The organism is Grimontia celer (assembly GCF_900055185.1).
GTDB lineage: Bacteria > Pseudomonadota > Gammaproteobacteria > Enterobacterales > Vibrionaceae > Enterovibrio > Enterovibrio celer.
Genome location: NZ_FIZX01000002.1, coordinates 230,687 through 288,357, shown reverse-complemented (window position 1 = coordinate 288,357; position 57,671 = coordinate 230,687). Strand labels below are relative to the sequence as shown.

Sequence of the window (57,671 nt, the reverse complement as noted above, 5' to 3'; positions counted from 1 at the left end):
TCATCAGCAGTCAGATACTGTTTACCCAAAATAACCTTGCCGAAATCACCCGAGAAACCGAAGTTACCCAGACGATTTTCCAAAGCATCTTTGTCGTAGCTGATGCTGTATTCCAGTTTTGCAAATACGTCTACGTCGTCAGTCACTGAGTACTGTGCATTAACACCTGCACGTGAGCTGCCATCATTCAGCGTCAGCTCTTTTTCTGGGGCTTTAGCCAGAGTTGCGCGAAGTTGACCGTAAACCTCTACCGAACCCGCGTCGCCGCTGTATGCTTCAAATGCGTTTACATTGCCTGCTAAAAGTACTGCCGGGATTGCTACTGCTAAAAGTGTCTTTTTCATAGAATACGTTCCTGTATTTCTTATAAATTCCATTTGCAAAATGCTGCGAGATGAAAATTAACATTCTGAAAACACAGAGTTCAACGCTACAAAAATTAACAAAATAAGCTATTGACAGTTACATTGACCAAAAAGCACTCAGTTATCTGTTCTTCATAAAAATCCTTCTTATTCGAATACAAAGTCACAAAAGTGAAACAAAACTACATTTAGTGAGGTTAATCATTCATCCTTGGGTCAATAAAACTCCAGTTATAACAATCCATTAACCGCTCAGTAATTGACCAATGTTCACACTAAAAACAGAAATGTGATTTGCGACACACTTCTCGATATGAGCAAATTATCATTAGTCGTTTCATCCTATTTATTCGCGTCATGGCGAAAGTTTCGTGCAACATGCAGCCTCATCCGTTGACACGGTGAATTCCTAAACCCTGATTAATTGATTCTTTGAATGCTTTATTGGTGAGTTGAGGCTACTTCAGCCCTAATGCTCGAAGACGTTTATAGATGGTGTTTCGGCTCACGCCGGAAAGCTCAGCGATGCGGGTAATGTTTCCCTCTGTGGCAGAATAAAGTTCTGGCAAACTTTCGCGCCAACTGACTACTTGCAGAGGAAGCACTTCTGGTTGAAGGGCATTTGTGACCAAAGGTTCTTCTGGCTGTGTTTCAAGATCCAAAAAGAAATCGTCTGGCAGATGATGAGTATGGATCATGCTGCCGTCAGACAGCGCCAACGCCACACGCAAGGTATTTACCAACTGACGGATGTTTCCCGGCCAGGGGTGACGTTCAAATAACTGCAACACCTCATTACTGACAGGAGGGTTATCCCCTTCCGTCAATTCATCAAGTAGATGACCAACCAGTGCGTTGGTATCTGAACGCTCCGAGAGCGAAGGCAGAAACAGGGTCAGTCCATTAATCCGGTAATACAGGTCATCACGAAACTGCTTTTTTGATACCGCTTCCCTCAGCGGTTGGTGGGTCGCGCTGATCACACGGAAATCGACAGGATAGCTTTCAGTGCTTCCTAACGGCGTGACCGCTTTTTCCTGCAATACACGCAACAATCTGGCCTGCACATGCAAAGGCATATCGCCGATTTCATCTAACAGTAAAGTGCCACCGTCAGCCTGCCTGATGTAACCCATGCTGCCTTTGTTATTGGCACCGGTAAATGCGCCTTTCACATATCCAAAAAGCTCCGACTCAACCAACTCAGAGGGAATAGCCGCACAATTTACTGCCACAAACTTTTTGTCAGCGCGTTCTGATGAAGCATGTACTGCCTTGGCAAACACTTCTTTTCCCGCGCCCGTTTCACCTTGAATCACCAGCGGAATATCACTGTTCACCACACTGGCAGCCTGCTTGATCGCTTTCTGCATTTTCAGATCGCCAAGATCCAGATCTGACAGTCGGCGCTCACCAGATACCGCTGCGACGGGTTTTGGTTCACTCTTTACTTTGACGGTAGACAGTGGTGATGGCGGTGTGCGAATCATGTTGTTGAGCGGGCGCTTGAGCGTGCCAAACAGGCGATAGTTTGAAATACCGAGAAAAGAGAGTGTTTGGTTCTCAGGGTGCGCAGATAGTTTTAGCGTCGTGATCCCAGTAACCATTTCGATGTTCAGCCCCTTCAGCACATGCCCAACCAGCAAGTCTGCACGACGATTAGCAGCCACTATTTCACCTGCGTCGTTGAAAACCAGCAATCCCGCCCACTGACTGGTGTGGTTGTCCTCACTGTTGTTAAACACCAAGGTGTAATAGTGCTGGCGATATGTGGCCATGATCAGTTGATTCTCAACCGATTGCGTCATCACTTTCACCATCCCATTCACATGAGAGGTAGGTAGATACGCATCAGAGGAAATGTTCAGCACACCGACAAGTTCACGTTCACTGTTAAAGATAGGAGCGGCAGAAGCAGTCATATAGCGGTTGGCGATCAGATAGTGTTCATCGCGGCCAACGACGACGGATTCACCTGTTTGCAGTGCGGTTCCGACTGCATTGGTGCCATTGAAACGTTCAAGCCAACTGGTTCCCTGCTCGAAGAGATGCCCTTCCATCTGATTGATAAAACCAGGGCGTCCCCAGCGGCTCAATAAGTTTCCACTGCTGTCGGCAAGTAAAACCAGACTGTTGCTGTTCACCAGAATATTTTCATAGAAAGGGAGCACCTGCTCTTGGGTCGTCACAATGAGGTCTTTGGATTTCCCCTGCGCATCTTCCCAATCACCTTTATTCAGTCGAACAATTGCAGGTGCACTTTTTGGGTTAAGCCCAAACGAGCGGCATCGCTTCCAAGACGCCTGTATAACCTCATCGTGAGAGTGAGCCAGATCGCTCATTTGACTACCTACCCATGCGCGTTCGAACAGAATTGAGAGTGTCAAGCATTGTTCACATTCTGTTAACAGTCAACACATAACTTCACACTTTTTACACAGTGATCGTGTTCACACTTATTTTAAATCCCTTTAATTCAATGCCTTAACATTAATTTAACTTTTGGCATGAATCTGGCGTATGACATTCGGATTCGAAAATTAATGCGCGTTCGCGCAGTTGACGATGTTGCCAGCAACGCACGTCGTTATTGAACAGGGAGTTTACATGTCACTCGAATTGGAGAGCGTCACAAGGATCAGCAACCACGAAACGTGGTTGGACGACATTAACCTGAGGATTGAGCCCGGCTCCTTCAACGTCCTACTCGGAAGGACATTGGCGGGTAAAACAAGTTTGATGCGCCTAATGGCAGGCTTAGATAAACCCACCAGCGGTCGCGTGCTTTTTAATGGTCAGGATGTCACGGGCGTACCCGTAAGGGAACGCAATGTCTCTATGGTCTACCAGCAATTTATCAATTACCCCAATCTGACCGTCTTCGAAAACATCGCCTCACCGCTAAGACTGGAAAAACAGCCTGAAGCACTCATTAAACAGAAAGTGCAGGAAACGGCGGAGATGCTTCATATCGAACAGTTTCTTGATCGCTTGCCGCTTGAACTCTCGGGCGGTCAACAGCAACGCACCGCCATGGCAAGGGCACTGGTGAAAAACGCCGACTTGATTCTGTTTGATGAGCCTTTAGTCAACCTCGACTACAAACTGCGTGAAGAGCTTCGCCAGGAAATGCGCGAGCTGTTCGCAGAGCGCAACACCATCGCGGTTTACGCCACCACAGAGCCGAATGAAGCGCTTGCTCTTGGCGGCAATGTGGTTCTGATGCACGAAGGCAAGGTGATTCAGTCTGGACCAACAGCTGAGGTTTACCACCACCCTTCTTCAGTCACCAGTGCAGAACTCTTTGGTGAACCTCCCATTAATTTGATCCGTGGCCGTGTCGGTGGTGGAAATGTCTCATTCGATGAGCACATCCATTTCCCACTGAACACCGACCTTGGCGAGCTAACCGATGGCGAATATCAATTCGGTATCCGTCCTAACCACCTCAGCTTGGTGCCAAACAATGATGACGACTTAGAACTGACAGTTGATGTCGAACTGGCGGAAATCAGCGGCAGTGAAACCTTCCTGCACGTGAGAAACCGTGACATCAACATGGTGCTCCACTTACCGGGGGTTCACGACTACGACGTCGATCAGAAGATCAGTATTTATGTGCCTACCCACAAACTTTATGTCTTCGATGAGTCACAAAAGCTCATTCAGTCTGCGCGTCGAGTGCAATCAACGCCGGGCATAGGGGGGTAACAATATGGCAGAAATTATTCTTAACTCCTTGGCGCATTCCTACAAGGCTTCACCTCAAAGCCGTGAGGATTATGCCATCCGTAAAATGACCCATACCTGGCGCAATGGCGGTGCCTATGCCTTGCTGGGCCCTTCTGGTTGCGGCAAAAGTACCATGCTGAACATTATATCCGGCCTGCTGACGCCGTCAGAAGGGGAAGTCATGTTTGATAATCAGGATGTCAGCCAGCTTGCGCCACAAGAGCGCAACATCGCGCAGGTTTTCCAGTTCCCTGTGGTGTACGACACCATGACGGTATATGACAACCTCGCTTTTCCGCTTCGTAATATGAAAACGCCAGAAGCCAAGGTGCGTTCGCGTGTCAGTGAAGTGGCTGAACTGCTGGAACTCAACAACGTGCTGGATAAACGCGCCAGCAACCTAAATGCAGATGAAAAGCAGAAAGTCTCCATGGGACGAGGTCTGGTGCGTGAAGATGTCTCCGCCATTTTGTTTGATGAACCGCTGACGGTTATTGACCCACACCTGAAATGGAAACTGCGCCGTAAGCTTCGCCAGATCCATGAGCAGTTCCACATCACCATGATCTATGTAACCCACGATCAACTCGAAGCAGCCACCTTCGCGGAAGAAATTGCGGTGATGTATGACGGCGCGATCGTACAGTTTGGCTCTCCACGCGAACTGTTCGAACGACCCAATCATACGTTCGTCGGCTTTTTCATTGGTAGCCCAGGTATGAATCTGCTGCCAGTCCAACGCACCAGTGACGGCAATGTGTCATTTGAAGACATGCCGTTCTCCCTGACAGATGTCCAACGCGGGGTGCTGGAAAGCACCGACAGCAAGAATATCAAGGTCGGGATACGCCCTGAGTTTGTGCATGTGTGGCAGGAAAAACGGGAGGATTCTTGGGAAGTGCCCATACAGCACGTAGAGGATTTGGGCACCTACAAAATCGTCACAGCGATGTTCGGCACGCTACCGATCAAACTGCGCATTGCCGAAGAAGCGCCAATTCCTCAGGGGCATGCCCATATTAGCTTCCCAGCCCAATGGCTAAAGCTCTACATCGATGAATATCTGGCCGGAGAGCCGGAAGAAAGCGCAAGCGCGACAGGAGGTCAGGATGCAAACTAAGACGGAAAATAACCGCGCCTGGCTACTGGTACTCCCAGTATTCCTGCTGGTCGCTTTCTCCGCCATCATCCCGCTGATGACAGTGGTGAACTACTCAATTCAGGATATTTTTGATCAGAACACACGCTATTTTGTGGGTACTGAATGGTACAGGGAAATCCTGAACGACCCACGTTTACATGACTCTCTGGTTCGTCAGTTTATTTATTCCTTCTGTGTACTAGCGATTGAAATCCCGTTGGGTATCGCGGTCGCGCTATGCATGCCAGCACGCGGCTTCAAAGCCTCGTTGGTACTGATCGTTCTTGCTATTCCTCTTCTTATCCCCTGGAACGTTGTCGGCACTATCTGGCAAATATTCGGACGGGCAGATATCGGTTTACTGGGCTGGTTCCTCAACAACATTGGGGTGGAATACAACTACGCCTCAGATCCGGTCGATGCATGGATTACCGTGCTGGTCATGGATGTTTGGCACTGGACGTCTCTGGTTGCCCTGCTTTGTTACTCCGGCCTGCGCGCCATTCCAGATGTTTATTATCAGGCTGCGAAAATCGACCGCGCATCGAACTGGGCTGTGTTCCGCTATATTCAGCTTCCCAAACTGAAGAGTGTGCTGCTCCTTGGCGTACTGCTGCGCTTTATGGACAGCTTCATGATCTACACCGAGCCATTTGTACTGACAGGCGGTGGGCCAGGTAATGCGACCACTTTCCTTTCGCAAGCGTTAACCAAGATGGCGGTGGGTCAGTTTGATATCGGCCCAGCAGCAGCCTTCTCGATCATCTACTTCCTCATCATCTTACTGGTGTCCTGGGTGTTCTATACCGCAATGACCAACATGGACAAAAGGAGCTAAGCCATGAACAGAAAAACCTTTGGCCTGCTCGCCTACATTGTGTTTCTGATGACGCCAATCTACTGGCTGCTGATGATGTCTTTCAAAACCAATGAAGAGATCTTAGGCGGACTCACGTTCTGGCCGCAAAGCTTTACGCTGGATAATTACATTGTCATTTTCTCAGACCCAAGTTGGTACTCGGGTTACCTGAACTCACTCACGTACGTGAGTATTAACACCCTTCTGTCACTGTCGGTTGCACTGCCTGCCGCTTATGCGTTCTCGCGCTACAAGTTCGTGGGCGACAAGCACCTCTTCTTCTGGTTGTTGACCAACAGAATGGCACCACCTGCTGTATTCCTGCTGCCATTCTTCCAGCTATACAGCTCGGTGGGCTTGTTCGACACCCATATCGCTGTGGCACTCGCCCACTGCCTTTTCAACGTGCCGCTCGCGGTATGGATTCTGGAAGGTTTCATGAGCGGCGTGCCAAAGGAGATTGATGAAACCGCCTACATCGACGGATACAGCTTCCCCCGTTTCTTCGTGAGGATCTTTATCCCGATGATCCGCTCAGGGATCGGCGTTACCGCGTTCTTCTGCTTCATGTTCAGCTGGGTTGAACTGCTGCTGGCGCGGACACTCACCTCTGTCAACGCAAAACCTATCGTTGCGACCATGACGCGAACCGTCAGTGCCTCTGGCATCGACTGGGGCGTGCTCGCTGCGGCAGGTGTGTTGACCATTGTTCCCGGTCTGTTGGTTATCTGGTTCGTGCGTAACCACGTTGCCAAAGGCTTCGCACTCGGACGTGTATAAGGAGAAATGACATGAATTGGATGGCCTGGACACTCCCGAGCGCCCTGTTTTTTATCACCATCGCCTGCATGTTGGTGGCGATGACCGTATTCGAAGTACTCCGTCCTTGTGTGGAAAGGAAAGGATTTTTGCCTATCCGCACAACCCGGGGTGATCGACTCTTTATAGGACTGCTCGGCAGTGCCTATATACACCTTCTCTTCATCGGAATGACGGATCTGCCTATCTGGTATCCCTTCGGGGTCGCCATCGTATGGCTTATCGCGGTTTTACGTTGGGGTTAGGAAAAAACGACAAAGGAGCGAAACTATGAAGCAATTGCCTGCTGTAAATAAGTGGACACCGCTTGGGTTCATGATCGGCATGCTACTGGCACCGGCGGCCCTCGCCGATCAGTACAGCGACGCAGCACAGAAGTGGGTTGGCGATGAGTTTACCCCTTCCACGCTAAGCCAAGAGGAACAGCTCAAGGAAATGGCCTGGTTTACCGACGCTGCCAAACCTTTCCGCGGCATGGAAATCAAGGTTGTCTCAGAAACCATTACCACCCATGAATATGAGTCCAAAGTGCTGGCGAAAGCCTTCGAGGAGATCACTGGCATCAAGGTCACCCATGACCTGATTCAGGAAGGTGACGTGGTCGAAAAGCTGCAAACAGAGATGCAGTCCAACCGCAGTATCTACGATGCCTACATCAATGACTCTGACTTGATTGGTACCCACTTCCGCTACGGCAAAGTGTTCCCTATCAGCGACTACATGGTCGGTGAAGGCAAAGACGTGACACTGCCTACACTAGATTTAGACGATTTCATTGGCATCAGCTTTACCACCGGACCGGACGGCAAAATTTACCAACTGCCTGACCAGCAGTTCGCTAACCTCTATTGGTTCCGCGCCGATTGGTTTGCCCGTGATGATCTGAAAGCCAAGTTCAAAGAGATTTACGGCTATGAACTGGGTGTGCCAGTGAACTGGTCTGCCTATGAAGATATCGCTGAATTCTTCTCTGTTCACGTGAAAGAGATCGATGGCGAACGCGTTTACGGCCACATGGATTACGGTAAGAAAGACCCATCACTGGGTTGGCGTTTCACCGATGCCTGGTTCTCCATGGCAGGTGCAGGTGACAAAGGTATTCCGAACGGGACGCCAGTTGATGAGTGGGGCATCCGTGTGGAAGGCTGCTCACCTGTCGGCTCAAGCGTTGAGCGTGGTGGTGCGACCAACGGCCCTGCCGCCGTTTATGCCACGACAAAATACGTTGATTGGCTGCGTGAATTCGCGCCACCGGAAGCACAAGGCATGACCTTCTCTGAAGCAGGCCCGGTTCCTGCGCAGGGGTCGATTGCACAGCAAATCTTCTGGTACACCGCCTTTACCGCTGACATGACTAAACCCGGTCTGGCTGTTGTGAACGAAGACGGCACACCAAAATGGCGCATGGCACCTTCACCACGTGGACCTTACTGGGAAGACGGCATGAAGCTCGGTTATCAGGATGCCGGTTCTTGGACCCTGATGAAATCGACCGATCCAAAGCGCCGTATGGCGGCATGGCTTTACGCACAGTTCACTGTGGCGAAAACCGTATCTCTTAAGAAAACCCTGGTGGGTCTGACGCCTATCCGTGAGTCCGACATCAATTCTCAGGCGATGACGGATGTCGCACCTAAATTGGGTGGCTTGGTGGAATTCTACCGCAGCCCAGCGCGCGTGCAGTGGACACCAACCGGTACCAACGTGCCTGACTATCCAAAACTGGCACAGCTGTGGTGGCAATTTATTGCTGAAGCCGCAAACGGTGAGAAATCTCCTCAGGAAGCGTTGGATGGCTTGGCGAAAGCACAAGACCGCGTATTGCAACGTCTTGAGCGAGCAAAAGTACAAGGTGCTTGTGGTCCTAAATTGAATAAGCCACGTGATGCGGAGTACTGGCTGAACCTACCAGGTGCTCCAAAAGCCAAGCTGGGTAACGAGAAGCCGCAAGGCCAGACCATCAATTACGATCAACTGCTCCAGCAATGGAAATCAGCTATGTAAATAGCAACGACGGCGAGATGTTTTGTCTTGTTGAAGATGTAATACCAATCACAGTAGGTAGGTGAACAGAGATAGCGTAGGAAAAATGCTCGAGAACAAGGCGAAAAATTCGATAAGTAGTTCTTCTACAATCAAATTTTTCAACGTGGTTATCGAGTATTTTAACAAGCTAGGATGAGCAGATATTTACTACGATTGGTATAATGTAACGAGTCCAAATAAGCAAAACGCCTGCGAAAGCAGGCGTTTTTATTTAGCTTCAAAGGTTCTAAACGTTAGAGCGTTTTAGCTTGCCCCTGCTGGGAACCAGGCATATGCGCCTTAATCATTCGTTCCAGATCTGCCTTGCTGACCGGCTTGGCAATGTAATCATCCATACCGCATTTCAAGCAATCATCTCTGTCCTGGGCAGTTGCATTGGCAGTTAGGGCGACAATCGGCGTATGAGGCGCGTATTCGTGCTCGCGAAGAATACGTGATGCTTGGTATCCGTCCATGATGGGCATCTGACAATCCATGAAGATCAGGTCGAACATATCTTCCTTACAGTAATCAATCGCCACCTGACCATTCTCAGCCACTACCACATCCACACCTAACTTCGCCAACATCGCTTGCGTCACACGCTGGTTCACCAAGGTATCTTCCACCACCAGCACACGACCGGAATAAGTGGTAGGTTCTGGTGATTTGTTTTCACGTGATGCCTGACCCGCTTTGTGCCCAGCCATAGAAACCACACCCAGCTTGGCCTGTTGACCGCGCAGAATTCGGGTTAGGTGGTTGCGAAGATCGTTAAATTTGTAGGGCCTGGAGAGATAGCCTTCAATGTTGAAGTTCTCTAACTTCACATTGTCGTGTACTTCCGGTGCAGCAGTGATCATCATCAAGCTAGGGCAACGCTTGCCAAAGCGCTTGCGCAATTTAGAGGCGATGGAAAAGCCATCTGAGTTCGGCATGAGCTTATCAAGAATCACCAGCTTAAACGGCTTGGCGGTGTCGATACGCTCCGCAATCATCTCTTCTGCATCTTCCGGGTGTACGCAACAGGTCACCTGACAACCCAAATTGCTGAGTTGTGCACTGGTAATTCGCATGTTCAGGCGACTGTCATCCACCAGCAGCATGGCAGCATCAGAGAAAAGTAACGCATCAGCCGGGGTTGCTTCCGGCATTTGGGCGCGTTCAAACGTCACGGTGAAGAAGAAACAGCTTCCCTCACCTTCCTGACTTTCCACGTCAATGTGACCACCCATGAGCTCAACAATCTGGCTCGAAATCGCGAGACCCAAACCAGTACCACCAAAGTTGCGACTCATACTGCCATCGGCTTGTTCGAACTTCTCGAAAATGGTGTTGAGTTTGTTCGATGGAATCCCAATACCAGTGTCACGCACTTCAAAGCGCACCGAAATATTATCGCCTTCTTCACCAACCTGACGGATGCACACGCGTACACTGCCGTTTTGGGTAAACTTCACCGCGTTGCCGACAAGATTGATCATCACCTGACGCAGACGAGGCGCATCACCCATTAGGAGCGGCGTCATGTCCTGATCCAGACTGCATTCAAACTCGAGGCCTTTTTCTTTTGTGCGAAGGCGGAAAAGATGCTCAATGTCTTTGCAAAGCTCAAACAGGTTAAGTTCGACGTAATCCAGCTCGAGCTTACCCGCTTCAATTTTCGAAAAGTCGAGAATGTCGTTGATAATATCCAAAAGCGATAGAGATGACGTTTCCAACATCTCTATAAATTCGCGCTGTTCTTCGTCCAAACGCGTGCCTTTCAAGAGCGAAGCCATGCCGATGATGCCATTCATTGGCGTGCGGATTTCATGGCTCATGTTGGCGAGGAATTCACTCTTCTTCTGGTTAGCTGTTTCTGCTTGCACTTTGGCACTTTTGAGCTCGGCACTGTACTCACGCATCTTTTCGATGGTGTCGTTGTATTGGGTGTAGAGCGTGACCAGTTCCTCACCCACTTTTTGGCTGGGTGGCTCAATGGGTTTTGGCAGGTTGTCTGTACCGAATTTGGTAACACCATGAGAAATCCAGACCAGAGGGCGAACCACATCAACATAAACGATGAAGAACACCAAGCCGCCGAGAATCAACGTTGCGCCACCAAGGAAGAGCAGCAACATCACAAAACGCTCAGTCAGCGCGCTGTATATATCTTCAAGGCTTACTTCTATTTGTAGGAAACCCAGTTGATAGGTTTTGCCAAATTGCTCGTGCACTAATGGCCATTGATAGGCAAACTTTGGCTCTGGAGGCATGACGCCGTGCTCGGCCAACGTGCGATCGTCGTCAAATACTCGAATATAACTAATGTCCGGGTCGCGGAAGATCCCCTGCGTTGTGACCTGCAGTTGATTCATGTCTTCCTGCCAAACACTGTTGGTGATACTGGCTAAGTCAGTCTTTTGAATTAAAAGGGCATTTTGGCGCATTTGCTCCGTACGTGCCTGATAATCCAAATACAAAGCGAAAGCCGCAACAAGAAATGCAAGAAGGCTACACACGAGAAGAACACGACCCACTAATCGTGCTGCCATGCTTGAAGGCTGATGAAGATTCTCTTTTTGATTCAACATAGTCTAGGCTTATTAATGTCTTAAATTCAGAGCACCCACCTGTAAGAATAGCCACGATTTGTAAACATGGATGGTCAAAACAATGTCTGAAAAGCAATCCATTCGCTGTACTGTTAATCGCGTCATCTTCTATCCGCTGTTACTTTCCCTGTTTTCTGCTCCTGTTTCGGCAGCGATGCTGGAATATTTCGTTATCCAGGATCAGGCTGAACCACTGCAAATTCAGGACAAAGGTACGAACCATCGTGGCATAGTCACGGACGTACTTAAACAGGCATTTGAAGGCACCGAGCACCAGATAGTCATTCACACTTACCCCTTCAATCGCTACCTTGCTGAATTAAATAAAAATAAAGATAAAAATTGGGTCACTTACGGTAGTCCGGCATGGGGCGACATGCAGGCAGCGAATCTCTCCAAATTCCCAATTCTTGAAGTAGAGCACAGTATTCTCAGTCGAACCGACTCCGAATTTGTGTACCAAACGCCAGAAGATCTGAACGGGAAAATCGCCGTTTTGCTTTTTGGGTTTGACTATCCCGGCCTTGAAGAGCAAATAAGAAACGGAGCCGTCAGTGAGGTTCGGGTCAAGAACTATGATTCTGCCTTCCGCGTGGTTGATCGTCTTAAAAACGTTGGCGGTTTTGTCGAAATGGACCTTCGCCTCAAATACCACCTTAAGCGTCTTGGATATACCCAAAATGAATACACACTCTATGAGGTGAATAACCTCATCCCGAAATACAACATTCATTTGGCTTACTCGCCCGGAATCAGCCCTGAGCTTCAGGAGTTTATGGATAAACGCATACAGGAGATGCGAGATAACGGGGAGCTAGCCAGTATCATTGGCGGTTATTTATGATCGCCATTTTGGGGAGAGAGCAGTTTTATGCAGGCAGTTAAAAAGGAATCGCAAGACAGTTTTTACCGGCTTTTGTCGGTTGGTGCCAGACTGAACATAGAGCTTTCAGACGATCCACGTAAAACCCAGGTAACCTCTCGCATCGTTGGTTATCGTAAAGACCAGTTTTTATTGATTGATTGCCCGAGCGGCAACGACCCCATCATTGAGCGTTTTTTTATTCCCAACAACGAGCTGATTATCCGCGCCATCACTGACAGTGAATTCCGTGATGTGATTGCGTTTCGCTCCCTAGTGATGGGAGTGATTCAAAAACCAATCCGTCTCTTGATTGTCTCCTTACCGGAAAGCATTGCTCACCGCCAAATTCGCCAGGAGCCTCGCATAGATACAAATCTCACAGTACGTATCGACGCTGACGATGGCCCTTTCAAAGGGCGTCTTGTCGATTACTCTGTCTCCGGCTGCTGCCTTTCAGCCTCCGGCGATGAACACCTGTTCTTTGAAGATGAGACCCTGAAAATTCATATTGAATATGGTAGTGATTTGAAAGGTGTAATCACGGGCAAGGTCGTCACGGTCAATAACGACAAAGAGCCTCCCACGGCAGGTGTTCGCTTTGATGAGAGCAGCTCGACGCTGCGCAAAGAATTTTTCTACCAGTTGCTCTTTGATATGCGGGCGAATGACAGGTCACTGGACGTATAACGAAAAACAGGCCAATTGGCCTGTTTTTTCATTATAAAAGGAAATGCTGATTATCCCGCATCCAAAACGCCGCGGCGAATTTGGTCAAGTTCAATCGACTCAAACAGAGCCTGGAAGTTACCCTCACCAAATCCCTGATTCCCTTTTCGCTGAATGATTTCAAAGAACACAGGGCCAATAACGGTATCTGTGAATATCTGCAGCAGGATGCCTGTTTCCACATTGCCATCAATCAGCACTCTCAGATCGCGCAACTGATCAACGCTCTCATCGTGCCCTTCAACACGCGTGTTCACTTTCTCGTAGTAAGTGTCTGGCGTATCCATAAAGCGCATACCGCGGCTTCTCAGTGACTCCACGGTTTTGTAGATGTCATCTGTGCTGAGCGCAATGTGCTGTATGCCTTCACCGTTGTATTCTTTGAGGTATTCGGCAATTTGGGATTTGTCGTCGCTAGACTCATTGATAGGGATGCGGATTTTGCCACAAGGCGCAGTTAGAGCGCGTGACTTCAACCCCGTAAGCTTTCCTTCAATATCAAAGAAACGGATTTCTTTGAAGTTCGCAATGCGATCGTAAAAATCAGCCCATGTATCCATGTTGCCTTTTTCAACATTATGGGTCAGGTGATCAATCACCTGCAGACCCGCATCAGATGCGGAAAGGCGCTCACGCCAGTCTGGGTAGTAGTCAAAATCGATGTCGTAGATTTCGTTGTCACCGTAGCGGTCAACGAGATACAAGTAGGAATCGCCGATGCCGTGGATTGCCGGAATGTTCAGCTCCATTGGCCCCACACGTGCTTCACACGCCGTAGCACCTTGCTTGACGGCGTAATCCACCGCATGTCGCGCATCCTGCACGCGAAATGCCATAGCGTTCACGCTGGCACCATGCACTTTGGCAAAACCTTCCGCCTGTGAGTCAATTTCACCGTTCACAATGAAATTGATATCTCCTTGGCGATAGAGCCACACATTTTTATGTTTATGTTTCGCAATCTCGGCGAATCCCATCAGCGAAAACAGATTCTTCAGATCAGCAATGCCCTTCGCATTCGGTGCGGTGTATTCAACAAACTCGAAGCCGTCAGTTCCCATTGGGTTGATTGTTGTCTGTGTCATCGTTAATCCTCCTAATCCGCGATCCCTTGCAATTGGCTGTAACAAACCGAAAGTTGTTACAGCCTTGTTAATTCACTTAATTAGGAATAGCAGTCGGTAACGTTAGAAGGCAACGCAAGAGGGCGTGCTACAGAAGAGCACGCTGTAAAGAAGATTTTGTACACTCAGATTGACAGAGAAGCGTAACTATCTACTGTAAAACGAATTTTTCAGCTAGCTCTCTGGGCTCGATCTCTTCACCACTGAGATCATCCCCCCAATCTGGTCCAAGCATAACGGCATCATTCGCCAGATCCACCAGCCATTCATCGACAAATTCTTCAAGGGGAATAGCGACGGGAGCAAATTCAGACCATTCATCAACACAGTGAATTTCAGCGGCTTCCCGTGTTGACCAGAACGGCATCACATCCGTGTCTTCATAGATGGCTGAGTCACAGATCACCCACCCATCTTTACAGTGTAAACCCCAGATAGCGCCAGTTTGACGGGATGCATCAACAAAATGCTCAACAGGCGCTGTATTTTCGGTCGTCATGCAGGCTCTCTCCTATGCGTCGCAATAAATGACCAAGTTGGGAATTCAGCCTTCCCAACTTCTCAATCTAAGCGCCACAGAAGCAAAGACGTGTATTAAAAGTGAGGATCATGCAGAAGCGCTTTCAAACCCACATTAGCGGCGGTTTTGTGCCTTACGGAAAGCGGCGGGCGTCATGCCAACACGTTGTTTAAACTGCTGGGAAAGGTGCTGTTGAGAAGAGAATCCACAAGCCATCGCGATCTCAGCCAGTGGCAGGATATTTTCCTGAAGTAAATCTTTTGCGCGTGCAATACGGCGTGACAAAACGTATTGGTGTGGCGTGCAGTCAAAACTGGTTTTGAACATGCGGGCGAAGTGGAATTCACTAAGTTGCGTCAAGGTTGCCAAATCAGCCAAGGTAAAAGACTGCATGAGGTGGCTTTCAATGTACTCCATGACCAGTCTTTGGTTTTGCGGAGAGAGCCCACCCTGCGATTGCGGCAATTGCAAAGGCAGCTGGCAATAACGACGTACCAGATGTAGCAGCAACATTTGCTGGGCATGAGACATCATCAGCTTGTCGGTATCACTTTCCCAGTCCAACTGCAGCATGGTCTGACGTACCAGTTGATTCACGAAGGGGTCATCAACGAAAGTGCATTCTTTAAGCTCAATATGCCGCCCTTCTTTGTCGAATACCTGCTCAGCAAAGTTCTGTAGATGTTTTTGCTCGAAGTAAAAATGGAAGAAGCTAAAAGGATCGGCAAAAGACCATTGCGAACGATGATCAGTCGGCATTAGACAGAGTTTGTCCTCCCCGCCAAACATATCGCCGCCAGACAAACAGCGCTTGGTGTTCTGTCCTCCGCTTAGATAGAAACTCAACGTATGATGACCCGGCTTTTCATAGCTGGCGCTGCCGTGACTGTTACTCCATACGGCTGACCCCAAGCCATTATCCTGCCAGATTTCATTGTGCAGCCGCGCCGTGTTGTCCTTCAACACATTGTAAACACGCTGCCTTTTGAGGGTTTGAGACGAATCCTTGTCCATTGAAATACCACTCCTTTCTCTTTTTCAATATATCGGCACTTCCGCTGGTTGAACATGCTTCGAGGGAAAAAAGCGCAAGAATCTATAAAAACCGCAAGATGCTGGAAGCGTAAAAAATGGCTCGAAGATAGATTGACGAAAAAACAACGATAGTTGGCGTTAGGGGCTGTTGATCTTTGGTGGTTAAATTTTGTTCTAGCCATAAGCGTTTTAGGCGCGGCGAGGTGTGTGCCGCCTAGTTATTCTAAGCAAATACACCTCAACAAAGCATAAAACGCTTAGGGCAGAACCCTTCGGGCAGCGTTTGTGGGGAATTTCTGCTGCGTTATCGGCTTCTCATGTAGGCTAGCTACACATCGAAGCCTCTGCCTTGCATAAAATCCCCACAAACTGCTGCAAAAATCATCACCAAAGGCCAACAGCCCCTCGAAAAGGGGAAGTCATGAACGCATCGCTGTACGTCATCACGGTTTTAATCTGGGGAACCACCTGGTTGGCGATAGCCTTCCAGATTGGAGATACTCCGGTGGTTGTCTCTGTGGGGTGGCGATTTGCTATTGCATCCGCTGCGCTTCTGGCATGGCTTGCCATTCGTGGCAAGCTGCCCCGCCTTACCATAGAAAATCACAAGATGGCGGTGCTGTTGGCGCTTTGCCTTTTCTCGAACAACTTTCTCTGTTTTTACTTCGCTACGCAATACATTCCAAGTGGCCTAAACGCGGTAGTCTTTTCCCTCGCCCCAATCCTGAACGCCCTTAACCTCTGGTGGCTTGAGAAAAAACGACCAGATGCTTCTTTTATTCAGGGCGCACTAATGGGCTTCTCCGGCGTATTGATGCTGTTTGGTGCCCAGTTCATCCACTCCGCCATGGATATCACCATTTTGCTTGGCCTTGGCGTTACCTTTGTTGGCACCTATTTCTTTTCTATGGGTAATCTGGTTTCTGCCCGCGCCCAACAAAAAGGCATGCCACTGTTGCCAACAACGGGCTGGGCCATGGGTTATGGCGCGCTGTATCTGTTCGCCATCGTTTTGCTGATGGGGCACTCACTCGCCTTCACCACCACGCCGTTATATGTATCAGCGTTGGTTTATCTCGCCATCATTGGCTCTGTGGTCGGATTCAATACCTACCTTGCATTGGTTGGTCGCATTGGCGCGGCTAAAGCGGCTTACTGCACCGTCCTATTCCCACTGGTTGCCTTATCTCTCTCTACCATTTTTGAAGACTATGAATGGACATGGCAATCGGTGCTTGGTGTGATGCTGGTTGTTGGCGGAAACCTGCGTGTGTTTGGCTTACCTGAGCCTGTAAAGCGCTGGTACCACGCACACCGCTAAGCGCTCTATTTTTTATTCTGCCGCCAGCTGAATAACCCAAACCATGCTGATCAAAACCGGCCAAAGCCAGGATGGGATGCCGAGCGTAAATGAGTGTTTGGTTGGGTGCTTTTTCATCGTCTTTCCCTCTCTTGTTTGATTAGGTGATTAAAGCGAACAAAGCGGGCAATACAGGCGTTAATAAATGGCATTATGGCGAACAATGGTGGCCAAAATATGGCCATAAAAGCTCATACCCAAACAAAGGAAGTAATGTGATGGACAAAATTACCCTGACCAACAAATTTTCACTGTTTAACGAAATCTGGACGCCTAAAATCATCGCTGAATCTAACGGGCAATTGGTGAAGATCGCCAAAGGAAGTGGTGAACTTGTATGGCATAGCCATGAGAATGAGGATGAACTGTTTCTGGTGCTGAAGGGTCAGCTGACATTAAAGCTTCGCGACAGAGACATTGTGCTCCATCCCGGCGAATTGTTTGTGGTGCCAAAAGGTGTGGAACATTGTCCGATCGCAAAGGAAGATACTCACTTCATGATGATTGAACCAGCTTCCACCCAGCATACAGGTACGCTGGAAACTGATGTCACAGTGTCAACAGATGCGCAGGAATGGATTTAAGCGAGTAAACCGACTCAAACTATGGCAGCTTTGCTTAGCTGTTTTAACATGCATTTCAACGACTCTCATGACATCCCTCGCGCATGTCTCTTCTACTGATTTTTCCAAAACAACTTTATGGCAGATTAACCTCCAACAAGCTGATTACTAACGTGAATGAGTGAACGTTACAGGAGGTATTTTTGAAAGTTGGCGTTGTCCAAATGTCCATGTCATGGACCCTTGAAGAAAATATCCGTGAAATATCCAGGATTTGCGCTCGCTACAGTTATCTGGATCTTCTTATCTTCCCAGAGCTTTCTACAGCAGGTTTCCATCGAGAAGTACTCAATCATTCCAACCAAGAGAGCACACGGCAAGCTATTGATTTCCTTGCTAGCTCAGCATATCAAGCAAGAGTAAACATCATGGTTGGGGCACTGACCTATTGCGACGATGCGATATACAACAGCTACCTTTTACTTGGCCACTGCGGGACTTTGTTGTCTCGTTGGCACAAAGTCGGCCTAACACCGAGCGAAAGGCGTATATTTTCAGAGGGATCCGGTCGAAGCAATTACTCACTCAACGGCCTAGACATTGGAGTCGTGATTTGCAGAGAAATTGATGACATCGACTGGTTTCTCAATGAAGTCTCTCCCGACATGCCAGATATCATTATATGGCCAGGATATATGGAAGCAGCGCCTCGCTCACTCTCCGGCTGCAAGCGCGATCAAGCTGCTGATGCAAAAGCACCAAAGGCTCTATCAGATACAACAAACGCTATCCTGATCCAGTGTAATTGGCCTCATGCGCTCAATTTTATAGGAGATAAAGACATGGGCGGCAGCCAAATACTCAAGCCTGGAGATGCGCCTCTTTACATGCCAGCCAACAAGGTTTGTATTGGGATATATGACACGTTAGAGCACGACTTGGAAGTGGTGGATATTTGATTGGTATCGCCAGCCAATGAAAGCGCTACGGACACTAAACCTTGAAGTTGTAACTCGTCTCGCCAGCATTCGGCGTGATGGTTTTCTCGACCTGCTTTAAAAGTTGCTGCTGACCCTGGGTATAAGCGGAAAATTTCGCCATTTTGGCTTCCTGCTCAGCAACGCGATCTATAAGGCCACGGTAATCTCCACGCTGTGGCGATTCTTCCTGCGCTTTGTCCGCTTTCATTTTCTCTTCGCGCTCTTTTCTGAGCATTTCAGCGCGCTCTGCGGGGGTCAGCGACTGATCTGTTTTCACACTGTCATTACGCGCACCATATTGCGCCTCATCCTTCTCGCGCTGGCGAGCATTGAGGTACATATTGTTCGAGTAACTGGTGTTGATCAGATTTGGCATTGCCCTTTCCCGTCAGAAAATCGTTTTACACAATGGGATCTTAAATTTAGTACAAGCCGATAGCGTACGGCATAAATTTTCCTCTCTCATATATGTATAAAAAAGCGAGCGTTATTCAATAACGCTCGCTTCTGCATCTAACGATTTGATATATCGATTATTGCTTGAAAGTACGCTTACGCGTTTTTTCCAATTTCTCTAGGATCTTGTCGATACGATCTGGGTGAACCATGTATTGCTGGAAACCCTTCATACCTTCTTTCGCCATAGCTGGGTCGGTGTCACGGTCATAGAACTGCGCTGTCCCTGCAGCTTCGCCCAACATCACCACACCTGCATTCAGGAACTCATCTTCCTTCGGTGTTGCTTTGTTGTTGGTTGGAATTTGCAGCAGCGCGTCGTTGATCATGGTCTGGATTTCAGGCTGCGCAACAAACGCCAGGAACTTACGCGCATCTTCTTTATTCTTCGCTTTAGAAGGAATGTGCAGCGTATCCATTGGTGCATCTTCTGCCATTGGCACGTTGGCATCAATCACTGGAAACTGGAAGAAGCCCATATTTGGACGCACTTCATCAGTAAAGTTCGCAGCGAGGAAGTTACCCATCAGGTACATCGCAGCTTCACCGTTATACAGGAACGGTTGCGCTTCCTGCCATGAGTAAGACGCGTGATTGTCGAGGTAGTAGCCCGGTTCAACCAAATCGTTCCATTTTTCAAACACCGCTTTTACGCGCGGGTCGGTATAAGGCACTTTGCCGTCCATCAGGTCGATATGGAAGTCGAGACCATTGACGCGCATGTTCAGGTAATCGAACCAGCCTGCCGCTGTCCATAGATACTTGGTACCAATAGTAAATGGCGTCACACCATTGTCTTTCAGCGTTTTAGAAGCAGCGACCAAATCTTCCCAGGTTTTAGGTACCGCAATACCGTATTTTTCGAACAGGTCTTTACGGTAGTAGATGCCCCACTGGTAATAGGTGTAGGGCACACCATATTGCTTACCTTTAACCGTCATAGCTGGCATGGCACTTGCGAAGTCCGTGGTCATGCCATTGGCTTGCCACATGTCGCTCACATCTTCAAAAAGACCGCGATCTACAAAGGTTTTCATGCGGTTACCCGCGTACCAGAACACCACATCAGGTGGGGAAGTCACCAGCCAGTTGCGAATCGTGGTCTTGTAGGCTTCGTGGTCATAAAGGTTATATTTCACCTTGATGTCCGGGTTAGCCTGTTCGAACTTTTCAATCACCTCTGCCCACGCTTTCTTTGGAGCGGGGTCTGAGGCATCAGAGTTGATCACCAGCGTCCCTGCGGTTACTGAACCACTGAGCGCCAGCATCAGACCGCTGATCATGCCCAAGCTTTTCTTAGCAAGCGTTCTCATATCCTTCATCCTTACTTTCGTTAAACCGGGATCAACCTTTGGTAGCGCCCAAGGTTAATCCAGCAATAAAGTGGCGTTGCATCGTGAAAAACAGTGCCACAGGCGGAAGTGCAGCGATGACTGCGCCTGCGGACATGTACTGCCAGGATGCAAGCCATTGTCCTTGCAATGCGTTCAGGCCTGCGGTGACAGGACGAACTTCATCACTTTGAACGAGCACCAGTGCCCAGAAAAAGTCGTTCCAAATAAAGGTAAAGACCAAAACAGACAAAGCTGCCAGTGCGGGTCTCACTAATGGGAGAACCACGTACCAGAAAATGCGCCACTCGCTGACCCCTTCTACACGGGCTGCCTCAATCAGGGCATCGGGAATACCGACCATAAAGTTACGCATAAAGAGGGTGCAGAAACCGGCTTGGAAGGCAACATGGAAGAAAATCAGCGCCCAGTGGGTGTCATAAAGACCAAGGCTGATCGTCAGGTCACGGACCGGAATCATCAGAATCTGAAACGGGACAAAGTTGCCGCCGATAAACAGAGCAAAGAGCCAGATGTTGGCGCGAAACTTATATTTCGCCAATGCGAAGCCCGCGAGGGTCGATAACACCACCGCCCCTGCTACTGCCGGAATACAAATCAGCAGGCTGTTTAGCAGGTAGCGCGCCATAGGTGTTGCTGTGAACACCTGAGTGTAGTTTTCAACAAACTGCAGTTCATCGGGCATGCCCCAGTAATTACCGGCATTGATATCGGCGATGGAACGCACGGATGTCATCAATACCGCAGCGAGAGGGATCAGCCAAAGACATACAGCAATGTAGAGCGAGATGCGATAAGTAGCGTTGGCAACTTTGCCGCGTTGTTCAATCGGTCTAGGAAACATATCAACGCTCTCCTTTCAGCATTCGCCAGAGGAACCAGGCGATATAGATATCCATAATCAGGAAGAGCACCACGGCGACCGCTGCACCATAACCCATACGGTAATTGAAAATTGACTCTTCATACATCAGGTACGCCAGTACCGTCGAGCTGCCCCAAGGGCCACCCGCTGTCATGGTCGCCACTAAGTCAAATGACCTCAGCGCACCGATGACCGTCACAACCACGGCGATGAAAGTCGCCGGTTTGAGCTGCGGCACCACCACGTACCACATCATTCGCCAGCCCCTTGCGCCGTCAAGGCGCGCGGCTTCCAGCTGTTCTGGGTCAAGGTTGTTAAGACCTGTCAGGTAAAGAATCATGCAGTACGCCACCTGAGGCCAAAGCCCAGCAGCGATGATGCCGTAAGTGACCAGATCTTCATCAGCAAGTATTGAGATAGGATCAAATCCCAGCGCGACAATAAATTGCGTCAATAAACCAAACGAGGGGTCGTAGAACCAGGCGAATACCAAGCCCACCACCACTTGAGAGATCACGAAGGGGAAGAAGAACAGCGCCTTGATAAGGCGGATACCTGCCACCTGCTGATTGAGAAAGAGGGCAATCAGAAGACCAATCGGGGGGGCAAGCATGAAAAGAATCATCCAGAGGAAGTTATTCACCAAAGAGGTGTAAAACGCTTCTGAATCGAAAAGCTCAATGTAGTTTTCCCAGCCAACCCAGGTTTTTTCACCCAGACCGTCCCACTCAAAAAAACTGAGCCAGACACTTTGACCAATGGGGTAAAGAACATACACCGCAAAGACCAAAATTGCAGGTGCGAGGAAGATCCATGGAGCCATTGCCAACTGACTTCGCTGAACAGCGGAAGGCTTGGATGTTAGTGAGGAATGCCCAGTCATATTACGTCCTGTTTTTTTAACGTTGATGAACTAACAACGCGCGGTATCCGACGCATTTTTTGTTACTAAAATGTAACCATCACGAGTTCATTGTTTAAAACTAGTTCACAAAATGGACAATGTAAACGTTTCCATTCGTCGAAAAACCGCCTATTTTTAAAAAAGGGTGACCGAAACGACGAAATCCGCTCACCCCAAAAGAAATTGATTGCATAGGAACTGCAGTATGGCTGACATCACACTGAGAAATGTTATTAAGCGCTTTGGTAAAATCGAAACGATTCACGGTATCGACCTCGATATCAACGGGGGAGAGTTCGTGGTATTCGTAGGACCTTCCGGTTGTGGCAAGTCCACGTTGCTGCGTCTGGTCGCAGGTCTCGAAACCATCTCTGACGGCACCATTGCCATCAATAGCACAGAGGTGAACGATGTTGACCCTGCCGACCGTGGCGTCGCCATGGTTTTCCAGTCTTATGCGCTCTATCCGCATATGACGGTCAGGGAAAACATGGGCTTTGGACTGAAAATGAATGGGGTGGACAAAGCGGAGATCGACAAGCACGTCGACCGGGCAGCGAAAACCCTGCAACTTGAAGCCCTACTGGACAGAAAGCCCAAGGCACTTTCAGGCGGTCAACGTCAACGTGTCGCTATTGGCCGGGCAATTGTGCGAGATCCGAAAGTCTTCCTGTTCGATGAACCCCTCTCCAACCTGGATGCAGAGCTTCGCGTTGAAATGCGCCTTCAGATCGCCAAGCTGCACCAAGAACTCAAAAACACCATGATTTACGTGACCCATGACCAGGTCGAAGCAATGACGCTCGCGGACAAAATCGTGGTGCTCAGAGCAGGAAATGTGGAACAAGTTGGCTCACCTTTGGCGCTATATCACAATCCAGCGAATCTGTTCGTGGCAGGTTTCATTGGTTCACCGAAAATGAACTTTGTCCCCGGCCGCATTTCTGCCACCAACGGCAATGAAGTCGCAGTCACTATGCCTGATGGCCAAACACTCACCCTCAAGGTTAACCGCGAGGTCAGCGAAGGCGAAGCAGTGACAGTCGGCATCCGACCTGAGCATATTCAGATCGGTGAAGGCCCGGGCTTTAATTTCCAATTTCACAGTGAAGTGGTGGAACGCCTTGGCAACAGTACCTACCTGTTCGGCCAATATTGCGGCGAAGATGGATTCAAGGTTCACATTCCCGGCGACAATGCCGTGAAAGCTTTCCAGACCGTCTCTCTGCACTGTTCACCGGACGATATTCACCTGTTCGACAGCAATGAACAGGCGTTGATCCATCGCCCAGAGGGTGATGACCCGGTCCCACTCACTGCCAATGCGCAGGAGTAAAGCACAATGACAATGCCGCTATCCGGCACAACCATGGGAGCACAGTTCCATGGCAACCATTAAAGATGTCGCGCGCCATGCCGGCGTATCGGTTGCCACTGTGTCCCGTGTAATCAATGGCTCGCCGCTCACCAAACCGGATACTGCCGATTTGGTGAAACGCACCATGCGGGATTTAGGCTATCGCCCGAATGCCGCCGCACGCACCTTGGTGAGCAAGCGAAGCCTTGCTATTGGTGTCGTGGTGGCAGATGTATCCGACCCCTTCTTTGGCTCCTTGGTTAAACACGTTGATACCATTGCCCACCAGCAAGGTCATCACCTCTTGATTGGCAATGGCTATCACGAAGCGGCAAGGGAAAAGCAGGCGATTGAATCATTGATCCAGAATCAGGTCGCCTCGCTTATCGTGCACAGCAAAGCGCTGGATGACGACACACTCCGCGACTTTTCCGAAGAACACGGTGCCATGGTGTTTATCAACCGTCTGATCCCCGGGCTCGAAGACCGCTGCATCTTTCTTGATAACTACCGCGGTGCATTCCTTGCAACCGAACATTTAATTGAACAAGGCCACCGCTATGTGGCGTACATAGGTTCCAGCCACCCCATCGAAGATACGGTGCAACGCCAGCAAGGTTATGAAGACGCGCTGAATACCTATCGCGTCACCGATGAGACCCATCCGGTGATGATGGCATTCGATACCCCTGACGAAACAGGTGGTGAGCGGGCGATGGCCAAACTTATGGCAGATAACCCGCGCCTTAGCGCAGTATTTTGTTACAACGACATCATGGCAGCAGGAGCAATGACCGCGCTGACTGACCGTGACTTTCGCGTGCCGGAAGATGTCTCGGTTGTCGGCTTCGATGACAGCCTTATCGCACGCTATCTCCACCCAAAACTCACATCGGTGCGCTATCCGATTGAGGAAATGGCCGCACTTGCCGCAGAGCAAGCTATCGCGTTATCAAGCCAAGAGCCTATGCGTGATGAAAAAGGCAATTACACACCTACACTGATTAAAAGAAACTCTGTCGCTAAACCAAGCGAATAGAGTCAAGAATACGGAAATTATTGGGCGTTAAGCGCCAAATGAGGGGAATGGATTCATGGTGAAAAAGCCCGTGCAGACAAACAGTGCTGCCTCTGAACGTTATGTACATCTGCAATCAGCGAAAACAAGCATTGTCTTAATGATGCAACCTGCTCCGGCCATCGTTTACTGGGGCAAAAAGATAGATGCAGAAGCGCCACTCAGTGGTGCCCTTTTCGATCTTCCCGTTGGACAGGCCAGACTCGACGTCGCCATTCCGCTGGCTCTGATCCCCGAGCAAGGCCGAGGTGATTTCGGTAGCCCGGGCATTGAGGGGCATCGAAACGGAAAAGACTGGGCACCAGTCTTTGAAGTTATCTCCGTTACCGCAACCCTTAGTTGCGCCACCATTACCATGAGCGACCCCCGTGCCGGACTTGAAGTTTGTTCAAGGCTCTCGCTTGATGAAGACACAGATGTCCTGACCCTCAGCCATAAACTGACCAACACTGGCACAACAGAATATGCGCTTCAGAGACTCGCACTCACTCTTCCTGTGAATGATGATTTTATTGATTTAATCAGCTTACATGGGCGTTGGTCCCATGAGTTCCACCAGCAACGCCTTTCATTCAAGCACGGCGGATACGTGCAGGAAAACCGTCGTGGACGCACATCCCACGAGTACTTTCCTGGCTTGATTGCGTTACAAAAAGACACTAATGAGCTGCGCGGCGATCTGATAGGAATGCATTTGGGCTGGAGCGGCAACCATCGCGTTCAAGCTCAGGTGAAAAGCGATGGCCGACGTTATTTGCAAGCTGAAGCACTGCTCGCACCGGGAGAAGTCTCCATCGCACCGGGCGAAAGCTTCTCAACGCCCGAGCTTTTTGCCGTATTCAGTGCAGAAGGGCTGAATGGCATTATGCAGCGTTTCCACCAGTTTGTGCGCCATCAGATTTTAGATTTTCCGCAACCTAAGTTGCGTCCGGTGCATTTCAACACCTGGGAAGGCATCTATTTCGACCATGAGCCACACCGCATTATGGAAATGGCCACAGCAGTGGCAAGGCTCGGTGTCGAACGCTTTATTGTGGATGATGGTTGGTTTACTGATAGGGATGATGACACTTGTGCCTTGGGTGACTGGCAGGTCGACAAACGAAAATATCCTGAAGGCTTTAAGCCCGTCATTGACCACATCAACCAGCTTGGTATGGAGTTTGGTCTTTGGGTCGAGCCGGAAATGGTGTGCAAAAACTCGGCGCTGTATCGCGCGCATCCGGAATGGATGCTTGGCATGGATGAACTAGGCTACCAGCAACCTGCCGGTAGAAGCCAGTTTTTGCTCGATCTACAAAACCCCGAAGCTTTCGATTACTTGCTTTCATCACTCGATAGCCTGATGACGGAATACAACATTGGCTACCTCAAATGGGACATGAACCGCGAGTTGGTGCAATCGGCCCATCAAGGCCATGCCGCTTACCATGGGCAAACACTGGCGCTTTATCGATTGATAGACGCATTACGCGAAAAGCACCCCTACGTGGAGATAGAATCCTGCGCGTCAGGGGGTGGGCGCGTGGATTTTGAAGTGCTTAAACGCACCCATAGATTCTGGACGTCCGACTGCAACGACGCTCTCGAGAGACAAACCATTCAGCGTGGCATGCAACTGTTTTTCCCGCCGGAAGTCATGGGCAGTCATATTGGTCCCAGACTCAGCCACACCACAAGGCGCTGCCATGACATGTCACTGCGCGGCATTACCGCCCTTTTCGGACACATGGGCGCAGAGCTCGACCCTCAAGGGTTGGAAGACAGCGAGTTGCGGGCATTTTCTAAATACATTGCTCTGCACAAGCAATATCGTCCGCTTCTTCATAGCGGCACATCCTTCATTCTGCCTTCGGTAGATCCCGGTACTCATATCTATGGTGTGATGGATGAAAGCGTCGTGTTGCTTGCCGTCGTGCAATTAACCATGCCTGAACATGCACTCGGTCAACGACTGAAGATGCCAATTCTTAGCGGGGATAAAAGCTACCGTGTTGAGGTAGTTGATGTACCTGCCGCTTTCAATAAAACCATGAAGCATCTTCCTGTCTGGATTGAAAAAACTCAGGTCGTTAACGGCGACCAGCTCAGTCAAATTGGACTAAGCTTGCCAGTAATGGATCCAGAAAGTGCCATGCTGTTGTCCTTTACCGTTGAATCGTAAACGTTCCATGGCCCGCCTTGAATGAACGAGTTTGAGAACCACAACATGACCCGATTTGCAGAGTTGATCCGCCGTCGTCAATGGGAAAATCCCGCTGTCACTCAGTTAAACCGCCTACCGGCGCATTGCCCTATGGCGTCGTATCCGAGTGTGGAGGCCGCGCTAGAAGATCAGTACAACGCCATTCCTGTTTCGCGACGTCGTATTTCCCTGAACGGTGACTGGCAGTTTTCACTTTATGATGCGCCAGAATCTGTGCCTTCTGAAACCACAAACCGAGAATTCGACGACGCAAACTGGCGCACGATCCCCGTACCTTCTAACTGGCAGCTTGAAGACACTAACGACATTCCCATTTATACCAATGTGCAGTACCCCTTTGACGTGGAACCACCCAAGGTGCCGGAGAAAAATCCGACTGCGGTGTACCGTACCACATTCCAGTTACCTGAAGGCTGGCTCGATGAACAAACTCTGATCTGTTTTGACGGCGTCTGCTCCGCGCTTTACCTTTTCTGTAATGGGCATTTTGTGGGATACAGTCAGGACAGCCGCCTGCCTGCCGAGTTCGACCTCAGCCCTTTCGTCACACTCGGCGAAAACCAAATTACCGCAGTCGTGCTGCGTTGGAGTGATGGCAGCTACCTCGAAGATCAGGACATGTGGTGGCTAAGCGGCATCTTCCGCGATGTGACCCTGCGTAAAAAGCCCAAAGACCAAATAGCAGATTTCAGTGTACAAACCGTACTCGACCCCACCCACCATGTCGGCACTTTGAATGTCACCTCCAAGCTTCAGGGCAAGTACAGCAAAGTGGCTATTCAGCTGTTTGACGAAGGCACAGATCTCAGCGGATTAGTGATAGCTGAATGTGGTCAGCGTGTGATTGATGAGCGTGGTGCCTGGGGCGATCGTTGTGAACATTCACTCATCGTTTCCTGCCCAAGACTTTGGAGCGACGAAGATCCGCATCTCTACCGTTTGGTCATTATGCTGCTGGACGAGAACGATGAACCCGTTGATATCGAAGCCTGCAACGTGGGTTTCCGGCAAGTTGGCATTAGCGATGGTGTACTGAAAATCAACGACCTCCCAGCACTTGTTCGTGGTGTGAACCGTCACGAATTCCACCCGGAAAAAGGGTACGTGCAAACTGTGGAAGACATTGAAGAAGATCTTAAGCTCATCAAGCAATTCAACTTCAACGCTGTACGCACATCGCACTACCCCAACCACCCTGCATTTTACAATCTGTGCGACAAACTTGGGCTCTATGTGGTTGATGAAGCCAATATCGAAACCCACGGTATGGAGCCAATGTGCCAGCTCTCCGACAACGCAGAATGGCTAAGTGCTTACACCGAACGTGTGACACGCATGGTGGAACGCGATAAAAACCACCCTTGTATCATCATCTGGTCGCTGGGTAACGAATCCGGCATCGGAAACAACCACCACGCCATGTACCAATGGGTCAAACAGCGCGATCCCAGCAGACCCGTGCAGTACGAAGGCGGTGGTGCGGACACCGCGGCAACAGACATCATTTGCCCTATGTATGCGCGTGTCGAACAGGATCAAACTGACCTTGGCTTACCAAAATGGGCGCTGTCCAAGTGGATTGGCCTACCCAATGAGAGTCGACCGCTGATTCTTTGTGAATATGCTCATGCCATGGGCAACAGTCTTGGTAGTTTTGATAAGTACTGGGAAGCTTTCCGCCGTTATCCCCGCCTTCAGGGTGGCTTTATTTGGGATTGGGTCGACCAGGGCATTTCCCGGAAAGATGATCAAGGTAGCCAATGGTGTTACGGCGGAGATTTTGGTGACACACCTAACGACCGCCAGTTCTGTATCAACGGCCTGATGTTCCCAGACAGAACACCGCACCCAACAGCGTTCGAAGCTAAATTCCACCAGCAGCGCTTCAGCTATAAACTGGAAGGCACGTACCCGCTGGTGGTGGCTATCAGTAATGAGTACCAGTTCCATGCACCGGAAAACCTCACGCTCCGTTGGTCGATTCAGGGCAATGGTAAACAGGTCGCCAGTGGCGAAGCTGCGCTTCATCTTCTGGCAGGGAAAAACGCACAGATTGAGCTCGCCAAGTCCTTGCCGTACCCAAAACATAATCAGGAGTACTTTCTCAATCTGGAAGTGGCTCTCTCAGCAGATGAAGCTTGGGCACCTGAAGGAGCCGTCATTGGCTGGGGGCAATTAGTACTGCCGGTTTACCGCGCGCTACAGTCACCAGAGCTGGCTCCCGACAGACTGCCTGATGTGATTGATGAGCCGGATCACTGGACAGTAAAAGGCGATCATTTCGAGCTGGATTTCGACAAGCAAAGTGGTCATTTGGTGCGTTGGTTGATCGACGGAGAAGAACAGCTTCTCGACGCGCCCAAAGACAACTTCATCCGTCCGCCTATAGACAACGACATTGGCGCGAGCGAAGCCGACCGACCTGATCCCAATGCCTGGCTCGGCAAGTGGCAGCAATCAGGGTTGTTCGATTTGCGTCACGAGAACCTGTTTAACACCGTCGATGTACTTTCTGACACGGTACAAATTCGCTCCCATCACGGCTACTTCATTGGCGGTGCTATGGTGATCAGCACACTATGGCGCTACGAAGTTGATCTTTCAGGCACCATTGCCCTGACTGTCGATGTCAACGTGGCGCAGGATTTACCGTCACTTCCGCGGGTTGGTTTGGAATTGGCATTGCCCCTCACGGATTCTGTCGCCTGGTTTGGACGTGGACCGTTTGAGAACTACCCCGACCGCAAAGCGGGTGCCATGGTGAGTCGCTATTTATCAAGCATTGATGACATGCACACGCCATATATCTTCCCGTCTGAGAATGGACTGCGCTGTGACGTTCGACAGTTGGATATCGACAACCTGCGCATTGAAGGCATGTTCCATTTCTCTGTAAGCCGCTACAGTCAGGAAAACCTGACTGAAGCCAAGCATCAGGAAGAACTGATCCGGGACGATCACATCTATCTGCGCATTGATGGTTATCACATGGGTGTTGGCGGCGATGATTCCTGGAGTCCAAGTGTTCATCCGGAATTCCTGCTCGATGCAGCGCACTACCGTTATGCTTTGACACTCTCGATGAAAAGGGACTGATAGCAAAGTCTGTTGACCTAAGAATTTGCTAAAATGGCCATCACATTAATACCCAAACCTAGGGAATGATGATGGCCAACTCTTCCAAATATTTGCTCATCACGGGTGCAAACCGTGGTATTGGGCTCGCACTCACCCAAATCTATTTAGACGCAGGTTGGCATGTCGATGCCTGTTGCCGCCAACCCTTCGAAGCCACTGACCTGAATGCACTTGCTACCCAGTATGAATCGCTCAGTATCCACGCGCTGGATGTGACTGACCACGCCGCCATTGATGCATTGGCTCAATCACTCTCTGGCAAACAGTTCGACCTTATCCTCAATAATGCTGGCTACTATGGCCCGAAAGGCTATGGATTTGGCAATACGGATATGGATGAATGGCGCAAGGTGCTCGAAATCAATACCCTCGCCCCTCTCAAAATCGCAGAGGCATTTTATCCCCACCTTTTGGCAACCAAAGGTACCTTCGCAGCAGTTTCATCCAAAGTAGGCAGCATGACGGAAAACACCTCAGGTGGAGGATATATCTATCGCTCATCCAAAGCGGCACTTAATTCCGTCGTGAAAAGTCTGTCCAACGATTTGTCTTCGCAAGGCATCATCGCTATCGCATTGCATCCGGGTTGGGTACAAACCGAGATGGGTGGGCCCAATGCACTCATTTCAGCGGATGAATCTGCACAGGGACTTTATGCAGTGCTGGAAAGTCTTGAAATCAAAGACAGTGGACGTTTTCTGAATTACCAAGGACAAGAGATTCCGTGGTGATTAAGCTTATTACTTTAGCAATGAATAAAATATTCAAAAACATGGGTCTTATGCCGAGCAAGACCATTCACAATCAAAAAGGAAGAAGTATGCCTGATTTAAATGCTCACAGCCTTTACCACAAAAACTACTGCCCATTCTGCCTCAAAGTCCGCGCGGCATTGAAGATGATGAATCTTGATGTGGCGTTGGTCGATGCGGGTGCTGATCGAGAAGCTTACCAAGAACTGGTGAGTGAAGGCGGCCGGGGCATGGTGCCTTGTCTGCGTATTGAGCACGACGACGGCACCGTTGAATGGATGTATGAGTCTGATGACATCATCGAGTACTTCGAAGAAAACTTCGCTAAGTAACTGCTGACTCCAGCCAAAAGAAAACGCCGCTAGCGGCGTTTTTTGTTTTCAGCCGGAACGTTAAGATTCGCGCTTTTTCTCACCGACACTTTTTGCCCAGCCCATAAAGCTTGCTTCAAGCTGATCCATCATGCTTTTCAACGCTGTTTGATTAAAACGGCTCGCATCAGGCGCGGATAGGAACGCAATGTATTGCTCACGCTCTTCTGGTTTGAAATCTTTGTAGGCATAGGCCAATGAGACATGCACCATCTGTTGTACGTTCGCCGTGGATTGCTGACGTACAGCATTGAGTTCCTTTTTCATTTCACTCATGTCTAACGGAAGATCAGGCTGAAGCGCGGACATCAGGCCCGCAAATATCGCCATCTGAACTTGCTCAAAAAAGTTAACGGTAAGGTTGGTCGCATTCAGAAGTTGGTCGATTTTCTGTACTTGAGCAATAAGCTCCTGGTTTTGCATCAGCTTTGGCGCTTCTGCAGACATTGCTGCAAAGGCTTCTTCTGTCCCGCTTTTTGCCTCAGCTTCAGTAAAAGATTTCCCGAGCGGCGATTCATACCATGTCATCAAACCAGCAATTTGCTGATCGTTTAACTCGCCGGAGAGCGATTTTCGGATACCTGCGAGAATATTGGCGGGAACAATCGTTTCATCAACAGAGAGGATCATGGCATCCAGATCTTTCTCTGGCAGCGCACCTTGTTGTTGCTGCGCTTCCAGAATACCGGCTTTGACGGTGTCGGGGAATTGATTCACCATTTCTTCAATGCCGGAGGCTTTAAGGAGTGCATTGAGAGATTTGTCTGAGGCTGCCTGAGCGAAGCCAGCAACACAGAACATCATTAAATAGAGCGTCCATTTTACAGCTTGTTGGAACATGTTTTTTGTCCTTAATAGAGGTTTTTAATGCAGCACCCTGTTTACCGGGTGCGTAGAGAAATTTTCCTTTTCACTCCGGCTTCCTTACGCCGGAAAAGGGATCATCAATGATGGTGGTTGAAAAACACACAGCAGCTTTGGGATTTATGTCGAATTAGTACTTATTTCGGTAGAAAGACGCATGAACATCATCAGCTAAAAGCATGGATATTTAGCGGGTTCAGGCGCAAAATAACGCCCCATTAAAGCACTCTGAGAATATGGCATATGAAACCCAATACAACTGGTCTGAAGCGCATACTGCATGCCACCGGGTATTCTTTTCAGGGACTTCGCGCTGCATGGAACAATGAAGCAGCATTTCGACAGGAATTGGTTCTGTTGATTGTCATGACCACCCTTTCATTCTTTCTGCCTGTCACACAGGTAGAACAACTTCTGATGGTGGCCTCTTTGTTTATCGTGGTGATTGTGGAACTGATCAATTCTGCAATTGAAGCAGTCGTTGATCGCATTGGCCCTGAACGCCATGAACTGAGTGGCCGAGCCAAAGATATCGGCTCTGCGGCGGTGTTTATTGCACTGCTCCTGGTGGTGATCACCTGGGGTTCATTTTTACTGTTCTGATAAACGCAAAAAAGGCGACGTTATGTCGCCTTTTTGTATTCTGAGCAAGCCCGGCTTTTAGCGCGAATACACCTTTGTATCTTGCATCTGTGCAAAATCGGCCAGCGATTGAAAATCTGCTTCAGTCCAGACGGTTTTTGATTTAAGGCTATCTGGCAAAGCAACAAACGCTTTTTCTTCTCTTGCCGCCCTAACCTCAAACTGCGCCCAATCAGACAGTACATTCCCGTTCACAAGCTCAGTTGGCAGGGATTGCACTTCTCCGCCATCAACACCATTGGGTGCCAAAGACAAAGCCAGATGATAATCGCGATGCAGCAGCACCCATTTGTCTGGCAATCGCTTACTGCTGTCCCACCATTTTCCGTCCAGTGCTTCGATTCGCTTGGAAGTTTCATTTTCTGGCATTGCTCCCAACGCAGATAATCGTTCCGCAAAGGCGATATCCATGGCTTTACCAAATTCAACCAGCGACAAGTCTGGCGTTTTACGCAGGATAGACATCGCAAGCTTGGCACCCAGCATGTTGGAGTAAAGATCTTCCGGCGAGTAAGCAGACGCCAGTTCTTTAAAACCTGCCACGGAGACCAAACCAAACCATTGGGCGATTTCGTGCCACTGGGCGAGGCGGAAAGCCATCACACCAGCAATATCGACAGCGATATCATTCTTTTCCTGCGCCTTTAGTTGGGCGGCATTGCGCTTCGACACAATCACACGGTCCCGCAGTTCAGTTGGTAGCGTTATCTCAGCCTCTATTCCAACGAGATGGCGGATTTCGCTAAACAGGTAATAGGTAAAGTCCGCAGTGTCACGCACATGGGCGGTATCGATAAAACCGCCTTTTTGAGTGAAGATAAGGCCATTATGCTCTTCGCCGATCCCCAATAAACTACTGGAAATACCTTGCGAGCCATCGTTGTATTTGTGGTTGCCGACACCTTTGGCATCCAGCACGTTACCCACCGAAAAGAAGGGGACGGGCACACCACCAACCTGTGCTTTAAGATCTTTACCAAACGCGCAGCAAGGACGTACACCGACCGGCGCATTGGCAAATACCGTGCTGCTGACACTTAACAGAAGGCCACCCAAAAACAGGCGGCGACCAAAAAGTTTTACGCTGCTCACCATCATGAATTTTGTTCAGAATGCTTCGTTAATATGGAAATAGAAACCGCTGCTGTCTTTACCAATACCAAAATCAAAGCGCACATTAATGCGCGGTTTAAAGGCAAAGCGATAGCCAATACCTGCAGTTGGTAGCCAGCTTTTATCAAACAGTGCGTCGGCTTCTGGCGCAATATTGCCAGCACCCACCCAAGTCACCATACCGTGTCGGGCATTGAACTGATGTCGCCATTCCATTTGTGCGGAAAGCTGATAGCGGTCGCGGTACTGACCGATGTAATAGCCGCGCATACGTTTGTCACTACCAAGCTCTGAGTAGGCATACCAAGGCACATCACCTGTCACGCCTTGACCATAAACATCCCACGCCAGAATGCTGTCTTTCGACATACGCTGGTACTCTCGGTAATTCAGAGTGATGCGGTCATAGTGAAAGTCAGATCCAAATACATCGCGGTAAGAAACCCATTCCGCACTAACCAATCGGCCACGCTCTGGGTTTGGCTCAAAATCCCGGCTGTCATATTCCAACGCTAACACTGCGCCACTACTGACTGCATCTTCCAATTCAGAACCAGACAAAACAGGGCCATCAGACTCCTGGTTGGTCAGGCGTTGAAAATCCCAGCCGACCGTGATGTAGGACTCAGGCAAAAATTGATAGGACACCTTCGGCGACAACTTCAGGATCTGCGCCTGTTGCTCGGTTTTGTTATCGCTGTTTTCCGCTGCATCACGACCAATGCCCCAGTAATAGCCTGGCGCATGGCTGATCCAGCCATCTGCGAGCAATCGTAGAGTATCGCCTTTCAGGTAAGTGCGGTTTTCAACACCCAGACCGTAAGAGCCTGATGTCGAGACATAAGATTTCACCGCTACGGTAGAATACGGCGTGGTCTCAACCCAATCTGAAGGTGCGTACAGACCCACCGCCGCCACACCGAAACCAAAGCCTTGCTCTGGGTTCACAAATGGCCCAGGTAACACGCCCCAATCAATACCATTGTCAACATTGATGGTCTCGCTGGAGCCCAACTCTGTCAGAAGCTTATCTATCCAATCCTGCTGTTCAGTATCAGAAGCCATCGCGGTAGCTGGCGCTGCCAATGCCATCAACGCCAGAGAAGTTATCACTTTCATGTTTCCCCTCAGTACCGCATATCAACAGAGAAGAACACACTGGTGCGGTCGCCAAGTCCCGCCTCACCAATAAGGTAAAGGTGCGGTGAGATTTGGTACTGCATGCCGATAATCGGATTCCATGGTGTTGTCAGGCGCTGCTCAACATGGAAACGTCCCTCGTCATCTTGATTCACAGCGCCTAATAAACCGGAAAGGCCCGATGGCAAATCCAAACTAGAAAGATGACCTGATAGCGACTGCTCAACGTCTTGATACATGGCACCAGCCCAGAGCCGCACAGGAACACCCTTTGAATGAAAGTCATAACCAACACGTGGCGACACCACATAGGCATCAATCGCACCATCGATCACGGTCAGGTTAGTTTTGGTATAGCTTGCATCTACCAAACCAAACCAGTTCCCATAACCACCGGCCAATACAATGCCGCCACCATATAAATCACCATCTAGATCGAGCCTGAAATTTATCGGCTCTGGACTAGGGTTTTTAATGTAGAGCTTGTCACTTAACCTAACTCCATTAATCGTAACGTCAGTTTCGGAGTGGCCAGTCAGCTTGCCAACCAAGCCGTAAATGTTGAGGAACGGAAAAATCCAAACGTCTCCACGTAAAGACAATACTTCGCTCTTCTGGTGCCCAGGAACAGCGCTTATGTCGATCATGTCTCTGGCAATCGGTATATTGATTCCATTGGGTAGAAGGAAGCTAGGTTCGCTTTTATAAACCAGCCCTTCAAATCCAATAGAGTCCACCGCAATGCCCTGCTCCAGGCTCATATAGCTCACGTTTAACCCGAAAGGTTTTGGCAAGACATAACCTAATGCTTCGGCCTCTTCTTTCCAGATTGGGAGGGAAAATGAGTCCGCCCAGCTCGCGGTTGAACACAACAGCCAGCTGCAAGCAAGCACACGTTTTAACGAGAACATACTTCTGCTTCCAGATGCCCCTTAAAGGAGCGAAAAAAATAGGGAGGCGCAGTTGCGGAAGGGGCGAAGAAGAGCGCGGGAGACTTTCGCAGCAGCCTAGAGAGGCGCATATCATACTCAGCAAATTGCAAAAGTAAACTAGAAAGTGTACATGCAAAAATAACGATTCATCGACCGTTCAATAATACTTTTAACATTCTGTTTTTATGGGCTTTCTGAGAAAGTTAGCGGCGTGATATAGGCGGAGGTTTCAGATTGAGAATTGTCACTATCAGATGTCACAGCAACCACTGACAGTGTTTTGTAGTCTTTCCCGTAGAGGCGCAGAAAATCTTCCCGAACATTCCGGCTAACTGTAACCCACTCGTTTTTCTGTTCTCCCGAGGTAACAGCCAGCATTTTAAAGCGTTTGGGTGCAAAAGGATTCGGCCAAAAGCTGTTCTCCGGCTGATTCGGCGTCCAGACATACACAATGGTTCTACTGCTCATCATGGTCATACCCGGCACGACAGTCACTGATAGTCGCCAAGCAAAATCATCCTGCGTTTTTAGCTTTTCATTATCGGTTGTAGGAAAAGTATCAACTTTCCATTGCCAACTCAGCCAAGGCGTTTTGGTCAGATCTATCTCTTTTTCCATGATCAGCCCAGAAGCAGCATCGTGACTTTCACCATAAAGAACCTGTCTGTTGACTGATTCATCGTCAATCAAACGGTAGCGTGTTTCGTTTTTAAACGCTTTGACCTGCCATTCAGAAAGATCCTGATAATCGAGCACCACGTTCGCTTCCGCTGAGAATTGAAGCAGAAACAAAGTGGGCAACCAAGCGTAAGTCCATCTACTCAAACGAATCATTCCGGTTTTGGGGATAAACGATAAGAACGGATTTCTCCGCATCATCTTTCAATACTGCTCGTATTTTTCCGCTGGGTGTGACTTGAGCATAAGTCATATGCAACACGCACTTAAAACGAGACGTAAAAAAAGTCCATTGAAGTACAAAAAATGAGACATCAATGAATCTTGTGGTTAATTAATATACTCCTAGAAGAATAGGGTGCTGATGCACTGATACGAAATGAAAAGGTCGCTTGATGGAATTGGCAGTCACGACCAAAGGATTGATTTACGGGAATTTATGCGACGATTTTATGTTTTTGTAAGCTTGTTTTTTCAAGCTGCTTTCGCTTTTGCAGAGCAGCCACTTCGTGTTGTGTCTGAAACCCTCCCCCCCTTTCAAGTCATTGATGACGATGGGCAGTTTGGAGGGCGCGCCGTCGAAATGGTTCAAGCGATTCTAGACGAAGCAGACTTCGACTCCCCTATTGATGTCATGCCCTGGGCGAGAGCATATAAAACAGCGCAAAGAGAAAAAAACGTGGCGATATTCGCTATCGCCTTTTCAGAAAAACGCAAAGATCTCTTCCATTGGATTGGCACTTTGTATGCACTGGAGCGTTCCTCACTAATCGGTTTGAAAAGCCGCCCGGAGCTTGCGAAAGCCACACTCGATGAAGCCAAACAATTCAGGGTTTGCTCAGAGCTCGAAACCTACTCTTACCAATATCTGGTTAACAAAGGCTTTCAGCCCAACAAGAACCTGTTCACCCTAAGAGGGACGCTCTCTGCCCTACAAACCGATACAGGCGGGATCGCACGACCTGCCAAACACCTATCACTGTTACAAAACCGCAAATGCGATTATGTCACTGGGCTTTGGTCTGTTTATGCCTACAGCGAAAATAACAATGATAACCTCAAAGCCTATTTCTATTTGGGAGACCCGAAAAAACCACTGATTCTGAACCTGGCGATGAGTCTTAGCTCCGATCAGGATGTGATTGACCGCTTGAGCGCAGCTTACACAACCCTCCTTGAGAACGGTACACTCCATGAGATTTGCTCAAGAGATGACCCAGAAAATATCTTTGAGCTTTCCTGTTCTGCTGTTAAAGCCCGTGGTGGTGCAGAGGATTTATGACCTCCAGACTTTTCGGTACCAAGGCACCACTGCTACGACGCTTTGTTGCGTCTGTCATGCTATTAAGCATGATTGGCGGCGTGGTGATCAGTGTGGTGATTGCGACTGCCCAGCTCAATCACCTTAACACCGAAAAGGAACAGGCTGCCCGTCTTCAATTGGAAAATATCCTTGATAGCGCTGCCTATGCTGCATTCAATCTCGACTCAGCTCAGGGCTTTTCACTTTTAAAAGGCTTTGAAGGCGACCATCTGTTTCAAGAGGTCACCATTCTCGATAACTATGACGATGTGGTGGCTTCCATCGAGCAACCTCATCATGAAGATCACTTACCTGGGTGGATGCATGCCCTGCTTCCTGTTCATGAAACCTACACCCTCTCATATCCTTTAAGCTTCAAGATATACAGAGACAGCCAATTCGTTGACCAACATGTCGGAAACTTGATTGGGCTGGTAAACTTCCACACCTCAGAGGCAGAGTTTTACGATTTGGTGTGGACCATCTGCCTTTCCACCATGGCAGAAGTACTCTTGATCGCCATCATCCTGACCATTCTGTTCCACAATCAGATTGGGAGACCGCTCTCCAAGATCATCGATTCTATTGATAAGAACGCCAAACTGGCACGGCAGAAAAATGCGCGTCTGCTAAAAATCGATGGACACGAAAATGATGAATTCGGCTTGCTGGTGCATGCCTATAACAATTCCGTTCAACAGGCAGTGAGCTACATGCGGGAGCTCGAGAGCGCGAAGGCCGAACTGAAGGCGTTGTCAGAAATAGACCCCTTGACCAATGTTTCCAACCGCCGAGCCCTGCTCTCTGAGCTCAACACCCTGTGTAACAACGAACACCCTTTCGCGCTGGTTTCTCTCGATATTGATGACTTTGGCGGCTACAACGATGCCAATGGTCATCAGGAAGGAGATGTGCTGCTCGTCAGGTTTGCCCATGCGCTTAAACAGCAGCTTCCACAAGCATCTATCAGTCGTACCGGCGGTGACGAATTTGTTTGTATTATCCCGTCCCAAAGTCACCAGCAAACCGTTGAAGACTTGCTGACGCCTCTGCTGAATGTTGCCGTAAAAGAGGATGTCGCCAGCACACCTTGGATCTCAACCTCCATCGGGGTCGCTTTTTTCCCAGAAAATGGCCACACACCGCGGCAATTGCTTCACGCTACGGATATCGCCCTCTATGTTGCCAAAGAAGCAGGGCGCCGTTGTGTGCGTTTCTACGACAAAGATGCTGATATCGCCCGCAGCAACCGCGAGGCAGTGCGTAAAGCACTTCAGCGTATTATCGAAACCAAAGAATTCACCCTCTACTATCAGCCTAAAGTCAGCATGAAAACGGGGTTAGTGACGGGCTGTGAAGCGCTGCTGAGGCTTAATCACAGTGAGCGGCAACAGAATGTTGCCCATGTAGATATTGTCGAGGAAGCGGAGCGTACGGGCCTGATTGTTGCTTTGGGCCGTGAGATCATGCGTCGGGCGTTTTATGACGTCAGCCATATACTGGATCATTTACCCGACGATTTCCGCTTCAGTGTGAATGTCTCGCCTCAACAGCTCACGTCCGATGGCTTTATCGCCGAGTTACTCTCCTGCTCGGAAGACAACGATGTGCCGCTACAGAGTCTGGATATCGAAATTACCGAGTCATCCCAAATGATCAATACCGACTCTACCAACAAGGTCCGTAACTGGCTCAAGAACGCCGGAGTGACCGTTTCATTGGATGATTTCGGTACTGGCTTCGCTTCACTTGAATACCTACTGACCTATGGATTTGACCAAATCAAAATCGACCGTCAGTTCACACAAGTCTTACCGGGAGATGACGATGCTAAAGCCATCTTCAATGTCGTAAAATACCTTGCTGACAAGCTCGACATGGCTGTCATCGCCGAAGGCGTAGAAACACTCGACCAGGAAACCTATCTCCTCAACCAAGGCTTTGAGTACGCCCAAGGCTACTTCTATGCCAAGCCTCTCACCATTGAAGACTTCATGCGGTTTGTCGCCAACCGCCAAGCCAAGCACAGCTCCTGTCTGGATTCGTAATTTTTCTGGTGTTTTTCACGCGAAGCAGCTTGCAGGCTCCCTCATCTCGAAAATATCAAATTTCGTTATTAAAATCATATAAATAGCTCAAAATCACTAGCGTACTGAAAGCGCGACACTCCTGAATCCTCACCACTCACTATTAAATAAACCGACAGTCATGTTTCAATTATTTAACATCTATTCAACCTTCCGTGAATTTTTACTTTTAAAATTTTGCTTCTTGAATAAAGCTTAAATCAGAAAAACAAAAACACGTCTTCGACGAATACTGTGATTAAACTTGCACCTGTAATAAGCACAACAAGCAGGTTATTAAACATTAGGGGAATGGCTCCTTTTATCGAGCCAAATAATAATAACAATGTGATTAAGCAGGGTGTTTACACTCACTAACAAAATGGGAGATATCCCATGAAAAAAGTTAAATGCTTAGTAGTAACAATTTCGAGCTTACTTTTAACAGCTTGTATCGTTAATAGTAATGACCAGCGCGAAGCTGATTTAAATTCAGCGTTACGACAAGGTGGATATTATTATTCCCACTTTGGCATAGATAAAGAACGGACACGCGAGAAAGTTACTTTTGAAGACAAGCAGGCGAGGATTGCCTCAGTATCGCGGGTCACAATGGTCAGCAGCCATGACGGCTCAGTCACCAAGGCATTGAAGCACAGAGGAAAAGGGAATTATCAAATAGATTGTCAGGTTGGCGCACACTTTTGCTTTTTGGTGATAGGCGCATTGATCAATGGACAAAAGATCAATCACAAATATCACGTGAATAAATCGGGGTTACTCGTTAGGGAAAACGGAATATCAAAACGATTTATTCATGAAGATAGCGAGAGTATTGAACAGTTTTAAATTCGTTTTTGGCTATGGTAGCGAGCCTTTTGGTTGGTAATAAATTGATGCACCCAATACATTACCGCCTCCACTTTACTGGCATCATCAGGCAGCGTTGATGGTATCTGGTAAAACAACATGGAAGTTCCTTGTAGTTGGTGTAAATTATTTCAATGCAATTATTTGCATTTTGGACAGGCAATGCTCAGTTGAGCTGACTCCATATTGCCTGTCCTTTTTCTTTTCTGTTTTTCCCAATCTTTAAACGTCATCACAATAGTGTATTAGTTAGCCTATACCCTCCAGAAGCAATTTGGAGGCCTCTCATGCTCAAACAACCCAAACTGCAACCCAGCGCATTAACCAATAAATACGAACTCACCTGGGACTTTGAGATCCAAGTACAAGGCGTTGATATTGTTGTTCCTAAATATTTCCGTTATGACGGTGCCAGCATTCCTGCCGTGGCTTGGCAAATTACCTTCACACCGTTTCATCCTGACATCATGATGCCAGCACTGGTGCATGACTGGCTCTTCTACAATCATCAGGTAGACCAAGAGCAGGCTGACGACATGCTATATGAGTTGTTGCGCCAGAACGGTGTCGATAACCTCCGCGCCAATATGATTTGGGGTGCCGTCAGAGCGGGTGGGCATTTCTTCTGGGACAACGACGAAGAAGACAAAGAATTCCTGAGAACACTTTATAGATTGGTAAGAAGCAGACCGAACGTCCAAAGATATCGCTTTCCCGATGAAATTGTTAATTCTGCCTAAAAATGCCGACTCATAAAAAAGACTACGTCTCTCTTTCAGGAATGCATCAGATCCAGATGCATTCCTTCTGAACTTAGCCCGCCAGTAACATAGACAATCCCAATATTAGCACCTAGGTTTATTGCCACCGCGCATGCTGCCCTCAGCATTTCCTCAAACAATGGATACCTTAAACGCTGGTCAAGGATTGGGACTTTGAACGTATATGTAGTCGACGATAACACCGAATTCACTGATGTCATCACCCAGATGCTTTGTGAAACCGGTTATCCCGCTAAAGGCTTTAACCGAGGTATGGATTTACTGCGCCACGCTGACCCGACATCCAGCGACGTTCTGATCCTTGATGTTCATATGCCGGACAAAAACGGCATTGCACTGCTAAAAGAACTAAGCAGCTTCAGCATCAAACCCTGCGTAATCTTGTTGAGTGGCTATGACAAGTCCATTCTGAACTCTGCGTCCACTTTCGCTCAATCACTCGATTTCAATGTCATTGGCACTTTATCCAAACCGTTTACACGTAGGGTATTGCTGAACATGCTGGAGTTTGCCAGTCAGGGAAAAGTCGGCGAGGAAAAAGACAATGTCGCCAAGGTCAACCCCATTGATGTTGAAGAAGCTATAGAACACAACCAACTGGATATCTTCTACCAGCCTCAGGTCAACCTGCGCGATGGCGTGGTCACCTCTTACGAGTGTTTACTGCGCTGGCATCACCCAGAGCTTGGCTTGTTGAGTGCGCACCAATTTATGCTGGCTGATCTGCCTGATATAACCAAACTGAGGCTGTCGCTGTGGGTACTCGACAGAATCGCAGAGGATGCGGAATCACTCTCCGAACTCCCGCATTTCAAGTCTATCTCCATTAATGTCAGCGCCTCATCCTTAGTCACGCCAGAGTACCAATTCCGCTTTAACTCCTTAATTGCCGGGAAATTGATTGCACCCAACCAAATCACATTGGAGCTGATTGAACGTGAGTTTTTGGAAGGCAATCAGGACGTTTTGGATATTCTTGTTAATCTTCGAATCAAAGGTGTTGGCCTGTCTCTGGATGATTTTGGCACCGGGTATTCGTCGCTTTCGCTATTCCATACTCTCCCGTTTTCTGAGCTCAAAGTTGATAAATCCTTCACTAAAACCATGCTCAGCAACGCACAGTCTCTCAACATCGTCCGCTCCTGTATCGACCTCGCGAAACGCATGGAACTTAAGGTCATCGCAGAGGGTGTTGAATCCCACGAAATTTACGAGCACTTGCAACACGAATGGTGCGATTCCGCGCAGGGTTTTTACATCGCCAAACCTATGCCTCTTGAAACCCTGATGAGCTGGAACGCCAACTTCAACCACCAGATTTACAACTAAAATAAGGAAGCTGTTTTGATCTCAATGCACGGATTGTATGAGCTCAAACCTGAACAGGACCAGAGCGAATTTGAACAAGCATTTACTGCTTATGCCAAACAACTGTACGACATGGGACTCAACATTGGATGGCAGTCCTTCTCCCGTCGTCCCCACCCTGGATACAACCTCGCCCCGCCAGACCAAGAGGGACTCGTGGCCATGTTCTTTGAAGATGACGAACAGGCGAACCGTTGCTGGGACGTGGTCTCCGCCGATGAAGAGCCTATCGCTTCCCTTCACCGCGGCGTCAACCAGAAGGTCACCAACATCAGCTTTTTCTACAGTGATGTAAATACTCATAATGTCTGAGAGCGATGAGCTGCGAAAACGTATTGCGGAACTTGAAGCAGAGAATGAGCGGCTCAAGCATGCCATCAACATTGCCTCAGACGGTATTTACGACTGGCAAATCACTGAGAACAAGCTTTACCTGACCGGCAGTTGGTACAAAACGCTGGGTTATGAAAACCAGGAGGTCTCCTCTTCTATCGAGCAGTGGCAATCTATGCTGCACCCTGATGATGTGGAGTCCACCTGGAAGGCGCTACGTGCGCACATCAACGGCGAAGTCGAGATCCATGAACATGAAAATCGCCTTCGTATGAAGAACGGCCAGTACCGTTGGAATCTCGATCGCGGCAAAGTCGTTGAAAGAGACGAAAACGGTGTGGCATTGCGCATGGTCGGCATAGACAAAGACATCACCCGCCAGAAACACAGTGAAGAGTTGAACCACCAGCTTGCAGCACAACTGATGCAGGCAAAAAAAATGGAAGCGCTGGGAGCGTTTGCCGGAGGGATTGCCCATGAGTTCAACAACTTGCTTGGTATCGCGTTTGGGCTTGCGGATCTCATTACCCTAAAACTCGAAAGTACGCCCTCTTACGGTCGCGTTGGGGAACATTTAGAGAAGCTTGAGGAAGTGCTGGAACGCGGGCGATTATTGGTGAAACAGATCCTCACATTCAGTCGTAAGCAGGATGAAGACAGGATCGAGCTTGATCTCAACCGCATCTGCGAGGAAGTGGCCCACGCGTTGAAGATGAGCAAACAATTTACATCATCCCTCACACTGACCCTGCCGGAAGATATTCTTGTCATCCACGCTGACAGCACCCACATTCACCAATTGCTTACTAACCTGCTCATTAACGCTGATCACGCCTGCAAAGATCGCGAAGGCCAGATTACTTTTGATGTTTCAGCCGTCGAGCTCACCGCTCAAGACATTGAATCTGAGTGGCTGGCGCAACCCGGCATGTTTGCGAAAGTGACCATAAAAGACAACGGCGTGGGCATCGTCGATAAGGTGTTGGAACACATCTACGAGCCGTTTTTCACCACCCGCGCCCACGGCGAAGGAACCGGGATGGGTCTGGCGATTGTGCACGGTATCATCAGCCGCTACCAAGGTGGCATCAGCGTCAAAACACGCATTAATGAAGGTACAGAGTTCAACATATACCTTCCGCTATACAGCAAACGCTCCGAAGACAATATGATAAGGCCTGAGAGCCTTCCCTCTTCAGGTATCCCTCTCGAGGAGAATCAGGATCAGCCCAATGTGGTCTTTATTGATGACGAAGAGGTCATGCTTGAAGTGGTGAAAGCCACCCTGCCCATTTTTGGTCTTCGGGTAGATACTTTCAGCGACCCACTTGAGGCGCTTTGGGAAATAGGAAGAGAGCCAGATAAGTACCACATTCTGGTGACCGATCAGGCCATGCCTCAACTAACTGGGCTTCAGGTCATCAACGAGGCCCGCAAACATAGTCCAGGCCTGCCGGTTGTGCTCTACACAGGACTCAATGATTTCGACGACAAAATCGGGGAAAGCCAACAGCTTCAAGGCTTCTTGTTGAAGCCACTTCGGGTGAATGAATTGATTGCACATATCCGTGCGATACTGAGTAAAGAGGGCCGTGGGTAGTCCCTATAAACCCACTCAGAAGGAAGTCGTTAGATAGGGAAAAATGTCATGGAAGCTACACCATGCACGACTTGGTTGATATGACGATTGGTGCTGTCAGATACCATCTTGGCCATCATATCCTGAATCACGATCATCTTCGCCAGCACCCGCTCATAGCTGTAATTGGGTGTGCCATCCAGTGCGATACCGTTGCTCAGTAACATCAGCTCACCCTGTATGTCTTTCCTTGTATTAAGCAACCAGGCGACAGTTTCCAGATTACGGGCACTGTTGTAGAGCTTTTGCTGATCAATATCGTCGAGAAGGTAAAATTCTAGCTGGTTGTTGTAACTGGCGCTGATCATGCCGGTAATTCCAACCATCAAAGCAAAGACTCTGTCTCCCTCGAACTCTTCTGAGAACGCCAGATAAAGTGCATCTACACCATCCAATCCTCCGAGTTCCGCATAGCCTTCTTCTGGTCTTTTTACCGTCATGAAAGCATCGAGGCGCTCAGAGACGGTCATCTCCGGCACCTTGGCCAACTCTCGAGGATTGCGCTTATAAAGTTTCACGGTGAGTTCACGGATGGCATCGCGAATTTCCATAATGTGGATATCCGTGATCAAGTCCATGTCAGATTTGGCGAGATTTTTAAATTCAAAGGGACGGTTGTTTGCACTGCAAGCGGTTAACGACAAGGCTAGCAAAACGGCAATCCCAAAACGAAGCGTCATTCCGATTCTTTACGTATTCCGTCGACGCAATGAGTGTAGGTGTGGACTAGCCAGACGGTAAATGTTCGTGCTTCAACTCTGAGCTATGTCTCTAACTTCGCGGGAATAATCACCCTTGTTCAACTGCGATTTGGGTTCAGTTCCGTATTCGGCCAGCATTCAAGACTAAACACGATAAAGTTATCTCAACTTTATACAGAAAAACGGAGCACGTATGGATTTTTATCAGTTATCCACCAGCGAACCAATGTATTTGCTGGGAAATGTCTGGGATGCAAACAGCGCTAAAATTGCTGAGTCACTGGGCTACAGAACCATTGGCACCTCCAGCGCTGCCATTGCGCATTCTCTGGGTTATGAAGATGGCGAAGCCATGACATTCGATGAGCTCTTGTTCATCGTCAGGCGGATCCTTGCCTGTTCTACCTTGCCGCTGAATGTGGATATTGAATCTGGCTATGGGGAAAGCGCAGATCAAATTGCCGCGAATATTCGCGCGCTCATCGAGATGGGCGTCAAAGGTATTAACATCGAAGACAGTAAAATGCATGCAGGCGAAAGAGTTCTTGAAAACGCAGATGACTTCCAGCAGAAACTGAGAGACATCATCAAGCTATTGGGCAGTCAGCGAAATGAAGTGTTTATCAATGTCCGTACCGATACGTTTTTGCTTGGTTTAGATAACGCGAAGGAAGAAACGATTGGACGAGCGCAGCGATATGCAGATGCAGGAGCCAATGGCCTGTTCGTGCCGTTTCTCTCAAAGCCAGAAGATATCAAAGCCATTGCCAATGTCATCGCGATTCCGCTGAATATCATGTGTACACCCACCCTGCCAGATTTCGGCACGCTTGAACAATTAGGCGTCAATCGGATCAGTATGGGTAATTATGTCCATGGTTATTTGCAGGATTCCCTTAGCCGCGTTCTTACAAAAATTCAGGAACGTCAGTCTTTCTCTTCTCTGTTTTGATGTAAAAGCCATGTTGTTCGTTGTCTTCGACTTGTCTAAAATCATCGCCAATTCCAAGTGCACAAATTGAGCAAAAACAATGAACAAAAGCTTTTTGACCAATCTTATCGCGGCAGCAGTTTTCGCAGCGGGTTACTACTTTGAACAACCACTGGCACTTTACGGTGGTCTATTTGCGCTGTCCGGCTCGCTGACCAACTTGTTGGCCGTTCACATGCTGTTTGAAAAAGTGCCGGGTCTTTACGGTTCTGGTGTTATTCAGGCGCGTTTTGAGGCATTCAAGCTTGGCATCAAATCATTGATGATGGACCAGTTCTTTACCAAGGAAAATGTTGATCGTTTCCTGAATAAAGAAATGTCTGCCGGCACCGCGATGAATCTTGAGCCTGTGATTGAGCAAATCGATTTCAACCCAACGTTTGATGGCTTGGTAGAAGTGATCAACAACAGTCCTTTTGGCGGTATGCTCGCCATGATGGGCGGTTCGGAAGCACTGGCACCACTGCGCCAGCCATTCGTGGAGAAAATGAAAACCTCCGTAGTCGACATTACTCAGCAAGATAACTTCCGTGAGGCGCTGAAAGGCCAAATTGAGCAACCGGAAATGATGGGTGATATCACGGCTAACATCGAGTCGGTTATCGAGCAACGCCTGGATGAACTGACGCCAGAAATGGTCAAAGAAATTGTTCAGAAGATGATCCGTGAGCACCTTGGCTGGCTGGTCGTCTGGGGTGGCGTGTTCGGCGGTGTCATTGGCGTAATTTCAGCACTCGTTGCAGCCTGATAAAGCCTTCACTGATGCACGCTTACGGCACCTTCGGGTGCCGTTTTTGTCACGTTAACAGCAGATTGTTTTGGTACAGCTCACAAATATCTGATCTTGTTGTCAAAAGCTGTTCAGTTCCCCCGCTACACCGCCGATTCACTCCTAAACTGAATTCCATATGTTTTGTCGCAAGCTTGCTACTGGTGAGCGCTTTTCTAAACGGGGTGACCACATGGCTAAATCTAAGAAACTGATAACGCTGGCTGCATTAAGTTCAGCCCTTTTTGCAACCTCGGCCTCTGCGCTGATCCTGCCTATCTCTGTGGGTGCCGATGCAGGTATCACCGATGTGAAATATAAGGGCCGTAGCGCGACCGGTTATTTCTGGGCCATTAACGGTAAGCTGCACCTGAACGACTTCACCAGTATTTACACGGGTTATGGTGAAACGACTGCCGACATTCCAGATGAAAACGGTGTCGACCAAGATTTCACATCTACTTCCATCCCGTTAGCACTTCAGGTGAACATTCCTATCGTTTTGGGTGATGTGTATGTGCGTGGCGGTGGCAACTATTACGATAATACCTACGCGATGGAAAAAGAAGATGGATGGGGTCTGCTGGGCGCGGTAGGTATTAACTTGTCTCCAGGCATTGGTCCTGGTCTTGCGGTAGAACTGACTTACCGTGATGCGGGCAGTGCAGAAACCAGCTCTATTGGTGTTGGTGCCAGCCTGAATTTCTAAATGTTATGAACACCAAAAAAGCGCCGGGTTCCGGCGCTTTTTTGTTGGTGCCAGCTTGGTTTTATGACTGGTGATAGTCGAGATACGTTTCTGCTTGTTCTTTGCCCATGTATCTGCCGAGCGTCTTCACAGGCACATTCCGCAAGTCCACCATAATCAAGCCATCCAAGGCATTGTTGAACGCTGGATCCACGTTAAAGCACACCAGTTTGCCATTTAAGCCAAGGTATTGCCTCAGTAGCACAGGTACGCCCAAGCCCTGGCTCATGCGGCTGATCACTCGCGACAACAACTGCAAATCGCCAAGTCCTGCAAGCATTGAAGTATGCCAAGGCACAGGCGAAGACGTTTCCAGCGGTGTAGTCGGTTCCACCAGCTGAGCAATGTTCTCGTCATAGTGGTGCACACTCAGGCTCTCAGCCAGAAGACGACGCGCAGTCAGCGGGTAGTCGTTGCTGATGCTGACAGGGCCAAACAAGGTGGTGATATCTGGATGTTTGCTCACGTAAGCAGCAATCCCTTTCCAGAGCAGCAGCAGGGCTGACAGGCTTCGCTGGTACTTTTCATCAATCACCGAACGGCCCATTTCCAGCGAGTTGCCCATGCTTTCGACAAAGCGGCCGTCGTATTGAAAGAGGCTGCGGGAATAGAGCCCATCCAACCCTTTCTCTGCCACGATTTCCTGCACTTTACCCAAACGGTAAGCACCAACCATTTGTCGTGCTTCCCTGTCCCAGATAAACAAATGCAAGTAGTAATCATCGTATTCGTCGATATCACAGGCCATGCCAGTGCCTTCACCAACAGCACGGAAATTCACTTCGCGCATTCTGCCGATTTCCTGAAGGATCACCGGAATATGCGCGCTTTCCGTGCAGTAGACATCAAACTCATTGGACGACAGAAGCTTTGCTTCCGCTGACAATGTCGTCAGTTCCTGCTCTATGGCATCGACAGGCTGCGGCGCAATGATGGGTTCGCCTGCCTGTTCCAACTCAACGGCAGTCACCGCTTGCTCACGGTTGAGCAGGTAAGTATTGAGCCTGAGATAATTCACCAAGGCGTCGTCGCTATCAAATGACCGACACTCTTTCCATGCAATAGGTTCACCAATGGAAAGTGGGATGGAATCGCCCCGTTTATTGAGAAGTTCACGTGCCAGCATCGCGGTGCGGAGCAGCGGATGGATGCGCCCCGCGCGATAGAATTTACGGCTGTTCTGACCGCCAATATAAATCGGTAACGCTGTCGCCTTGTGCTTTTTCACCAAAGCAGCAACTGAGCGGCTCCATGCTTTATCTTTTAGCTGTCCATCTTCGTCAAACGTCGAGACTTCACCAGCAGGGAAAATCAACAGCAATCCACCATCGCTGACATGCTGATGTGCTTCGCGTAACGCCCTTAGGTTCGCCTTACGCGCACTCTCCCCTTCAAACACATCCACACCGATAAAGATGTCGCTGAGTTCAGGAATACGTTTGAGATAGTAATTTGCCAGCACTTTCACATCAGGGCGCACCTGACGAAGCAACTTGGCAAGGATAACGCCTTCCACACCGCCAAGCGGGTGATTGGCCACGACGACTGTGCTGCCAGTAGTCGGGATATTGTTCATGTCCTCGGCAGAGACGGTGTAGTCAATGCCGAGCACATCCAAGGTATAGGAGAGAAAATGATCGGTGTCTATCCCTTCCGGACGACGACGGTAGTGCTTATCCAAGGCCCGAAGGCCTGTCACGGACTCCAGTGCTTTTTCAATCACACCAAACGGCGTTTTTCTCGGGATCTGAAAGGGACTGATCATTCATGACTCTCCATTTCCAGTTAAACAGGCTGGCTTAGCGCTTAGACCAATTCTTGTCGCCAAGGTCGATAAAGCCCGGGATATCTTTTTCCCATGCTTTCTGCACTGAATCGTCGTAGTTCAGGTACAGCTTGTTATCGACGATCGTCCAGAACTCAGGATCGCCCGGTGCCAGATCATCTTTCTCAGCAATTGCCCACGCACAGTAGCCACCGTATTGCGGTGCATATTTCTCTGGGTCTGCGAGAAACTTATCGAGGTTTTCCTGGCTTGAGAACAACCAGTCAGCACCCTGATATTCAGTTTTGAAATCTGATTTACCTTTGACTGGTGTGCCATCGAAGAAAGACACAGTGTCATAACCGCTCACCGCTTTGCTGCTGAAAAAGCCAGTATAAATATCGGCGGCGAAGGTCAGTGGTGAGAACAACAAAGTTAGCAGTAACAGTACGCGAGACATCTTTCACTCCTTATTATTTTGGGCAGGTTCGCTTGCTAAATAAGAACCTGTCGGGGAGGTAAAAATTTCACCTTTTTTCGCTGGCCACCAAACGCATGTTAGGTACCTTGCGAACTAAAGTTTCTGTCACCGCTGGGCCGTTTCGGCATGGCGGTCCATCGACATAAACCATTTCCATTGCACCTGGCGTCGCGCTCAGGTGAGTAAAGCTCACTGTGTTGGCGTCGTCACGGTGCATACAGACGGATTTGTACCCAGCTTCAGGGACGTGGCTCTTGTGAAACGCCCAGGCTTTCTCGACCGTCTGCGGTTCTGTCATGATATTTTTGAAAGCCTCGCGCCTTGCAATCATCACTTCCTGAAATGCCACAGACGAGGAGATCATTGGTTCAACACTCGGTCGCTGCGTCAACACGTGACCATCCCATTGGAAAGCAATTACATGGCCGTGGTGCGCGTTTAAATCGGGCGCAAATACCAACAAGGTGAAAGGCGCGTAGGAGCCCATATGGAGCTCATTGAGCGTATTAACCACTTCTGCCACAGATGATGAGGACGCCAGCATTTTTACCAGCAACCCGCGGCTAATGAGAGGCAACTCAGGGATATCTCCCTGATAGTAGTTCAGCAGACAAAGCGAGAGTCCGTGTTGGTTGGTCGCAATCCAGGTGCCGCCACCATCAGGATCCACGGGCATCAGAAACGCAGTGCCTTTGTCCTGAAAACGTTGGGGTGGACGCGCAATCGCACGACCCTTTTGCTCATCACGGTTAAAGAAAACGTCGTATCCGGTATCGTTCAGCAACCAGCTGACAGTACACATTCACTTTTCTCCACGGAAATGACTGAGAGTGGCAGGTGCAAGACCAAAGGTCTCTGCCACACTGATATTCTGTGCACTTAAGCTGACACGGATTAGCGCAAAATGATGCACCGCATGGCTGGAGACAAATGCTAGTTCGCGGCCAAGTGTAGACGCTGATTTTGCCGCAGCCTGACGGTTCAGACTGACCTCATGACGTACATCAATCGCGGCATCCATATCTGCTTCACAAAGGCTTTCCAACCATTCGCAAAGGTGTCGCCATTCCGAAATCGCAATCTCTTTATCGGTTTCAACAGGGTGCGCACGGCGGCGAACGTCATAATCAATTTCCTGCGCGGAAGCAGCATGGACCACATCAAGAATATGGCGCATGTGCTGACCGATTGAACTTTGCAAATACGGTGCTGCGACAAAGTTGTACTGCTCGTCAGAAAGCTGGTGTAAAAGCTCAAGCGCCTGCGCCGCCACATCCAGACACCCTTCTACCTCAACAGCAGTGGGTTCATTCAGTGATGGCCTGGTGTCTCTCGCTAACATGGTATCCCCTCAAATCGACTGATTTTTCTCGATTGCTAGTTGTTTTAATCGGTGGACGGATAATCACGAACCAACGCCTTTTCACGACGCCATGCCCGGTAAAGCTCCAACAACGACGGGACTTTGTGCCCGGCCTTTCGCTGCAAATTGCCAATCTCAAACAGCATCCGGTATTGATCCAGCAAGGTGCCGAATGCACTCTTGATGGTCGCACCGCGATCCCAGATATGCGCGGCTTCGCTGCTGGCGCCATTGACTTCCAGCAATACAAAATCTTCGCCTCGCATCAGGCTGTTGATGTCCCGGAACTTGAGATCGATCCGTCCATAGTGAAAACCGGGAAAGTCATCAAAAATTTCATCCAAGCGCTCGACTAACGCATCGCTGATATAGTCACGTCCATCGCGGAAAATCGCACCGCGCGAATGACTGCCGGCAAAAGCAAGGCGGAACGTTTCCCCTTTCGCCAATACCAGATCCAATTTGTCCTCATGGCGTGTTCGGTATAAATGTGCGAGTTTTCCGGCACGGGAATCCTCATCAATCAATTGGGCGAGATTGCTCTCTCCATCGCCCACCACGAAAGGGTTGTATTTCAGGGTCATGGAGAAAATCTGACCTCTTTTCTGATCGGGATAACGCACGTAGAACACACCTGCTTCGGCGTTGTAAGGCGCTTTTTCCTGCAACATCAATCGGGCACCATCTGGGAACAGGCGCAGGTATTCTTCCAGCTCGCCTTTGTTCTCGACCAAACGCACACCCGCACCACGACAGCCCAGATCCGGCTTGGCAACCACGGGAAAGCCGAGCCCTGCCTGTTGCAAGGCAGTCAGTGCCTGATGCGCCTGTGTTTCTGGCGGCATCGCGGTTTTTTCCCACATGATGTAAGGCAATACCCAAGGCTTCGCTGTGTCACCAGCCAGTGACAAAATAGCGTCTTTGGATTCGCCCACCATGCCACTCAATTCAATGCCGGGGTTTGCCACCAATGGCAATCCAAAGCTTCTGTACTTCAGCCCGTTCCATATCCATTGCAAGGCCACCGGGGCGTAAAACACCCAACCCGGCCAGAATTCAAAAAACGACACCGGTTTGCCGCTCATGTCTAAAGGCGGCATGCCATGGTTAACCGGCAAGGCAGGAGAGGTTTTCTCTTCCACCAGCTTTAATCTGTGCAAACGGCTTTCTCCTTCAGCTTGCTCCCTGCAACACGGTTGACGGCAATGAGCAAGATCACCACAACAGGGATAAGTCCCCAGCTGAGGTGGTTATTAATCCATTCAATTTCGCCCAGTTTGTAAACCAGCACGAAAATCAGAGCCGTCCAGAGTGCAGTTGCAACCAGCACGGCCGATAAAAAGGGTTTTAGCCCGACACGGAAGAAACCGCTCAGGCAAAAACCGACAAACCTAAGACCTGGCACAAAGCGAATAAGGAACAAATTGCCAAACGCATGGGCGCGCAATTTCCGGCGTATCATTCTCACGCTCGGTTTGGTCAGCAAAAATCCGCGCAGTTTTCTCCAGCGACGTGCCCATAAACCCAGTGCGTAAAGGCCAATATCGCCTGTCGCAATACCCACAAAGATGGCTGCCAACGCTGCAGGTACTGACATAACCCCTTGCGACGCAGCAACGCTGGCGGTCACAATCGCTAAATCTTCGAGCAGATAAGACAACAGGATCACCGCGAAAAAGAGGGTCACTGGGGAATAGGTCAACAATGTTGCGGTGATATCGTTCAAGGTAGGCGCCTAGCTCCATGGTTCTAGTTACAGAATAGACAGGATTGGCGGGCATTTGCTTTCAGTTGGAAAAGAAATTCTTATTTTTCACAAAAATAGGACAGGTGAAGAGGTGATTTAGTGACTAGCGCGGCAATACGAAACATCAGTTTTCCCGTGCTTCAATCCATGACACACTAGCATCTTATAACTTCGTCACCCCAGATTATCTCAAGGACAACGCCCCTCATGACGGATAAACCAACAAGTGCTTTTCTTCGGCTGCAATCTGAAATGGCAGAATTTGCCCGCGAGCGGGATTGGGAACAGTTCCACAACCCCAAAAATCTGGTCATGGCTTTGAGTGGGGAAGTCGGAGAACTGGCTGAGCTTTTTCAATGGTTAACACCTGAACAAGCTGAGAACTTTCCTCCTGAGAAACGACAAGCACTTGAACATGAGCTGGCAGACATCCAACTCTATCTAATACGCATTGCAGATCGCTGCGGCGTTGATTTGGAAAAAGCGTGTGATGAGAAGATCGAACATAACCGGAAGAAATACCCACCGGAAAAATGTTTTGGCCGCGCGGTAAAGTACAACGAACTTTGAGCAAACCACGATGTGAGTCATCACTTAGAGCCATTTACGACGCATCAGGGTTTCTCGGCACAAAAATGAGACATCATCTAAACTTTTGAGACAAAACTCTGGCTATCAAGTGAGGCGACGCTGTCAGCGCCCGCTAACAGGGAGGGTTTAATTATTTGGCTCAAAGCACCGGATGAAACGATGACCCCAACGGCAGCGACCAATCAGTCCAGCGACGTATTCCCCGAGAATGCGGTATTAATACGCATCATGCTTTTGTTTCTGGGTTGTCTGATTGAGTCGCTGTATTCCATCTACTTTCTCCGCCAGCCTAACAGCGCAGCCTTTATCTGGTACACCAACGGCTTCAGTATCGCCATGATAGCGCTGGCGCCTTCCAGCCAACGATTAGCACTTGTTGGCACGGCCTTCGTCGCTATATTACTCTCCAACATTATCTTCGGCGATGACCCACTTCAGAGCATTCAACTCGCAGCCGCGAACTCTTCCACCATTATTCTTGGCAGTCTGTCACTGGCCTATATCGCCCGATACGCTGAACCTTTCCTGTCGATGAAGGCTTTTACCTCCTTTGTGCTGCTAACTGTCTTGCTTAGCCCCCTCGCTGGCGCCGTCCTCGGCGGCTGGGTGCTGAACCGAGAATTGTCCATCCCCTTCGAAGCCGTTGCCCCTGCTTGGTACCTTGGTGATGTGATCGGTATCTTGGCTATCACACCTCTGGTTTACACCTTGCTGCAAAGCAACCGTGAATTGCCATCGAGCCTCTGTCGCCCAACTACCGTCATGACGATATTTGTCATCGCTGCGCTATGCGGATGGTTGCTTACCCATGCTACTTTCCCCTTTATTGCCATTGCCATCGCACTGACCGTGGCGGGCGCCATATTGGACAGGCTATCAGCTTTTTTCACCGCCTTTGTGGTCTCGGTGACCCTGGATTTATTGTTAGTAAACCCAGAAGAGAACCTAGTGATATCAACTGAACCCGTCAGTACGACTGGGCTTTTGCTCCCAATCAGTGGTGCCATGTTGCTTGGGGCAATCCTCGCCGTGAAGTCGGCGCGCCTGCTTCAAATCCAGAAAACGAGTGATGAACGGGCAGATTTGTTTTCAAATGCCATGCAGTCATCAGTGATAGGAACGGTCATGGTCCAGCCCGACGGGACAATGAGTAATGCCAACAAAAGCTTCATCGACCTGATTGGTTACACCGCAAAAGAGCTGGAAAAGAAAACCTTCCGACAGCTTGTGTTCCATCGCGATAAAGATGCAGCCAATGAGCAGCTTCAATTACTCTCTTCAGGCAAAATCAATAATTTTCAAACTGAAGTTCGCCTCACGCGCAAAAACAAACAGGTGGTTTGGACACGTATTGGTGTCTCCATCATCAGGGACAAATGGACAGGAAATACCCTGCAGTTTATCTATCAGGTTCAGGATATCGACAAAGATCGTCGCTTCGATGATGAGCGGAAAATGTGGTCGAAGAAATTCGAATTTGCCCTTGGAATCAACCGTACCGCAGTCTATGAAATGGAGTGCCACACGAAGTATCTGCACCTTTCAGAAAACGCCAGCCAAGCCATTGGCATCAAAGCCAGTGACGTCAAACGACTGTACGAGTGGATGTCCCGCATTCACCCGGATGATCTCAGAGAATACCAACACACAGTGACATACAATGGCGGCCAGTTTGGTGCCATTGAATATCGGTTACTGGATGACAATGAGCGCTATCGTTGGGTGAGGGATCATTGCCAACCTATCGAACATGACAGCCATGGCGTAACCACCAAAGTGATTGGTACCATCACGGATATTGATGATGAACGCGAGCTTTCGCTGCAAGAAGCACTCGCTGCCAAGCAAGCTGAACTTGTCGGCCAGGTATGCGATTTCGGCCTTTGGGAGTACAACCCAGAAACAGAAGAGATTTACTGGAATACCGAGATGTACGCCTTGTATGGCCTTCAGGAAAGTGACGGTATATCTAGATCCCTGTGGCGCGATAAAGTCTTGCCTTCAGACCAACACCAACTTGAGGCCATGTTCACTGTGGCAAGGATGCACGACGAGCAGCTCGACATCAACATTCAGGTGAGAAATGCCAATGGTCAGGTGGTATACCACCATATTCTCGCCCGCGTAATACACCCAGACAGCGGTTCACGGTTGGTCGGGCTCTGTCAGGAGACCACTACGATCCACCGCGAAAACGTGCAACTCGAAAGGGAGAACTTGCTGCTCGCAACCGCTGCCGAATCCGTCAGTGATGGTATAATCGCGCTTGATTCCCTGCTCAGAATCACCTTTATCAACCGCCATGCCGCAGCTTTCACTGGCCTGTCGAACAATGATTTAATCGGCGCTAGCATTGATGAGCAGTTCAATATTTTTGACCGCCAAAATCAATACACCTTTGCTCACCTACTCTCTGCATACCATCAGGACTTCCGCCTGAACGGTACCTTCACCTTGCAAACTGAGCAACATCAGGAACAACTGGTTTATTTAGAGGTGATTCCGGTTATCCCAGATGGAAATGCACCGAACGGATGGGTGCTCACCTTCCATCTTCACACAGTCTCTATGGAAGAGCGTATTGCAGGAAAAGAGGAAAAGTCGGCTTTAGATATGCTCACCAAACTTCCGAACCGACGCGCTTTTGAACACAAGCTGCAAGGTCATATCGACAGTCTCGAGGAATCCTTAGACAGACATACACTGGCAGTCGTGGAAATCGGCGGACTCGAAGCGCTGGCCGATGCCTTTGGTAACCAAATCAGGGATCAACTTGTTAAATCAGCTGGTTTAATCATCAAGTCTTTTGGAAAACAGAACGCTGCCAGACTCAGTGACAAGCAGTTTGGCGTCTTACTGCCTAACGAATCAATCGAAAACGCCCAGCATTCTCTTAACAAGCTTTCAGAGAAAATCTGCTCATTAAAATACCAACATGGCGAAACGTCTTACCCGTTGGATTGCTCAATTGGCTTAACGGCTGCCGAGGCACTGCAAAGCACGCCGTTCCAGCTGATTTACCAAGCACAGGTTGCTCTTGAATCATTAACTGAAAGCTGCAAGCCGGCCATTTCAGTATTCGACCCTTCATTGCTGAATGATGGCATTTCATTCCGTCGCGACTTCCTGTTGCAGCGGATTGATACTGCCATATCCACGAATTCTTTCAGTCTACTTAGCATGCCATTGGTACCCAATAGCCAGGAGCTTCCTACCTGGCATGAAGTGCTCGTCAGACTGATCACTGAAGAAGGGGATTTACTGCTTCCCGCCGAGTTTCTCCCTGCTGCTGAGCCGACAGGTCGCCTGATCAGCATTGAGCGCTGGGTGTTTAACGAAGTGCTTGTAGAACAGGCAAATGCCCTCGCAGAAACTGGATTGGGTATTGCCGTCAATATTTCAACCGGCGCTTTCTACAGTGAGAGCTTCATGAGTTACTGTCTCGGTTTAATCAAAGACAGTGTGCTGCCTGCCAGCCAGATTTGTATCGAAGTCAAAGAGAGTACTTTGCTTATCGACACCATTCGCTCTCAAGACATCGTTTCATCACTGCGTAAACTCGGATGCGAAGTCGCCGTCGACAACTTTGGCTCAG

Annotated in this window: 52 protein-coding genes (2 of these 52 running past the window's edge); 30 read left to right on the top strand and 22 right to left on the bottom strand. The window is 49.1% G+C overall.

The features are described 5' to 3' along the window. Together GCE9029_RS11580 and GCE9029_RS11575 are read right to left on the bottom strand one after the other, a co-directional pair. Nucleotides 1-344 carry the start of a porin gene (locus GCE9029_RS11580; protein WP_062663423.1) on the bottom strand. Its footprint begins 694 nt before the window's first position, so 344 of the gene's 1,038 nt are visible here — the first part of the coding sequence; it begins with the start codon at nt 342-344; its stop codon lies off the left edge, out of view. Between the two features lie 479 nt (nt 345-823). Then, nucleotides 824-2,707 (bottom strand): sigma-54-dependent Fis family transcriptional regulator, encoded by a 1,884-nt coding sequence (locus tag GCE9029_RS11575; RefSeq protein WP_062663422.1) that lies wholly within the window; start codon nt 2,705-2,707, stop codon nt 824-826. A gap of 265 nt (nt 2,708-2,972) precedes the next feature. Between GCE9029_RS11575 and GCE9029_RS11570 the strand changes: the two genes are divergently transcribed. The 6 genes from GCE9029_RS11570 to GCE9029_RS11545 are packed head-to-tail and all read left to right on the top strand — an operon-like array spanning nt 2,973 to nt 8,920. Further along, nucleotides 2,973-4,076, top strand: a complete 1,104-nt coding sequence (locus GCE9029_RS11570; protein WP_062663421.1) for an ABC transporter ATP-binding protein — start codon at nt 2,973-2,975, stop codon at nt 4,074-4,076. A gap of 4 nt (nt 4,077-4,080) precedes the next feature. Next, nucleotides 4,081-5,217 (top strand): ABC transporter ATP-binding protein, encoded by a 1,137-nt coding sequence (locus GCE9029_RS11565; RefSeq protein ID WP_062663420.1) that lies wholly within the window; start codon nt 4,081-4,083, stop codon nt 5,215-5,217. Beyond that, nucleotides 5,207-6,076, top strand: coding sequence for a carbohydrate ABC transporter permease (locus tag GCE9029_RS11560; RefSeq protein ID WP_062663419.1), 870 nt, complete (start codon nt 5,207-5,209; stop codon nt 6,074-6,076). The genes GCE9029_RS11565 and GCE9029_RS11560 overlap by 11 nt, the downstream gene beginning before the upstream one ends. A 3-nt stretch (nt 6,077-6,079) precedes the next feature. Beyond that, on the top strand, nt 6,080-6,877 hold the full coding sequence (locus GCE9029_RS11555) for a carbohydrate ABC transporter permease (RefSeq protein WP_062663418.1): 798 nt from the start codon (nt 6,080-6,082) through the stop codon (nt 6,875-6,877). Between the two features lie 11 nt (nt 6,878-6,888). Beyond that, nucleotides 6,889-7,161: a DUF2160 domain-containing protein gene (locus tag GCE9029_RS11550; protein ID WP_062663417.1), complete on the top strand. Its 273-nt coding sequence runs from the start codon at nt 6,889-6,891 to the stop codon at nt 7,159-7,161. A 25-nt stretch (nt 7,162-7,186) separates the two neighbouring features. Beyond that, nucleotides 7,187-8,920, top strand: a complete 1,734-nt coding sequence (locus tag GCE9029_RS11545) for an ABC transporter substrate-binding protein (protein ID WP_062663416.1) — start codon at nt 7,187-7,189, stop codon at nt 8,918-8,920. Nucleotides 8,921-9,195: 275 nt separating this feature from the next. Here GCE9029_RS11545 and GCE9029_RS11540 read toward each other — a convergent pair whose 3' ends face one another. Further along, nucleotides 9,196-11,517, bottom strand: a complete 2,322-nt coding sequence (locus GCE9029_RS11540; RefSeq protein WP_062663415.1) for a hybrid sensor histidine kinase/response regulator — start codon at nt 11,515-11,517, stop codon at nt 9,196-9,198. Between the two features lie 82 nt (nt 11,518-11,599). On the opposite strand from GCE9029_RS11540, the gene GCE9029_RS11535 reads away from it, so the two are divergent. Together GCE9029_RS11535 and GCE9029_RS11530 are read left to right on the top strand one after the other, a co-directional pair. Beyond that, nucleotides 11,600-12,382: a substrate-binding periplasmic protein gene (locus GCE9029_RS11535; protein ID WP_063856883.1), complete on the top strand. Its 783-nt coding sequence runs from the start codon at nt 11,600-11,602 to the stop codon at nt 12,380-12,382. 27 nt (nt 12,383-12,409) lie between these two features. Continuing rightward, nucleotides 12,410-13,090: a flagellar brake protein gene (locus tag GCE9029_RS11530; protein WP_062663413.1), complete on the top strand. Its 681-nt coding sequence runs from the start codon at nt 12,410-12,412 to the stop codon at nt 13,088-13,090. A 50-nt stretch (nt 13,091-13,140) separates the two neighbouring features. Here GCE9029_RS11530 and hppD read toward each other — a convergent pair whose 3' ends face one another. The 3 genes from hppD to GCE9029_RS11515 form a co-directional block, all read right to left on the bottom strand. After that, entirely contained in the window at nt 13,141-14,214 is a 1,074-nt protein-coding gene (hppD, locus tag GCE9029_RS11525; protein WP_062663412.1) for a 4-hydroxyphenylpyruvate dioxygenase, read from the bottom strand. A 190-nt stretch (nt 14,215-14,404) separates the two neighbouring features. Beyond that, nucleotides 14,405-14,752 carry a DUF2750 domain-containing protein gene (locus GCE9029_RS11520; RefSeq protein ID WP_062663411.1) on the bottom strand — a complete coding sequence of 116 codons (348 nt, stop codon included), beginning with the start codon at nt 14,750-14,752 and terminating at the stop codon, nt 14,405-14,407. A gap of 135 nt (nt 14,753-14,887) precedes the next feature. After that, nucleotides 14,888-15,787, bottom strand: coding sequence for an AraC family transcriptional regulator (locus GCE9029_RS11515; RefSeq protein ID WP_062663410.1), 900 nt, complete (start codon nt 15,785-15,787; stop codon nt 14,888-14,890). Between the two features lie 442 nt (nt 15,788-16,229). Here GCE9029_RS11515 and GCE9029_RS11510 point away from each other — a divergent pair, with 442 nt between their 5' ends. The 3 genes from GCE9029_RS11510 (at nt 16,230) to GCE9029_RS11500 (ending at nt 18,690) form a co-directional block, all read left to right on the top strand. Further along, nucleotides 16,230-17,129 carry a DMT family transporter gene (locus tag GCE9029_RS11510; protein ID WP_062663409.1) on the top strand — a complete coding sequence of 300 codons (900 nt, stop codon included), beginning with the start codon at nt 16,230-16,232 and terminating at the stop codon, nt 17,127-17,129. A 257-nt stretch (nt 17,130-17,386) separates the two neighbouring features. Further along, nucleotides 17,387-17,752: a cupin domain-containing protein gene (locus tag GCE9029_RS11505; RefSeq protein WP_062663408.1), complete on the top strand. Its 366-nt coding sequence runs from the start codon at nt 17,387-17,389 to the stop codon at nt 17,750-17,752. A 182-nt stretch (nt 17,753-17,934) separates the two neighbouring features. Continuing rightward, complete coding sequence (locus GCE9029_RS11500) at nt 17,935-18,690, top strand: nitrilase-related carbon-nitrogen hydrolase (RefSeq protein ID WP_062663407.1); 756 nt, start codon at nt 17,935-17,937, stop codon at nt 18,688-18,690. Between the two features lie 34 nt (nt 18,691-18,724). Here GCE9029_RS11500 and GCE9029_RS11495 read toward each other — a convergent pair whose 3' ends face one another. The 4 genes from GCE9029_RS11495 to GCE9029_RS11480 form a co-directional block, all read right to left on the bottom strand. Continuing rightward, nucleotides 18,725-19,087 carry a hypothetical protein gene (locus GCE9029_RS11495; protein WP_062663406.1) on the bottom strand — a complete coding sequence of 121 codons (363 nt, stop codon included), beginning with the start codon at nt 19,085-19,087 and terminating at the stop codon, nt 18,725-18,727. Between the two features lie 157 nt (nt 19,088-19,244). Further along, the gene (locus GCE9029_RS11490; protein WP_438356872.1) at nt 19,245-20,450 is read right to left on the bottom strand and encodes an ABC transporter substrate-binding protein; all 1,206 of its coding nucleotides are present in this window, start codon (nt 20,448-20,450) and stop codon (nt 19,245-19,247) included. 61 nt (nt 20,451-20,511) lie between these two features. Then, the gene (locus GCE9029_RS11485; RefSeq protein ID WP_062663404.1) at nt 20,512-21,363 is read right to left on the bottom strand and encodes a carbohydrate ABC transporter permease; all 852 of its coding nucleotides are present in this window, start codon (nt 21,361-21,363) and stop codon (nt 20,512-20,514) included. A 1-nt stretch (nt 21,364) separates the two neighbouring features. Beyond that, nucleotides 21,365-22,207 carry a carbohydrate ABC transporter permease gene (locus GCE9029_RS11480; protein ID WP_438356871.1) on the bottom strand — a complete coding sequence of 281 codons (843 nt, stop codon included), beginning with the start codon at nt 22,205-22,207 and terminating at the stop codon, nt 21,365-21,367. Between the two features lie 286 nt (nt 22,208-22,493). On the opposite strand from GCE9029_RS11480, the gene GCE9029_RS11475 reads away from it, so the two are divergent. The 6 genes from GCE9029_RS11475 to GCE9029_RS11450 all read left to right on the top strand — a co-directional run bounded on the left by GCE9029_RS11475 (nt 22,494) and on the right by GCE9029_RS11450 (nt 31,151). Beyond that, nucleotides 22,494-23,624 carry an ABC transporter ATP-binding protein gene (locus tag GCE9029_RS11475; RefSeq protein WP_062663402.1) on the top strand — a complete coding sequence of 377 codons (1,131 nt, stop codon included), beginning with the start codon at nt 22,494-22,496 and terminating at the stop codon, nt 23,622-23,624. A 49-nt stretch (nt 23,625-23,673) separates the two neighbouring features. Next, nucleotides 23,674-24,684: a substrate-binding domain-containing protein gene (locus GCE9029_RS11470; protein WP_062663401.1), complete on the top strand. Its 1,011-nt coding sequence runs from the start codon at nt 23,674-23,676 to the stop codon at nt 24,682-24,684. Nucleotides 24,685-24,739: 55 nt separating this feature from the next. Further along, the gene (locus tag GCE9029_RS11465; RefSeq protein WP_062663400.1) at nt 24,740-26,887 is read left to right on the top strand and encodes an alpha-galactosidase; all 2,148 of its coding nucleotides are present in this window, start codon (nt 24,740-24,742) and stop codon (nt 26,885-26,887) included. 45 nt (nt 26,888-26,932) lie between these two features. Next, nucleotides 26,933-30,025, top strand: a complete 3,093-nt coding sequence (locus tag GCE9029_RS11460; RefSeq protein ID WP_062665606.1) for a beta-galactosidase — start codon at nt 26,933-26,935, stop codon at nt 30,023-30,025. 71 nt (nt 30,026-30,096) lie between these two features. Continuing rightward, nucleotides 30,097-30,798, top strand: coding sequence for an SDR family oxidoreductase (locus GCE9029_RS11455; protein WP_062663399.1), 702 nt, complete (start codon nt 30,097-30,099; stop codon nt 30,796-30,798). Nucleotides 30,799-30,887: 89 nt separating this feature from the next. After that, nucleotides 30,888-31,151, top strand: coding sequence for a glutathione S-transferase N-terminal domain-containing protein (locus GCE9029_RS11450; RefSeq protein ID WP_062663398.1), 264 nt, complete (start codon nt 30,888-30,890; stop codon nt 31,149-31,151). Between the two features lie 60 nt (nt 31,152-31,211). Here GCE9029_RS11450 and GCE9029_RS11445 read toward each other — a convergent pair whose 3' ends face one another. After that, nucleotides 31,212-32,030: a DUF2059 domain-containing protein gene (locus GCE9029_RS11445; protein ID WP_062663397.1), complete on the bottom strand. Its 819-nt coding sequence runs from the start codon at nt 32,028-32,030 to the stop codon at nt 31,212-31,214. 267 nt (nt 32,031-32,297) lie between these two features. Between GCE9029_RS11445 and GCE9029_RS11440 the strand changes: the two genes are divergently transcribed. Continuing rightward, complete coding sequence (locus tag GCE9029_RS11440; protein WP_062663396.1) at nt 32,298-32,657, top strand: diacylglycerol kinase; 360 nt, start codon at nt 32,298-32,300, stop codon at nt 32,655-32,657. A gap of 57 nt (nt 32,658-32,714) precedes the next feature. On the opposite strand, the gene GCE9029_RS11435 is transcribed toward GCE9029_RS11440, so the two are convergent. The 4 genes from GCE9029_RS11435 to GCE9029_RS11420 form a co-directional block, all read right to left on the bottom strand. Next, on the bottom strand, nt 32,715-33,794 hold the full coding sequence (locus GCE9029_RS11435) for a DUF4056 domain-containing protein (RefSeq protein ID WP_082804336.1): 1,080 nt from the start codon (nt 33,792-33,794) through the stop codon (nt 32,715-32,717). Between the two features lie 9 nt (nt 33,795-33,803). Further along, entirely contained in the window at nt 33,804-34,928 is a 1,125-nt protein-coding gene (locus GCE9029_RS11430; RefSeq protein ID WP_062663395.1) for a BamA/TamA family outer membrane protein, read from the bottom strand. Between the two features lie 8 nt (nt 34,929-34,936). Continuing rightward, complete coding sequence (locus tag GCE9029_RS11425; protein ID WP_062663394.1) at nt 34,937-35,860, bottom strand: hypothetical protein; 924 nt, start codon at nt 35,858-35,860, stop codon at nt 34,937-34,939. Between the two features lie 204 nt (nt 35,861-36,064). Beyond that, a complete protein-coding gene (locus tag GCE9029_RS11420) occupies nt 36,065-36,715 on the bottom strand; it encodes a DUF3047 domain-containing protein (protein ID WP_082804335.1) in 651 nt (216 codons plus the stop codon). A gap of 358 nt (nt 36,716-37,073) precedes the next feature. On the opposite strand from GCE9029_RS11420, the gene GCE9029_RS11415 reads away from it, so the two are divergent. From GCE9029_RS11415 to GCE9029_RS11385, 7 genes are all read left to right on the top strand, one after another. After that, nucleotides 37,074-37,841 carry a substrate-binding periplasmic protein gene (locus GCE9029_RS11415; RefSeq protein ID WP_231870086.1) on the top strand — a complete coding sequence of 256 codons (768 nt, stop codon included), beginning with the start codon at nt 37,074-37,076 and terminating at the stop codon, nt 37,839-37,841. Continuing rightward, entirely contained in the window at nt 37,838-39,910 is a 2,073-nt protein-coding gene (locus GCE9029_RS11410; protein WP_062663392.1) for a GGDEF and EAL domain-containing protein, read from the top strand. The genes GCE9029_RS11415 and GCE9029_RS11410 overlap by 4 nt, the downstream gene beginning before the upstream one ends. Nucleotides 39,911-40,324: 414 nt before the next feature. After that, the gene (locus tag GCE9029_RS11405; protein ID WP_062663391.1) at nt 40,325-40,777 is read left to right on the top strand and encodes a hypothetical protein; all 453 of its coding nucleotides are present in this window, start codon (nt 40,325-40,327) and stop codon (nt 40,775-40,777) included. 308 nt (nt 40,778-41,085) lie between these two features. Further along, nucleotides 41,086-41,538, top strand: a complete 453-nt coding sequence (locus tag GCE9029_RS11400; protein WP_062663390.1) for a DUF1353 domain-containing protein — start codon at nt 41,086-41,088, stop codon at nt 41,536-41,538. 195 nt (nt 41,539-41,733) lie between these two features. Continuing rightward, nucleotides 41,734-42,909 carry an EAL domain-containing response regulator gene (locus GCE9029_RS11395; RefSeq protein WP_062663389.1) on the top strand — a complete coding sequence of 392 codons (1,176 nt, stop codon included), beginning with the start codon at nt 41,734-41,736 and terminating at the stop codon, nt 42,907-42,909. A 24-nt stretch (nt 42,910-42,933) separates the two neighbouring features. Then, the gene (locus GCE9029_RS11390; protein ID WP_062663388.1) at nt 42,934-43,260 is read left to right on the top strand and encodes a DUF6614 family protein; all 327 of its coding nucleotides are present in this window, start codon (nt 42,934-42,936) and stop codon (nt 43,258-43,260) included. After that, complete coding sequence (locus GCE9029_RS11385; RefSeq protein WP_062663387.1) at nt 43,253-44,881, top strand: PAS domain-containing sensor histidine kinase; 1,629 nt, start codon at nt 43,253-43,255, stop codon at nt 44,879-44,881. Before GCE9029_RS11390 ends, GCE9029_RS11385 begins: the two co-directional genes overlap by 8 nt. Nucleotides 44,882-44,910: 29 nt before the next feature. Here the strand turns inward: GCE9029_RS11385 and GCE9029_RS11380 are convergent, their stop codons facing one another. Beyond that, on the bottom strand, nt 44,911-45,600 hold the full coding sequence (locus tag GCE9029_RS11380; RefSeq protein WP_062663386.1) for a hypothetical protein: 690 nt from the start codon (nt 45,598-45,600) through the stop codon (nt 44,911-44,913). A 214-nt stretch (nt 45,601-45,814) separates the two neighbouring features. Here GCE9029_RS11380 and GCE9029_RS11375 point away from each other — a divergent pair, with 214 nt between their 5' ends. From GCE9029_RS11375 to GCE9029_RS11365, 3 genes are all read left to right on the top strand, one after another. Beyond that, nucleotides 45,815-46,573 (top strand): isocitrate lyase/PEP mutase family protein, encoded by a 759-nt coding sequence (locus tag GCE9029_RS11375; protein WP_062663385.1) that lies wholly within the window; start codon nt 45,815-45,817, stop codon nt 46,571-46,573. A gap of 79 nt (nt 46,574-46,652) precedes the next feature. Then, nucleotides 46,653-47,360, top strand: coding sequence for a hypothetical protein (locus GCE9029_RS11370; protein WP_062663384.1), 708 nt, complete (start codon nt 46,653-46,655; stop codon nt 47,358-47,360). Between the two features lie 214 nt (nt 47,361-47,574). Further along, nucleotides 47,575-48,090: an outer membrane beta-barrel protein gene (locus tag GCE9029_RS11365; RefSeq protein WP_062665600.1), complete on the top strand. Its 516-nt coding sequence runs from the start codon at nt 47,575-47,577 to the stop codon at nt 48,088-48,090. Between the two features lie 61 nt (nt 48,091-48,151). Here GCE9029_RS11365 and GCE9029_RS11360 read toward each other — a convergent pair whose 3' ends face one another. From GCE9029_RS11360 to GCE9029_RS11335, 6 genes are all read right to left on the bottom strand, one after another. Beyond that, nucleotides 48,152-49,894: a bifunctional lysophospholipid acyltransferase family protein/GNAT family N-acetyltransferase gene (locus GCE9029_RS11360; protein ID WP_062663383.1), complete on the bottom strand. Its 1,743-nt coding sequence runs from the start codon at nt 49,892-49,894 to the stop codon at nt 48,152-48,154. A gap of 34 nt (nt 49,895-49,928) precedes the next feature. Beyond that, a complete protein-coding gene (locus GCE9029_RS11355) occupies nt 49,929-50,354 on the bottom strand; it encodes a YHS domain-containing (seleno)protein (protein ID WP_062663382.1) in 426 nt (141 codons plus the stop codon). Nucleotides 50,355-50,421: 67 nt separating this feature from the next. Next, nucleotides 50,422-51,177, bottom strand: a complete 756-nt coding sequence (locus tag GCE9029_RS11350; protein WP_062663381.1) for an NRDE family protein — start codon at nt 51,175-51,177, stop codon at nt 50,422-50,424. After that, a complete protein-coding gene (locus GCE9029_RS11345; protein ID WP_062663380.1) occupies nt 51,178-51,717 on the bottom strand; it encodes a DinB family protein in 540 nt (179 codons plus the stop codon). Nucleotides 51,718-51,761: 44 nt separating this feature from the next. Next, nucleotides 51,762-52,838 carry a D-alanine--D-alanine ligase gene (locus GCE9029_RS11340; protein ID WP_197475386.1) on the bottom strand — a complete coding sequence of 359 codons (1,077 nt, stop codon included), beginning with the start codon at nt 52,836-52,838 and terminating at the stop codon, nt 51,762-51,764. A 47-nt stretch (nt 52,839-52,885) separates the two neighbouring features. Further along, on the bottom strand, nt 52,886-53,464 hold the full coding sequence (locus tag GCE9029_RS11335; RefSeq protein ID WP_062663378.1) for a DedA family protein: 579 nt from the start codon (nt 53,462-53,464) through the stop codon (nt 52,886-52,888). Nucleotides 53,465-53,692: 228 nt separating this feature from the next. Between GCE9029_RS11335 and GCE9029_RS11330 the strand changes: the two genes are divergently transcribed. Together GCE9029_RS11330 and GCE9029_RS11325 are read left to right on the top strand one after the other, a co-directional pair. After that, nucleotides 53,693-54,055 carry a nucleotide pyrophosphohydrolase gene (locus GCE9029_RS11330; protein ID WP_062663377.1) on the top strand — a complete coding sequence of 121 codons (363 nt, stop codon included), beginning with the start codon at nt 53,693-53,695 and terminating at the stop codon, nt 54,053-54,055. 180 nt (nt 54,056-54,235) lie between these two features. Continuing rightward, nucleotides 54,236-57,671, top strand: partial view of an EAL domain-containing protein gene (locus tag GCE9029_RS11325; protein ID WP_062663376.1) — the 5' portion only. The gene runs 332 nt beyond the window's last position; the window shows 3,436 of its 3,768 coding nt (coding positions 1-3,436); its start codon is at nt 54,236-54,238; the stop codon falls past the right edge of the window.

Coding starts and splice junctions, on each gene's coding strand:
- GCE9029_RS11575 (WP_062663422.1), bottom strand. CDS start 2,707: ATGAGCGATCTGGCTCACTCTCACGATGAGGTTATACAGGCGTCTTGG.
- GCE9029_RS11570 (WP_062663421.1), top strand. CDS start 2,973: ATGTCACTCGAATTGGAGAGCGTCACAAGGATCAGCAACCACGAAACG.
- GCE9029_RS11565 (WP_062663420.1), top strand. CDS start 4,081: ATGGCAGAAATTATTCTTAACTCCTTGGCGCATTCCTACAAGGCTTCA.
- GCE9029_RS11560 (WP_062663419.1), top strand. CDS start 5,207: ATGCAAACTAAGACGGAAAATAACCGCGCCTGGCTACTGGTACTCCCA.
- GCE9029_RS11555 (WP_062663418.1), top strand. CDS start 6,080: ATGAACAGAAAAACCTTTGGCCTGCTCGCCTACATTGTGTTTCTGATG.
- GCE9029_RS11550 (WP_062663417.1), top strand. CDS start 6,889: ATGAATTGGATGGCCTGGACACTCCCGAGCGCCCTGTTTTTTATCACC.
- GCE9029_RS11545 (WP_062663416.1), top strand. CDS start 7,187: ATGAAGCAATTGCCTGCTGTAAATAAGTGGACACCGCTTGGGTTCATG.
- GCE9029_RS11540 (WP_062663415.1), bottom strand. CDS start 11,517: ATGTTGAATCAAAAAGAGAATCTTCATCAGCCTTCAAGCATGGCAGCA.
- GCE9029_RS11535 (WP_063856883.1), top strand. CDS start 11,600: ATGTCTGAAAAGCAATCCATTCGCTGTACTGTTAATCGCGTCATCTTC.
- GCE9029_RS11530 (WP_062663413.1), top strand. CDS start 12,410: ATGCAGGCAGTTAAAAAGGAATCGCAAGACAGTTTTTACCGGCTTTTG.
- hppD (WP_062663412.1), bottom strand. CDS start 14,214: ATGACACAGACAACAATCAACCCAATGGGAACTGACGGCTTCGAGTTT.
- GCE9029_RS11520 (WP_062663411.1), bottom strand. CDS start 14,752: ATGACGACCGAAAATACAGCGCCTGTTGAGCATTTTGTTGATGCATCC.
- GCE9029_RS11515 (WP_062663410.1), bottom strand. CDS start 15,787: ATGGACAAGGATTCGTCTCAAACCCTCAAAAGGCAGCGTGTTTACAAT.
- GCE9029_RS11510 (WP_062663409.1), top strand. CDS start 16,230: ATGAACGCATCGCTGTACGTCATCACGGTTTTAATCTGGGGAACCACC.
- GCE9029_RS11505 (WP_062663408.1), top strand. CDS start 17,387: ATGGACAAAATTACCCTGACCAACAAATTTTCACTGTTTAACGAAATC.
- GCE9029_RS11495 (WP_062663406.1), bottom strand. CDS start 19,087: ATGCCAAATCTGATCAACACCAGTTACTCGAACAATATGTACCTCAAT.
- GCE9029_RS11490 (WP_438356872.1), bottom strand. CDS start 20,450: ATGATCAGCGGTCTGATGCTGGCGCTCAGTGGTTCAGTAACCGCAGGG.
- GCE9029_RS11485 (WP_062663404.1), bottom strand. CDS start 21,363: ATGTTTCCTAGACCGATTGAACAACGCGGCAAAGTTGCCAACGCTACT.
- GCE9029_RS11480 (WP_438356871.1), bottom strand. CDS start 22,207: ATGGCTCCATGGATCTTCCTCGCACCTGCAATTTTGGTCTTTGCGGTG.
- GCE9029_RS11475 (WP_062663402.1), top strand. CDS start 22,494: ATGGCTGACATCACACTGAGAAATGTTATTAAGCGCTTTGGTAAAATC.
- GCE9029_RS11470 (WP_062663401.1), top strand. CDS start 23,674: ATGGCAACCATTAAAGATGTCGCGCGCCATGCCGGCGTATCGGTTGCC.
- GCE9029_RS11465 (WP_062663400.1), top strand. CDS start 24,740: ATGGTGAAAAAGCCCGTGCAGACAAACAGTGCTGCCTCTGAACGTTAT.
- GCE9029_RS11460 (WP_062665606.1), top strand. CDS start 26,933: ATGACCCGATTTGCAGAGTTGATCCGCCGTCGTCAATGGGAAAATCCC.
- GCE9029_RS11455 (WP_062663399.1), top strand. CDS start 30,097: ATGGCCAACTCTTCCAAATATTTGCTCATCACGGGTGCAAACCGTGGT.
- GCE9029_RS11450 (WP_062663398.1), top strand. CDS start 30,888: ATGCCTGATTTAAATGCTCACAGCCTTTACCACAAAAACTACTGCCCA.
- GCE9029_RS11445 (WP_062663397.1), bottom strand. CDS start 32,030: ATGTTCCAACAAGCTGTAAAATGGACGCTCTATTTAATGATGTTCTGT.
- GCE9029_RS11440 (WP_062663396.1), top strand. CDS start 32,298: ATGAAACCCAATACAACTGGTCTGAAGCGCATACTGCATGCCACCGGG.
- GCE9029_RS11435 (WP_082804336.1), bottom strand. CDS start 33,794: ATGATGGTGAGCAGCGTAAAACTTTTTGGTCGCCGCCTGTTTTTGGGT.
- GCE9029_RS11430 (WP_062663395.1), bottom strand. CDS start 34,928: ATGAAAGTGATAACTTCTCTGGCGTTGATGGCATTGGCAGCGCCAGCT.
- GCE9029_RS11425 (WP_062663394.1), bottom strand. CDS start 35,860: ATGTTCTCGTTAAAACGTGTGCTTGCTTGCAGCTGGCTGTTGTGTTCA.
- GCE9029_RS11420 (WP_082804335.1), bottom strand. CDS start 36,715: ATGATTCGTTTGAGTAGATGGACTTACGCTTGGTTGCCCACTTTGTTT.
- GCE9029_RS11410 (WP_062663392.1), top strand. CDS start 37,838: ATGACCTCCAGACTTTTCGGTACCAAGGCACCACTGCTACGACGCTTT.
- GCE9029_RS11405 (WP_062663391.1), top strand. CDS start 40,325: ATGAAAAAAGTTAAATGCTTAGTAGTAACAATTTCGAGCTTACTTTTA.
- GCE9029_RS11400 (WP_062663390.1), top strand. CDS start 41,086: ATGCTCAAACAACCCAAACTGCAACCCAGCGCATTAACCAATAAATAC.
- GCE9029_RS11390 (WP_062663388.1), top strand. CDS start 42,934: ATGCACGGATTGTATGAGCTCAAACCTGAACAGGACCAGAGCGAATTT.
- GCE9029_RS11385 (WP_062663387.1), top strand. CDS start 43,253: ATGTCTGAGAGCGATGAGCTGCGAAAACGTATTGCGGAACTTGAAGCA.
- GCE9029_RS11380 (WP_062663386.1), bottom strand. CDS start 45,600: ATGACGCTTCGTTTTGGGATTGCCGTTTTGCTAGCCTTGTCGTTAACC.
- GCE9029_RS11375 (WP_062663385.1), top strand. CDS start 45,815: ATGGATTTTTATCAGTTATCCACCAGCGAACCAATGTATTTGCTGGGA.
- GCE9029_RS11370 (WP_062663384.1), top strand. CDS start 46,653: ATGAACAAAAGCTTTTTGACCAATCTTATCGCGGCAGCAGTTTTCGCA.
- GCE9029_RS11365 (WP_062665600.1), top strand. CDS start 47,575: ATGGCTAAATCTAAGAAACTGATAACGCTGGCTGCATTAAGTTCAGCC.
- GCE9029_RS11360 (WP_062663383.1), bottom strand. CDS start 49,894: ATGATCAGTCCCTTTCAGATCCCGAGAAAAACGCCGTTTGGTGTGATT.
- GCE9029_RS11355 (WP_062663382.1), bottom strand. CDS start 50,354: ATGTCTCGCGTACTGTTACTGCTAACTTTGTTGTTCTCACCACTGACC.
- GCE9029_RS11350 (WP_062663381.1), bottom strand. CDS start 51,177: ATGTGTACTGTCAGCTGGTTGCTGAACGATACCGGATACGACGTTTTC.
- GCE9029_RS11345 (WP_062663380.1), bottom strand. CDS start 51,717: ATGTTAGCGAGAGACACCAGGCCATCACTGAATGAACCCACTGCTGTT.
- GCE9029_RS11340 (WP_197475386.1), bottom strand. CDS start 52,838: ATGCCGCCTTTAGACATGAGCGGCAAACCGGTGTCGTTTTTTGAATTC.
- GCE9029_RS11330 (WP_062663377.1), top strand. CDS start 53,693: ATGACGGATAAACCAACAAGTGCTTTTCTTCGGCTGCAATCTGAAATG.